We start from the raw sequence: 57,047 nt of genomic DNA on the forward strand, positions 1-57,047 counted from the left end.
GACGAGTTGCCCATCGAGCAGGTCGCCAAGCGCTGGATCGTCGCCTCCGACCCCGACGACGCGGTCGAGCAGGTCAAGCAGTACGTCGACGCCGGCCTGAACCACCTGGTCTTCCACGCCCCCGGCCACGACCAGAAACGCTTCCTGGACCTGTTCTCCACGGACCTCGAGCCCCGACTGCGCAACCTGGCGTGAGCCCTGTCAGTCGGCGATGAGCCTGTAGAGCATGGTGTTGTGCAGGACATAGTCGTCCGGGTTGTCGGGGGCCTCCGCCTCACCGAACTCGATACGACGACGATGAATTCGTGCCAGGATCACCGCCTGCCTCAGGCCCGCGTAGGCGTAATAGAACGGCAGATCGCGGACCGTCCGGCCCGTGAGTTGTTCGTACTCGCCGATGACCTGGTCGTGGTCGAACAGGTCCGGGATACCGGGGAAGCCGTACGTGACCGCCAGATCCTGGAACAGGTCGTGGAAGTACAGGAACCAGCCCAGGTCCACCTCGGCCGGCGCGAGGGCCGCCATCTCCCAGTCCAGCACGGCGGTCGGGGTGGTGCCCTCGTAGAGGATGTTGCCGATCCGGGCATCGCCCCAGCTGAGCACGTCCGGGCCGGGGTCCGCGGGCCAGTTGGCTTCGATCCAGGCGAAGGCCTTCTCGATCACCGGGATCCTCAGGCCGCCCTCGCGGACCGTCCACTCGTAGTACTCGCGCTGCTCGTCCACGTGCGCCCGTAGGCCGTCGTCCTCGCCGGGACGGGCCGGGGCGAGCGAGGGGAGGAGCTCCGCGGGCCTGTCGATCCCGTGGATCGCGGCGAGCACGGCCACGGACTCGCGCTGCAATTCCGCCCGCTGCTCGGGGCTCATCTCGAGCAGCCAGCCGCCGAACACGTACGGGGGGTTGTCGACGGGCGCGACGCCGGTGGCCCGGTCCATCACCAGGAACGGCGACCCCAGCACTGCCGGGTCCTCCTCGAGCCAGCGCACGAGCGGGACGGGCAGATCGGTGTGCTCGCCGACGACCCGCATCACGTCGAACTGCCGGGCCAGGTCGTACACCGGGAACACCGGGAAGGCATCGTCGAGCGGGCACATCCGCGCCACGAGCTGTGCGGACTCTCGCTCGCCGGTGTCCGCCGACGTCCAGGAGGCGTCGAAAAGTACCGAGATGTTGGACATCCCCGACGCCTCCGGCCGGGTTACCTCGCCCACCTCGACGCCGCCCCGTCCGTCGGGTGCGTCACCCGCGCCGCCGGCGACTTCGGGGCGTCCCGACAGCCACGACGTGAGGCGACGGCGCAGGTCGTCGAGATCGGCCTCGCCGGACGTCACCGTCTGGTCCAGCGGCTTGTCGGTCTGTGTCATTGTTCGTCAACCCCTCACCGGGTGCCTGATGGCGCGGGCTGTGCTCGCGGCCGATTTCAGTGTGACGTACGACATATCGGATGGGGCTCGAATCGGGACCCCGGCGGAGGCAATGGTGGGGGAGGGGGAACGTTGTCGTCGTCGTCACTCCTCCGGCGCCCCCGCCGGGGCTTGGTGATCCGTCACAGACCGGGGGATTTAAGTAGCATCGCGAACATAGTGCCGCGGAGTCCGCCTGCGGGTGTGGACTCCTCCCGCCGGCCCCCTCGACAGCAGAAGGCGAACCCACATGGCCATCCCCCTGAGCATCCTCGACCTGGTCTCCATTCCCGAGGGCTCCACCGCCCGCGACGGGATCGCCGCCTCGATGAAGTCCGCCAAGCTCGCCGACGAGCTGGGCTACCACCGACTCTGGTTTGCCGAGCACCACAACACGCCCAACCTCGCCTCCAAGGCCACCTCGCTGCTCATCTCGCAGGCCGCCGGCGTCACCGAGAACATCCGCGTCGGCTCCGGCGGCGTCATGCTGCCCAACCACGCGCCGCTGATGGTGGCCGAGCAGTACGGCACCCTCGCCAACATCCACGGCGACCGTATCGACCTCGGCCTCGGCCGCGCCCCCGGCACCGACGGCATGACCGCCCAGGCGCTGAGCCGCTCCTCCGCCGAGCCGCAGGCCTTCGCCCAACACATCTACGACCTGCAGGGCTGGTTCGGCGAGTCCGGCACCGCGCACAGCACCCCGATCTTCTCTTCGGTCTCCCAGGGCATGGAGGTGCCGATCTGGGTGCTCGGCTCGACCGTCAACGGGGCCTCCATCGCCGGCCAGCTGGGCCTGCCGTTCTCGCTGGCCTCGCACTTCGCGCCCGACCAGATCGATGACGCCGTGCGCGTGTACCGCGAGACGTTCAGCACGGAGGCGCCCACCGCGCGGATCGAGAAGCCGTACGTCATGGCCGGCATCAACGTGATGGTCGCCGACACCGACGAGGAAGCGCGGCGGCAGTTCACCACCATCCAGCAGATGTTCCTCGACATCCGTAGCGGGCGGCAGCGCAAGATCCAGCCGCCCGTCGACCCGTCCGAGTTCCCGGGCGGCGTGCCGTCGATGCTCGACATCAGCGCCGTGGGGTCGCCGGACACGGTGAAGGCGCAGTTGGAGGTGTTCGCCGAGCGCACCGGCGCCGACGAGCTCATCACCGTGACCTACGCCTTTGACCCGGACGTGCGCGACCGCTCGCTGAAGCTGCTGGCGGGCGTCTGGTTCTAGACCCCTGGGGCCCGGAGCATCGCGTCAGATGTGCAGCACCTCGCCCATGACCACCGTGCGGTCGGGCGGTAGGTGGAACACCTCGGTGCGGTTGGCCTGGTTCTTCTCCATGGCGAGGAAGAGCCGCTCGCGCCAGTGCCGGAAGCCCGGCGGGCGCGCCGGCCGGAGGGCGAGAACGGACAGGAAGAAGGTGGCCTCCTCGTGGGCGAAGGTCAGACCGTCCAGCCGCTGGGAGGCCCGCGCGAGGTGTAGCGGGATGTTCTGGGACTCCGTGAACCCGACTCGCACGGTAACTCTGACGACCTCGCCCAGAGGGGTGGCAAACGTGTCCATGCGGTACTTGTCCGCGGAGCGGGCCCGGGGGACGTTGCGATGCTCCAACCGGACCAGGATCACCTGCTCCGGGAAGATCTTCAGGTCCGACACGCAGCTGACCAGGGCCAGTGGTGTGGTGTCCGGGTCGGAGTGCGGAAATACCGCCACCTGCGGGGAACGCTGCACCGACTCCTCGTTGAGGCAGGCGAGGAAATCGTCCAACGGTCGCTCCAGCTGCCTCCGCGCGGAGGCGACCGTCGCGTGGCCGCGGCGCCAGCACGTCATCACCACCACTACGGCCGCAGCCAGAAGGACGGGAAGCCATCCGCCCTCGGGGAGCTTGGTGGCGTTGGCTGCCAGCAGGACGAGCTCGAGAGTGCCCACCGTCGCGACGTAGAGGGCGACCACCGGCCACCTCCAGTGCCAGACCGACACGGCCAACACCATGAACAGCAGGGACTCGAGCACCAGGGTCCCCGTCACGGCGAACCCGTACGCACTGGCCAGCGACTCGGACGAGCCGAAGAGCAGCACCACGGCCAGGACCGCGACGAAGAGCAGCCAGTTGAGGGCCGGCACGTAGATCTCGCCCGCCCGGCGCCTGGAGGTGTACCGCATCGCCAAGCGCGGCAGGAGGGACAGGCGGACGGCCTGGTGGGCGATCGAGAACGCGCCCGAGATGACGGCCTGCGAGGCGATGATCGTCGCCGCCGTGGCCAGCACGACGAGCGGGACCTGCAGAACATCAGGGGCGAGGTGGAACAGCGGGTTGCCCACCGCGTCCGGGTGCGAGATGACCAGTGCGCCCTGGCCCAGATAGACCAACGTCAGCGCCGGCAGCACGACCAGGAACCATGCGCGCCTGATCGCGGATGCGGAGAAGTGCCCCAGGTCGGCGTACAGCGCCTCGGCGCCGGTCACGGTGAGGACGACCGCGCCGAGGAGGACGAACGCCTCGAAGGGATGCCGCAGGAGGAGATCGAACGCCCAGTGCGGCGACAGGCTGGTCAGGATTTCCGGGTGGGCGACGATCTGCGGGACCCCGAGCAGTGCCAGGGCCACGAACCACACGACCATGATCGGACCGAACGCCCCGGACACCCGGGTGGTGCCGTAAGGCTGGACGAGGAACAGGGCGATCAGGATCGCCACGGTCAGCGGGACGACAGCCGACTCCAGGCCCGGCGCGCTGACGGTCAGTCCTTCTACCGCACTGAGCACCGAGATCGCCGGTGTGATGACCGCGTCACCGAAGAACAGCGCTGCGCCGAGGATGCCGATGATCGTCACCATCGCGCCGATCCGGTGCCCCGGGAGCCTGCGGCGGAGCAGTGCCACCAGTGCGAGTATCCCGCCCTCGCCGTCGTTGTCCGCGCGGATCACCAGCAGCACGTACTTGACCGTCACGATCGCGGTGATGGTCCACAGGACCATCGAGATGATGCCGTAGACGTTGTGCGGCGTCACCTCCACGGCGTTGTGGCGCATGCTGAACGCGGTGTGCAGGGCGTACAGCGGGCTGGTGCCGATGTCGCCGAACACCACCCCCAGCGCGCCTACGACCAGCATGGGTCGAGCCGGCGCGCCGCGCTGACCAGCACGTAGGAGCCGGGGAGCGCGCAGGCCCAGTCGTCCGAGACCGTTCACCGGATAAGTGTGCTCCTCGCTCCTGCCTCGCGCCAGGTGTGGTGCGCCTCGCGTCGGATGCGACAAGGTGTATGTCAGGGGCCGGGCCATTCGTCAGCCTGTCGGGTGGCGGCCAGGATCGCGGAGCTCTCACGGGTGCTGCCCCTTGGGTTACATCCTGCGGGACGCCTATCGGAGCACGTGGAACTGGAGCGACGGCTGTCGGCTTCGCTTGCGTGCCGGTGTTCGGCGCTAGCAGAATCGGTCCTGTGGCCGCATCGCAACAGACCCTCCGCGCCGCCGTCTTTCTCGGGCTGAGCGTCGACGGCCGCATCGCTCGGCCTGATGGCGACCTCGAGTGGCTGACCAGCCGCGGCGCCGCCGCCGGGGACGCGGGCTTCACGCCCTTCGTGGAGTCAGTTGAGGCTGTAGTGATGGGCCGGCGAACCTACGAGGCCATCGCTTCCGACGAGCACTGGCCCTACCTCGATCGGCCGATACATGTGATCAGCACGTCCCTCGCAGCAGACGGAGATCCCCGGATCACCGTGCATCGCTCCGGCGAGGCGGCTATCGACGCGCTGCAGCGGGACGGCTACCGGCGCGTCTACGTCGACGGTGGCGAGACCATCCGTTGGTTCCTTGCCTCCAAACTTGTCGACGAACTCACGCTCTCCCATGTGCCCGTGCTCATCGGCGACGGGCCCTCACTGTTCGGGCCGCTGGGCGAAGACGTGCATCTCAAGCATGTCCTCACCGCGGTTCTCGACGGCGGAATGGTCCAGACCGCCTACCGCGTCCGGGGAGGACCGACGTCGCCCGCAGCCACATATGGCAAGCGGGAGGTCACCACGCGTCCCGTCCCAGTCGAAGAACCCTCACTGGACGCTCTCGCCCTCGACCCCGATCACAGCGGGCCGCAGCGGCCAGTGTCCTGTTCCAGTGCCGAGCCTTCACCGGGACGGAGCGCGGGCCACGTCTCAATAATTTAAAGGTTTTCGAGACACATGAACTCGCCCGGGGAGGTGGCCAGTTTTTGAACCAGTTTCGTAGACCTGCAGTCACCCGCCATTGTCTCACCCAGTCGTTTTGACGGGCTGCTGGCGACACGGCAAAGCTGACCGTGTCTATAGTTGCGTGCAGCAAGCAACTATGAAGGAGTGGCAGTGACTCGACGCAGTGACGCCGGCGAGATTCTCGTGGAGCTTGTCCGCACCTTGCGTCTGTTCCGGTACGCAGGGCAGCACCGCGGACAGGAGGACATCTCTGGCACCAAGGTCGGCGTGATGCGGTTTCTGATCGACGGTGACGAACGATCGGGGGAGATCGCACATCGACTCTTCCTATCCCCGTCCGTCGTGTCGCGGGCAGTGGACTCGCTCGAGGTGGACGGGCTGGTCTGTCGGCGTCGCGATCCTGACGATGCTCGTGCCTGGCTGATCTCGATCACTGATCGCGGCCGAGTGGACTTGCAACGACGTCAGCAGGCGATTGCCGACCGATTCGCGGAGATCCTCGCCAGAGACACCGAGCTCTGCCCCGCCCGGACGCTCCAGTTACTGAAGAAACTGAACGACCACCTCGACGAGCTCGCTGCGACCATGACCGCGGGAGAGAAATGAGTCAACGACCTATGGCTGAACAGGCCAGCGCGCCTCCCGGATACCAGGCGTTACCTCATCGCGAGGTGCTCCAGGTGATGACCGGCCTCTTGGCCGCACTGTTCACCGCCTTGATCTCCAACACCATTGTGTCCACGGCGTTGCCCACGATCATGGCCGACCTCAACGGCACCCAACGCCAGTACACGTGGGTGATCACCACGAGTTTGCTGATGATGACCGTCAGTACACCGGTCTGGGGCAAGCTCTCGGATCTGTTCGATAAGAAGATGCTGGTTCAGCTGACCATCGTGTTGTTCGTGGTGGGTTCTGTTGCGGCGGGCCTGTCCACGTCGGTGGCGATGATGATGGGGGCCCGCGTCGTTCAAGGAATCGCGATGGGCGGGCTGATGGCCCTGGTTCAGTCCATCATGGGTTCGATCATCGCCCCCCGGGAACGCGGCCGTTACGCCGGATATATGGGCGGTGTCATGGGCATCGCGACAGTCTCCGGGCCACTGCTGGGCGGTGTGATCACTGATGGCCTGGGATGGAGGTGGACCTACTTCGTCTGCGTCCCGCTCGCCGTTGTGGCGATGGTTCTCATCCAGGTCAAACTCCGTATCCCGTTGATCGAATCCAGAAAGGTCACGATCGACTACGCAGGGGCCGTGCTGATCGCGCTCTGCGCGGCGCTCCCGATGTTGTGGGTGACCTTCGCGGGCAGCGAGTACGCATGGGTTTCCTGGCAGTCTGCAGCGTTCATCGGCGCGTTCGTCGTCGTGACCGCGGCGGCGGTCATCGTCGAGCTGCGGGCTGCCGAGCCGATCGTGCCCATCCGGGTGCTGCGGACCAACACCGCAGCATTGATGATCGTCGCCAGCTTGGCGGTGGGTGTGGCGATGTTCGCTCCGGCGGTGTTCCTGACTCAGTACTTCCAGCTGGGTGGGGGCTACTCACCGACCCAGGCCGGGTTGCTCATCTTGCCGATGATCGTCTTCCAGACGGCGTCCTCGGCGATCGGTGGGATGATCGTAAGCCGCACCGGCCGGTGGAAGCCGATCATGGTCATCGGCAGCATCCTGATGGTGACTGGTCTCGCGGGCCTGGGGATGGTCGACCACACAACCGGGTATCTGTGGGTCGCGGTGTCGATGGCGTTGATGGGGATCGGTGTAGGAACCCTGATCCAGAACATCGTGCTGGCAGTGCAGAATATCGTCGACGTCCGGGAAGTCGGAGCCGCTTCCGCGGCGATCGCGTTCTTCCGATCCCTCGGCGGAGCGATCGGTGTCTCCGCACTCGGCGCTGTCTTGACCAACGAGGTCGCTGCTCAGATTCGAGACCGTCTCGGCGAGCTTGGTATGACGAGCGGACAACTGGGAAGCAGCGAAGGCTCGGCAGAGACCAGCCTGGACATCAGTGGTCTGCCGGCGCCGATCCAGCAGATCTTCCATGACTCCTACGCTGATGCCTTCGGGCATCTGTTCATGGTCACGGCGCTTATCGGAGTAGTCACCGTGGTCGCGGTTCTGGCCGTTCGCGAGACGCGCCTGCGGACCACTGTGGAGTTGAACCCCACCCCTACGAGTCAGGAGAACGAATCGCCGTAGCCCCCATCGAACGCTGGCGCCGGACGGAAGCGAGCCGTAGCAGGAAAGCGTCGGCGACGCCTCGCTGGTCCGGTGGTGCGGCGGGTGCACCTCTGGCAGAGTCGTCCAACGATTAAGTCACACGTCCAGATGGTGATGAGGCAACGATGAGCCAGACAGTCGACGGGGACCGGCAGGTCCGTTGGTCGCAAGTGGAGGAGAAGTTCTTCGTCGGCAACTTCAGGGGCAATTTCGTCGGCTACATCGACCAGACTGTCGATGGCACGTTCAGGAAGTTCGACAAGATGTCGGTGCTGCGAGGCGAGGCCAGCACGTTGGAGAGCTCCATGGCGTTTCTGAACGAACTGTACTTCGCCTCGTCTGGTGGAGGGGATCGTCAATGACCGCCGTTGTGTCCACCGATCGGCCGTCTGGGACGGGCGACCTCAAGTATCTGGTGTACTCCAGTGTGGCTACGCGACCGATGTCGCACACCGATCTCGAGTCCATCCTGTTCACCGCCAGGCGGCACAATCTGCAAGCGGGCATCACCGGCGCTCTGCTGTACAGGAGCAATTGCTTCATCCAGTTTCTGGAGGGACCCCCGTCTGAGATCGACTCGCTGATGGAGAGCATCTGTGTCGATGACAGGCATGCCCGTGTGCGTGTTCTGGTGGTGGAGCGGGCGGTCGAGCGTAGTTTCGCGGACTGGAGAATGGGGTTCGGCGCCCCCGCGGACACTCGGCCGACCGGGGTCGAAGGGGTCCGGGACAGCTTCGATGACCTGACGAGCAGTTCGGACGACGCCGTGGTGCGTCAGGCGGCCGAGGACTTTTCGATCTGGTTCAAAGTCAAAGAGGGTTCGCGTCTGTCCTGAGGCGGCCCCGTGGCCGCGACGATGCGGGCCGAGGGGCCGCAGGACGATTCGAACGGTCGCCTCCATCTCGTTGTCGGATGCCCGGCGGCCCATCATCACCGGCGCCACGTCACCGGAAGCCCGTATCGATCCCGAGCCGTTCGTCCGCTCGGTCCTGGAGCCGATCGGGGTGAGGCGCACCAAACGGGTCGCCACCATGTCGTCGCTGGGGTGAGACCGGGCGCTCCGGCCGAGCAGGCTCAGTGCGATTGGCGCGGTGCCCGTGGCGCGTTCCGTGGTCAGCGCGGCGATGGGTCGGCCCGTTCCGCGGTGAATTCGGCAAGGAGGTCGTGGACACGGCGGTCGATGTCGTCGCGAATCAGGCGCATCCTCTCCAGTCCGTCGATGCCCCTACCCGAAGGCTCATCAGTGATCCACGTGATGACGGTGCGGGCGGTGTCGTCGTCGGAGACGCCGACATCACCCCGCGCGACGAGGTCTCGTGCGGCGTCGGCGCCGAGCACCACCACCCGGTCCACGCGGCGCAGAAGGTCGGGGTCGATCGCGCGGGGCACCTTACCGGACATGTCCGCGCCGAGCTCGGCCACCGCCTCGGCCGACAGCGCGTTGATCGTGGGCCCGGGATCGGTCCCCGCCGAGTGGACCTCGACCGCGTCGCCGGCGCGGTGGCGCATGAGTGCGGCCGCCATCTGTGACTTGCCGCCGTTGCGTACACACACGAACAGGACGCCGGGGACCCGAGGCTGCGGGGCGTTCGCGGTCATGACGGGTCTGCGCCCGGAGCCGGGGTGGGCACGGTGGTCCGGGCGCGGCGGGGCAGGCTCGAATCGCCGGGGAACAATCGCGGTCCGAGCCACAGCGCGACGTACACCAGCCCGACCAACACCGGGACCTCGATGAGCGGACCCACCACACCTGCCAGGGCTTGGCCCGAGGCGATACCGAACGTGCCGATGGACACCGCGATCGCGAGTTCGAAGTTGTTGCCCGACGCCGTGAACGCCACGCTCGTCGACTTGGCGTAGTTCAGCCCCACCGCGCGCGAGACCAGCAGACTGAAGAAGAACATGAGCACGAAGTAGAGCAGCAGCGGAACGGCCATCCGGGACACATCCAGCGGGCGGGTGGTTATGGCCTCGCCCTGCATCGCGAACAGCAGGACGATGGTGAACAGCAGGCCGTACAGGGCCCACGGGCCGATCCGCGGCAGGAAGGTCCCCTCGTACCACTCGCGTCCCTTCGCGCGCTCGCCGACCACGCGCGTTCCGAAGCCGGCCAGCAGCGGGATCCCGAGGAACACCAGGACCGAGCCGACGATCGCCCAGACCGAGAACTCGGCCGAGACCGTCTCCAGTCCGAGCCACGACGGCAGGACCTGCAGGTAGAACCAACCCAGCGCACCGAAGGCCACCACCTGGAACACCGAGTTGATGGCCACCAGTACGGCCGCCGCCTCGCGATCGCCACACGCCAGGTCGTTCCAGATGAACACCATCGCGATGCACCGCGCCAGCCCCACGATGATCAGTCCCGTGCGGAATTCCGGCAGGTCCGGCAGGAATACCCACGCGAGCGTGAACATGAACGCCGGGCCGATGATCCAGTTGAGCAGCAGCGACAGGCCGAGCAGCTTCCGGTCGCCGGTCACCCTGTGGGTCTCGTCGTAGCGCACCTTGGCCAGGACGGGGTACATCATGACCAGCAGGCCGACCGCGATTGGGACCGAGATGCCACCGACCTGCACCGAATCGAGGGCACGGTCCAGGCCGGGGACGAAGCGGCCCAGGAGCAGTCCGGCCGCCATCGCCGCGAGAATCCAGACGGCCAGGTAGCGGTCGAGGAACGACATCTCCTTGGCGACAGGGGTGACACTGCGCGCAGAAGTGGTGGCGCTCATCGGATGTGCGGCTCCCGTCAGATCGATAGATGTCTATGGATAAGGCTAGGGTGACGTATTGATGATCGTCAATCTAACCTCGTGGGGAGGCGGTGAGGGTATGGCGACGACAACGACGACGACGAGTTCAGTGGCAGGCGCGGCGCTGGTCGGCGACCCCGCGGCGGGCGGATGCTGCTCGCTCTCGCGCACGCCCGTCGACGCCCCCACCGCGGAGTCGATGGCCGCCGGGTTCAAGGCGTTGGCCGACCCCACGCGGCTCAGGCTCCTGTCGCATATCGCTGCGCGGGGCTGCGAATCCGTGTGCGCCTGCGACCTCCTCGATGTGGTGGACATCAGCCAACCCACGGTCAGCCATCACCTCAAACGTCTCGTCGAGGTAGGTCTGCTGACCCGCGAGCAGCGTGGCAGGTGGGCGTATTATACCGTGGCCCGTGACGCCCTGGACCAGCTGCGCGGATTCCTCGACCTGTCCTGATTTGCAATGGTTCCCGGGGCGGGCGGCTGACAGAGGGGTGCCCGTGCGAGATAGGTAAGGCTATCCTCGGTCCATGGGGAGAAAGAAGAACACTCCGACCGATCGCCAGTTCACCATGGCGCACGTACGGCGCACCGAACGCATCACTCCCGGCTTCGTCCGCCTGACCCTCGGCGGGCTGGACCTCCTGGAGCCGCGAGGGCACGACCACTGGTGCCGACTCTTCTTCGCGCGCGAGGGGCAGGATTCGCTGCAGCTGCCGACCCGTACCAGTGAGATCGGTTGGTACCTCCAGTATCTCGCCACACCCAAGGCACGGCGCCCGTGGGTCCGGGCGTACACGGTCCGCGCCGCCCGCCCTGACACGAGCGAGGTGGACATTGACTTCGTGATCCACGGAGACGAGGCAGGGGGTCTGGGACCGGCAGCTCGGTTCGCGCTCGATGCCTGCCCTGGTGATCGCCTGGGGTTCCTGGACCAGGGCATCGGTTTCACGCCTGATCACCCGCACGACTGGACACTGCTCGTCGGTGATGAGACGGCGTTGCCCGCCGTGGCCGGAATCTGTGCCTCACTCCCGGAGGCGGCCCGGGGGATCGCGATCATCGAAGTCCCCACGGCCGGCGACCGGCAGAAGTTCCGGGTGCCACCCGGGATGGAGGTGCGTTGGGTCCCTCGCGACGAGTCGTCATCGGGCGCCGACCGGCCGGGGCAGCTCGCGCTGGACGCGGTAAAGACGACCGTTCCACTGGACGGCGTCGTCCACGCGCACCTCATCGGCGAGTCCGGTCTCGCCACGGGGGCTCGCCGTCACCTCGTGCAGGAGTGGGGCGTGCCCAAGCGGAATGTGGACTTTGTCGGCTACTGGCGTCACGGGAGACCTGCGACGACCTGACCGGGCTCTGCTCCGACCTGCGGAGCGGGAGTCGTCGGCTCGACGGCCCGTCCCGCCCTGACGCTGGTAGAACGGGGTATGGCCATCGACGCACTGGAACCCCACCCACTGGTCCGCCTGCTCGGCAAGCCCTCGGCCGACTTCACCGCCGGTGACCTCGCGCGGGCGGTCGAGCAGTTGGAGCTGCACCAGGTCAACCTGCGCTACGTCGGCGGCGACGGGCGCCTCAAGGCGGTGGCTTTCCCCATCAATTCGCGCGAGCACCTCCTCGAGGTGCTGACGCGAGGCGAGCGCGTGGACGGCTCCAGTGTCTTCGCCGGCACCGATACCGAGTCCAGCGACGTCTACATCGTCCCGCGTCACCGCACCGCCTTCCTCAATCCCTTCGGCGAGCGGCGCTCGCTCGACGTGTTGTGTTCCTTCTACGACGACGCCGGCAAGCCGCTGCCCCACGCACGCGAGCAGATCGTGCGCCGCGCCGCCGAGGTGCTCGCGCAGGAGACCGGCATGACGCTGGAGGCCTTCGGCGAGCTGGAGTACTACCTCGTCGACGAGCCCGAGAAGATCTTCCCCGTGGAGGAGGAGCGCGGCTACCAGGAGTCGGGTCCGTTCTCGAAGCACCGGCGGGTTCGAGAGGAGGTGCTGGGCCACCTCAGTGCGATGGGCGTGCCGCTCAAGTACGCCCACGGAGAGGTCGGCAACATCCTCGAGGAGGACCGGCAACTGGTCCAGCACGAGATCGAGCTCCAGCCCGTGCCGCTGGAGCAGGCGGCCGACAATCTCGTCCTGGCCAAGTGGGTGGTGCGCGAGGTCGCCTACGCCCATGGTGTCGAGGCGACATTCGCCCCGTTGGTGAGCGGCGAGGGCGCGGGAAACGGTCTGCATTTCCACAGTCGGCTGGTGCGCGATGGTGCCAACGCCATCGTGGGGAAAGACGGTCTCAACGACACCGGGCGTCGACTGATCGCCGGCTACCTGTCCGCAGCGAGGGCGCTGTCCGCGTTCGGCAACACGGTCCCCACGTCCTACCTGCGATTCGCCGAGGGAGACGAGTCGCCAGAGGACATCTGCTGGGGCATGAAGGACCGCACCGGGCTCGTCCGGGTGCCGTTGGCCTGGGGCGGCGGCGTGTTGGCCGACATGGTCGCGCACGCCAATCCCGGCGGCACCGAACCCATCCCCGAACCCGCCACGGATCACCAGACCGTCGAGTTCCGGCTCGGGGACGGCTCGGCGGATGCGCACCTGCTGCTGGCCGGCATGGCCGTCGCGGCGACGCGGGGGCTCAGCGATCCGGAGAGCCTGGAGCTGGCCGAGCGGCTCAGCACCCACGATCACGATGACTTCGAGAGTCTGCCCACCTCGCGCCGGGAGGCCGCCGACGCACTCGAGGCCGAGCGCGAGATGTTCGAAGCCGACGGCGTCTTCCCCGGTGCACTCATCGATGCCCTGCTCGCGGATCTCCGCGACTCCGATGAAACCTACGACAACGACGGCAACGACACCGCCGCGGCCGGAGACGATGCGGCCGATCGCGAGGAACTCATCCGCCGTCACTGGCACGTCGGCTGAACGGTGGTGGCCGAGCAGAGCGGGGACGGTGTGACCGCCTGCCCGGCGAGCCCCGGAGTGCCGCGTCAGGTGCGGTAGACGTGGGCGCGATGGTCAATGTCGATGATCACCACGGTGTGCTGCTCCTCGTCGACGCGGAGCAGGACACGATAGTCCCCCCGCCGTGCGCTGCGTAATCCCTCGAGCTCGTGTCGCAGGGGCTTGCGCAGTCTCAGCGGATTCGCCGCAAGGGGGCCCGAGATGAACTCGATGATCGCGTGGACGACGCGCCCGGGCAATCTCGACAGCGCTCGCCGGGCCGGGGAGGCGACCTCGACGTTGTACGGTGACGCGTTCTCTGCGCTCACCGTGGTGGCAGACCGTATGCGGAGCGAAGGTCGGCGAGGGATGTGGTGTCACCCGCGGCGTACTCGCGCTCAGCGTCGGCCACGGCCTCTCGGGTGTCCGTACGGGAGAGCCAGTAGATCGTCTCGCGCAGGGACTCCAGATCGTCAGCCGACATCAAAACCGCAGCCGGCCGGCCATGCCGGGTGATGGTGATGATGTCGTGGGTGGTCTCCGCGCGTTCGACCAGTGCCGACAGTGTGTTCTTGGCCTCGCCCAGCGGGATCGTATCCATGATCGACACTATAGGCTGATCAATAGCCTTTCGATAGCTCAAAGTGAGGCCCAAATAGGGGCCCGGGCGTTTCGCTCGTCAGCCTCTTCGGACCACCGCGAGGGCGCCATGGTCGGCGATCGCCCGGCAGGACCGCCGCATGAGCAGCGCGAACATCTCGTCACCCCGCGCGGTCCGGGTGCCGTACATCCACCCGAAGATCCCGACCACCGGAGTCTGCAGTAGCCCGTAGACGTAGTCGTCCCAGCACTCGTCGACCGTGTAGTCCGTCACGCCGTACCCCACGAGGGCGCGGTGGTAGTCGGCGACGATCCCGCGCTCCGCGGCCCGCCGATCGTCCACAGTGAGGCTCGAGCCGAGGAACCCGCCGAGGTCCCGGCCGGGCAGCCCCGTGGTGAGCGTCTGCCAGTCACACGCCAGCGAGGGCAGCCGCCCCGCGGGGTCGATCAGCATGTTGTCGGCCCGGTAATCGGCATGCAGGAGTCCGAAGCGCTCGGCCCGGCCGTTGGCCCACTGGGCGATGAGTGGCGCGATCTCGGACAGGGCCTGCCGCTCGTCGGGGGAGAGGCGATCCCCGAGTTCGGCGAGGAATGACTCCAATGCGGGCCCTCCCAGTTCCTGCAGGGCCACGTTGTCGTCGTCGGACGGCACTGACAGGTCCGCGGTCTCGCGCAGGGACGGATCGCACCACCGCGGGCCGTGGAGGCCGGCGAGATTCACGGCGCTGTCACGCGCGTCGGCGACGGACAGTCCGGCCAGCTGGTCGCCCTGCACGCGAGGCGCGACGTCGTCGAGCACGAGCGTGAACTCGCCGTCCCGCTCGCCGAGGGCCGCGAACCGGCAACGCGGCACCCGCACGTCCACCGTCGGCGCGAGGTCGCGGTAGAACAACACCTCGCTGCGATACACGCCGTGCAACAGGGGACGCATGCCCTCGTCCGGGTTCGGCAGCTTGACGAACAGCGTCGGTGGGAGCTCGTCGCCCTCGACATGGGCTCGGACGCAGCACCCGATCTGGCCGGTCCCGATCGTCTCCGTGCGCACCGAGTGCACAGTTGTGGCGAGCGCCGTGGAGAGCCACTCCGCGGTGACCTCCTCCGGAGTGCAGGCGACGGCGGGGCGGGCCGCGTCCGCCTGTGGGGTCTCGACGACGGTCATGACGGGGTGTCCTTCCGGGAGAGGAATCTTCCTGGATTGAGATCGAGGTGGGCGAAGCGCGCAGGGTCGCGCCGTGGCCGCCACGCCTCGAGCACGGGCGCGAGCTCGTCCGGGGTGGTGCCGTGCAGCACCACCGAGTCCGCGCCGAGCGCCAGCTGGGCCTCGATCCGGTCCGCGCAGTGGCTCGCGCTGCCGACGGCGGCGCAGTCGAGCCACTCGTCCGGCAGCACGTCACGGGCGTGCCGGAGGATGTCGAGATCGTCGGTCGCGTCGAGCGCACCTGCGTGGGCGGACAGGCGCTCGTCTGAGCGAAACGTCTCGAGCCCGGCCGCGTCCCAGCCGTTCACGCGGACCAGGACGTCGCCGTATCCGGTCAGGTAGGTGGCCAACCGGCCGGCGAGCTTGCGCAGGCGCGCGGCCTCATCGAGCGAGTCCTCGATGGTCGCCATCACCGACCAGATCCGCACCGATGCGGGATCGCGACCGGTCTTCTCGGCGGACTCGCGGACCAACCGTACCGACCGCTCTACCGCGGCGTCCGACATGAAGGTGTGCAGCACCACCCCGTCGGCCAGCCGCCCGGCCAGGCGCAGCGAGTTGTCGCCCATCGCCATGAGCAGGATCGGGATGTCCTCGTCGAAGGAGGTGTCCTGCACCAGGTAGGGGTAGGTGCCGGCGGGGCCGTCGTGCCCGGCCACCGCGCCGCCGCGCCACAGGGTGCGGTAGATGCCGATGGCGTCGGCGAGCTGCGCCGAGGTGACGTGGGGCAGTCCCATGATGTCGAACAGCAGCGGGATGCCCCTGCCCAGTCCGAACGCGTAGCGTCCGCCCGACATCCGGTGCAGCGTGGTGGCCATGGTGGCCGTGACCAGAGGGTGACGGGTGTTGTGATTGGTCGCGGCCGTGCCGATGCCGATGCGGCTCGAGGCGGCGACCGCGGCCCCGGCCATCACTCCGGCGTCCTTGAGGGCGAAGCGCTCCGACAGCAGAATCGACCCGAGTCCGAGCTCCTCTGCGCGGGCCGTCTCCGTCAGCAGGTCGGCCGGTGATGCGGAGTGGCCGGCCAGCCCGTAACAGGCGAGCTCGGGCATGAGCGGGGCGGCGGTGACTTCTGCGGTGTTTTCTGCGGGCATGGGGGCTTTCCGGCGGTGGGGCCTCACGGGTCGTCGGCAACGGACGCCCGGTGATGCGGGTCACATGGTCGTGTCGATCGTACGGCCGGGAGAGGGCGGCGGGGCCGGTTCGCGGGCCCGGGTAGCGGTCGAGGAACGACAATCCCGTGGCAATCTGTGGCTCCGCGGCTTCCGCGATCTCTCCTGGCCAACCGCCGACGTCGGGAATACTCGAGCCCGGTGGAGCGGTGGCGGCGACGAAAGGCATCGAGCATGGACATCTGGAAGGCGACGCACCAGGCGCGTCAGGCTCTCGCGGATGACCTGGCCGGGCTCGATGATTCGCAGTGGCGTCAGCCGACTCTGTGCGCCGAATGGGACGTCGAGCATGTCGTCGCCCACCTCAGCGCGGCGGCATCGGTCGGAAAATGGGCGTGGATGCGCAGTATCGTCGGGTCTGGGTTCCGGCCTACCGTGCACAACGACCGCCGACTGCGTGAGCATCTGGGGTCAACGCCCCGGGAGACGCTCGAGATCTTCGGTGCGGTGATCAACTCGACAGTTGCCCCGACGGGTGATCTTCCGGCGTACCTGGGCGAGGTGATCGTGCACTCCGAGGACATCCGATACCCACTGGGGCTGCCGAGCCGATGCGACGTCGACGCGGCCACCGAGGTCGCGCGGTTCTATGTGTCCCGGAACTTCACGGTGAACAGCAAGTCCGCCGCCGCCGGGCTGAAACTGCGCGCCACCGACGGGCCGTTCAGCGCCGGCGACGGGCCCGAGGTGAGCGGCCCGACCCTCGCGCTGGTGATGGCGATGGCCGGCCGCCGGAGCGATCTCGACCAGCTCACCGGCGACGGCATGCCCCTGCTCGTCGACCGGCTGGACCGCGGCGCCGCCAGGTAGCACCATAGCTGGCGGCAACGAGAACTCGCTCGACGAGATGCGCGAGGAACGCCGAGAAATCAAGCACCGTGTCGAGCGAACTCTGCCGCGTCGTGGGCGGTCGCACTCAGGTGCTGATCGCCGCCGGTAGAGAACGCTCGAGCGTGGCGACCGTGTTCGCCTCGAACCAGTCCGGAGCGCGACGGACGAACTCGTCGGGAGTGAGCCCGCCGGCGCCGTACGGGACACGGCCCAGCACCGGTACGCCGGTCAGACGCGGCAGGTCCTCGAGGTTGCAGCGGTCGGCCAGATTCGGATCGAACGGCCACGAGCCCACCACCACTCCCGCGCATCGCAGTCCCGAGGCGTCGATCGCGCGGACGGTGAGCTCGGTGTCCGACAGCGTGCCCAGACCGGCCCGCGCCACCACGACGAGCGGGGCGTCGAGGGCGGCGGCCAGGTCGAGGATCGTCAGGTCGGTCCCGAGGCGCACGAGCAGCCCACCCGCGCCCTCGACCAGGTCCAGGCGCCGCGGCGGCGACCCGGTGGCGTGGTCGCCCGTGCCGGGTGAGCCGAGCCAGTCGCGAATCGGACCGAGCAACTCCTCGCGCGTGGACTGCGGCAACCCGGCCACTCGGGCGGCGGTCTCGGGCGCGAGCGGATCGGGCAGCCTCCGCACCTCGAGTACCCGCTCCACGCCGGACAGCCGCGCCGCCTCGTGGGCGTCGCCGGGCTCGCCGGGCGCCAGCCCGGTCTGGACCGGCTTGCAGATGCCCACGTCCAGCCCGGCCGAACGTCCCAGCGCCGCCAGTGCCGCAGTCGCGATGGTCTTACCGACGTCGGTCCCGGTGCCGGTCACAATCACCGGACGGTCGACGGCCGTCATGCCGGGACCCTGCTGTCGGCCAGTACCTCGGTGAGGACATCGCACGCGGTGGCCAGGTCGGCATTGGAGAGGTCGGCGCGGGCGGTGAGCCGCAGCCGCGCCGTACCCTCCGGGACCGACGGCGGCCGGAAGCAGCCCACGCGGAGCCCCAGCTCAGCGCAGCGCTGCGAGGCCGCGTAGGCGCGTTCGGCGTCGCCGAGGATCACCGAGACCACCGCCGACGAGGGCCGGTCCGCGCCGGTCACCTCCGCCAGGCGTTCGGCAACCTCGAGCACGCGGTGCGCCCGCTGCGGCTCGCGCCGCAGCACCGCCAGTGCCGCTCGCGCCGCGCCCACGCTCGCCGGCGCCAGCCCGGTGTCGAAGATGAAGGTGCGCGCGGTGTCGATGAGGTGGTCGCGCACCCGCTCCGAGGTCAGCACCACCCCGCCCTGCGACCCGAGCGCCTTGGACAGCGTCGCCGTGACCACCACGTTCTCGTGCCGTGTCAGCCCGAGCTCGTCCACGAGCCCGCGCCCGCCGGCCCCGCGGACGCCCAGCCCGTGGGCCTCGTCGACGAGCAGTACAGCCCCGTATCCCTCGCACGCCGCGTGCAACGCGGTCAGTGGTGCGAGGTCGCCGTCGGCGCTGTACACCGAGTCGGTGACGACCAGCGCCCGCTCCTCGGATCGCCCCGCGAGCGCCCGCTCCACGGCCGCGACGTCACCCCGTTCGACGACGACGACGCGCGCCCGCGACAACCTGCACGCGTCCACGAGCGAGGCGTGCGAACCACCGTCGGAGACGATCAGCGACCCGCGCCCGGACATTGCCACGACCGCGCCGAGATTGGCCGTGTACCCGGAGGAGAACACCAGCGCCGAGGGGCGGCCGGTGAAGCCGGCGAGCTCGTCCTCCAGTTCCTTGTGGTCGGTGGTCGTGCCGGTGACCAGTCGAGATCCGGTCGCGCCGGCGCCCCACCGGCGGGTCGCGGCGATCGCGCCCTCGAGCACCTCGGGGTGGGTGCCCAGGCCGAGATAGTCGTTGGAGGCCAGATCGAGCACGCCGTCGCCGGCCGTTCGCGGGCGCAGGGCCCGGTGCAGGTGGCGGGCCCGCCGGTTCGCTGCGGCGGCATCGAGCCAGTCGAGCGTGGGGGAGTGGGTCATCGTGTTGCTCCTACCCGCGCCCCGGCGAGGGCTGCGGCACAGATCGTGTCGATCTCGTCGTCGCTACAGATGTAGGGCGGCATCGCGTAGATGAGATCCCGGAAGGGGCGCAGCCACACGCCTCGCTCGGTGATGGCTGTTGTCGTCGTTGTCATCTCCACCGGCCGGTCAAGCTGGATCACGCCGATCGCTCCGAGGACCCGCACATCCACCACACCCGGGAGGTCGAGCGCCGGGGCCAGGCCGTCGCGCAGGCGCGCGGCGATCCGCGGCACCTGCGTGCGCCACTCGCCGGCCTCGATGAGGTCGAGCGAGGCACACGCGACCGCGCACGCCAACGGATTGCCCATGAACGTCGGGCCGTGCGCGAGTCCGCCCGCCTCGCCCGCGCTGATCACCTCGGCCACGTGATCGGTGGTGAGCGTGGCCGCCAGGGTGAGGTATCCGCCGGTCAGGGCCTTGCCCAGGCACAGGATGTCGGGCGCGACGCCCGCGTGGTCGGCGGCGAACAGCTCGCCCGTGCGGCCGAAGGCGGTGGCGATCTCGTCGAAGATGAGCAGGGTGCCGGTCTCGTCGGCCAGGCGCCGCAGCTCGCGCAGGTAGTCAGGGTGGTGGAAGCGCATCCCGCCCGCGCCCTGGACCACCGGCTCGACGATGATCGCGGCCAGTTCGTCGGCGTGATCGCGGATCGTGCGCTCGAGTTCGGCGACGTAGCCGGGGCGATAGTCAGCGGGCGGGGCGGGGGCGAACACCTGCTCGCGGACGACCCCGCGCCACAGGCTGTGCATGCCGCCCTCGGGGTCGCAGACGCTCATCGGGCTGAGCGTGTCGCCGTGGTAACCGCCGCGCCAGGTGGCCAGCCGGGTGCGGCCCGGACGGCCCAGCGAACGCTGGTACTGGATGGCCATCTTGGCCGCGACCTCCACCGACACCGAGCCCGAGTCCGCGAGGAAGACCTTGTTCAGCTCACCTGGCGCCATCTGGGCGAGGCGCCGGGACAGTTCCACCGCCGGTGCGTGCGTGAGCCCGCCGAACATGACGTGGCTCATCGTGTCGACCTGCCGGTGCGCGGCCGCATCGAGGTGCGGGTGCCGGTAGCCGTGGACGGCCGCCCACCACGAGCTCATGCCGTCGATGAGTTCGCGGCCGTCGGCCAGGCGCAACCGGACCCCGTCGGCCGAGGCCACGGGCAGCGGCTGCGTGGACGCCGGGAAGCCGCCGTAGGGATGCCAGACGTGCTCGGCGTCGGCGGCGAGCAGCGCGTCGGTCGGCTGCGGGTCCGCGGTCGACCGCGGGGGTGTGGCACACCCCGCGGAGATGGTCCCCGAGGTGGCGATCTGCGTGGGCATGTCAGGCGTTCGCGGGTTCGCTGGTGCCCGCGCCCCGCGTGCGGATCGCGACCGGATTCTGCTTGGGGCCGGCGGCGGACTCGGTCGCGACGGCCGCCGGCTCCGTGGCTGCGTCCTGGCCGGTGGGCGTCGGCGCGGTGGTGGCGTTGTCGTCGTCGCTGTCGCGGCGCCCGGCGCGCCCGCCCTCTGCATCGGTATCCATGCGCAGGACCTCGAGTCCCGCGTCGGCGATCATCTCCAGGTCGGCCGCTCCCGGCTGGCCCTCGGAGGTGAGGTAGTCGCCCAGGAACAGCGAGTTGGCCACGTACAGCGCGATGCCCTGCAGGTTGCCGAGGTGACGCTCGCGGCCGGCGGCCACGCGGATCTCGGTGTCCGGCGCGACGAAGCGGACCATCGCGAGGATGCGCAGGCAGTCGCGCGGGTTGAGCGTGTCGACGCCCTCGAGCGGAGTGCCGTCGAAGGGCAGCAGGAAGTTGACCGGGATCGAGTCGACACCCTTCGCGCGCAGGTCGAAGGCCAGCTCGACCAGCTGCTCGTGGGTCTCGCCCATGCCGGCGATGAAGCCCGAGCACGCGGACAGGCCGGCGCCGTGGGCCTGGCTGACGGTGTGCTCGCGGTCGGCGTAGGTGTGCGTGGTGCAGATCTCCTCGTAGTGGCTCTCGGCCGTGTTGAGGTTGTGGTTGTAGGCGTCCGCGCCGCTCGCGCACAGCGACTCGGCCTGGCCGTCCTTCAGTGCGCCCAGGCATGCGCAGACCTCGACGCCAGGCGTGTCCGACTTGATGGCCTCGATGATGTCGGTGACCTTGCCGACCTCGCGGTTGCTCGGGCCCGTTCCGCTCGCGACCAGGCAGACGCGCGAGGCGCCTGCCGCGATGCCTGCCTTGGCCGCGGTGACGGCCTCGTCGGTGTTCAGCCACGTGTAGCGCAGGATGCCGGCCGTGGAGTTGAGGCGCTGCGAGCAGTAGAAGCAGTCCTCCGGGCACAGGCCGCTCTTGAGGTTGACCAGGTAGTTGACCTTGACCTTGTTGCCGAAGTGGTGGAAGCGCAGGCGGGAGGAGGCGGCGACGACCTCCATGAGCTGGGCGTCCGGGGCGCGCAGAACGGCGAGAGCGTCGGCGGCGGAGACCTGGTTGCCCGCCAAGACGTGGTCGGCGAGTTCGTGCCAGCGTGGGGCGACGGGCTGCGGGGTGGCGGACTCGATATTGGCGGCCATGATTTCCTCCTGAACGACGTTCATTGAACGGTGTTCAAGGTAGCGGGGCGGGCCCGTCTTGTACAGCGTTCAGGCGCGGGGGTGCCCGGTCGGTAGGATCGGCGATCGTGGCCCTTTCCCAGACGTCGGTCGTCGATACCGCCCTTGAGCTCCTGCGCGAATCCGGGCTCGCGGGCATGTCGATGCGCACGCTCGCGACGCGGATCGGCGTCCAGCCCAGCGCCCTGTATTGGCACGTCCCGTCCAAGCAGGCGCTGCTCACCGGCGTCGCCGAGCGCGTGTTGGCCACCGTGCGGCCGGTCGAGGCGGGCGATTCTGCCGCTGCCGAGCTGCGGGCGATCGGCGAGGCGCTGCGTACGGCGGTGACCAGCGTGCCCGACGGCGCGGAGATCGTGGCGCTCGGGCTCGCGGCGGGGGCTGTGAACCCGGTGGCCGACGCCGTCGAGGCGGCCTGCGCGCGGTACGGCGAGGCCGACCGGGCGCCCGGGCTCACCACCGCGCTGACCGGCTACGTGATCGGGCTCGGGCTCGAGGAGCAGACGCACCACAACCTGCGGAGCGCGGACCCCCAGATGGCGGACGTCGACTTTGGCCCGCGTTTCGGGGCCGGGCTCGAGGCTCTACTCGCGGGGGTCTGAGGCGCGGACGAGCGGCCAGGGGCGTCCCGAGTTGGGCGACGGACTGCCGCGGGGGTCGGCGCACGGAATCTGGTACCGCGTGAGGCCACTCAGGTTCTGGGCGTTGTTCCTGGGGCCTAAGCGAAGTCGAGCACCACGTGGATGGAACCGTCGTCCGCGGTCGCCGTGCCCGCTCCGACCTGCGTGAACTCGCCGTCGAGCATCCGCTCGCGCATGCCGGTGTCGGCCAGGAGCGCAGTGAGAACATTCGGAGGCGTGGCCTGGGCCGGAAGGGTGAGAGTGGTGCGGTCTGTGGTCGACACGGCGTCCGGCACGGGTAGGTCGCCGGTCGCCGTACCGCCCGCGGCCAGTTCCCCTGCGCGGTCAAGGGCGTCGGACTCGAGGGCGGGGGAGGTCGTCAGCCGGTCCGCGCCCACGGCGGTCCGCGCCTCGTTGATGCCGGCCACGACCGTGCCGGCGAACGCCTTCTGGTTGATCTCGTCGGGTATCGCGGCGAGGTGGCCGGACTGCTCTTCGGGGGCTGGGTCTCCCGGCGCGGCCGGGGCGGCCGCGAGCCCGAACAGCGCGGCGATCCCTGCCAGGTCCACCGAGAGCGGAGCGGTCGGCCCGAACGAACTCTGCGCTGCGGCGGTGCCGGCGCCCATCGTGAGAAGGAGGGCGGAGGTTCCCGCGACGACGGCGGAACGGATCGGGTGACGCACGTGATGTCCTTTCCTGGGCGGCTGCCGGACCCGGATGGGTCACTGGTGCTCGACTCTAGAGCCGCCGAATCACTTACGCATCATTCGTCACAGGAGTCACATTCGTTACAGTGTGCGGACCGGCACAATGGGGGCCATGAGCACGAGCCATCCGCACCTTCTCAGCCCCCTCGCCGTCGGACCCCTCACTCTGCGCAACCGCCTGGTCATGGGGTCGATGCACACCGGGCTCGAGGACCGTAGCAGGCATCTGCCCGAGCTCACGGCCTACTTCGTCGAGCGTGCCCGCGGCGGCGCTGCGATGCTCGTGACCGGCGGATACGCGCCGAACGTCGAGGGGTGGCTGCTGCCGGCCGGGTCGATCATGGCCTCGCGCCGCATGGCAGACAAGCACCGCACGCTCACCGACGCCGTCCACGCTGAGGGCTCACACATCCTGCTGCAGGTCCTGCATGCCGGGAGGTACGGATACCAGCCGTTCGTGCGCTCGTCGTCGTCGTCAAAGTCCCCCATCAGCCCCTTCCGGGCCCGCGGCCTGTCGGCGCGCGGGGTGGAACGCACGATCGATGACTGGGTGCGCGCGGCGCGCCTGGCCAGGCGGGCGGGTTACGACGGAATCGAGATCATGGGCTCCGAGGGCTACCTCATCAACCAGTTCCTCGCCGCCCGCACCAATCATCGCGACGACGCCTGGGGCGGTACCGCGAGCGCGCGCATGCGCTTCCCCGAGGAGATCGTGCGCCGCGTCCGCGACGAGGTGGGTGCCGATTTCCTGCTGCAGTACCGCATCAGCCTGCTCGACCTCGTCGACGGCGGCCAGACCTGGGAGGAGACGGCCGAGCTCGCGCAGCGCCTCGAGGCCGCGGGCGTGGACGTGTTCAACACGGGGATCGGCTGGCACGAGGCGCGCATCCCGACCATCGTCACCTCGGTCCCGCGCGGCGCGTTCGTCGACCGCACGGCCCGGCTCAAGGAGACCGTCGGCGTGCCGGTGATCGCCTCCAACCGCATCAACACCCCGGACCTGGCCGAGCAGATCCTCGCCGCCGGGCAGGCCGACCTCGTCTCTATGGCGCGGCCACTGCTCGCCGATCCGGCGTTCATGTCCAAGGTGGCCGAGGGGCGGGCCGACGAGATCAACATCTGCATCGCCTGCAACCAGGCCTGCCTCGACCACACCTTCGCGAACAAGCGCGCCTCCTGCCTGGTCAACCCGCGCGCTGGCCGCGAGACGGAACTGTTGCTCACCGTCGCTCCCGCCCGTCGCCGGGTGGCCGTGGTGGGCGCCGGGCCCGCCGGGCTCGCGTGCGCTGAGGCCGCCGCATCGCGCGGGCTCGCGGTGGAGGTCTTCGAGGCCGAGAACGAACTCGGCGGGCAGTTCCGCTACGCGATGCGCGTGCCCGGCAAGGAGGAGTTCGCCGCGTCGCTGGACTACTTCCGTCGCCGCCTCGAGGTGCTGGAGGTGCCCGTCCACCTGGGCCGCCGCGCCGAGGCCTCCGACCTGGCCGACTTCGACCACGTCGTGGTGGCCACCGGCGTCCGCCCGCGCGTACTCGATCTGCCCGGCGTCGACCACCCCATGGTCATGACCTATCCGCAACTGCTCACCGGTCAGCGCATCCCGGGCCGGCGCGTGGCAGTGATCGGGGCTGGTGGGATCGGCGTGGACGTGTCCGAGTTCCTGCTGGCCGGCGGTCCCGGCATCGCGATCGACGGGCGCGAGCCGCACGGACACTCCACCGATGTCGAGGCATGGAACCGCCGCTGGGGCGTGGTCGACCCCGCGACCGAACGCGCCGGCCTGGGGACCGCGGTGCTCGACGAGCCCGCCCACGAGGTGCACCTTCTGCAGCGCAAGACCTCGAAGATCGGCCGCGGCCTGGGCAAGACCACCGGGTGGGTGCATCGCGCCGAGCTCGACGCCGGCGGCGTGCACAAGTACATCGGCGTGACGTACGTGAAGATCGACGACGACGGGCTGCACATCCTCGATTCGGAGGGCAGACCGAAGCTGATCGGTGTCGACTCGGTCGTGGTGTGCGCCGGGCAGGAGTCGGTCCGCGATCTCGCCGATGAGCTATCCGGTGAGCCGGGTCGTTCCCGTGCCGAGGGCGGCGCCCGGGCTGTGCCGCGGGTGCACGTGATCGGCGGGGCCGATGTGGCCGCCGAGTTGGACGCCAAGCGGGCCATCAAGCAGGGCGTCGAACTCGCCGCGACCCTCTAGGAATGCCTCTAAGTTCGCCAAGCGTGCGCATCCCCGCCCGGTTGCAAGACAGCGACTCCCGGCTGCCAGACAAATGAGGCGATTTCCGGGCGCTGAATCGCACCAGATGTCTTGCAGATCGGCGGCGATGTCTTGCAACCGGGGGCGGAGGGCCCGGGCGGAGGGCGCCTTGCAACCCGGGGCGGAGGGCCCGGGCGGAGGGCGCCTTGCAACCCGCGGGGGAGGGCCCCGGGGCGGAGGGCCTGGGGACGATGAGCCGGCGGGGCTCAGGCGGCGGGAGGGTCAGCTGGGGGCCCCGGCGCCTTCCCGGTCGGCCCGCACCTCGCGGCGACGGTCGACGATGCTGAACGCCAGCGCCCCCGCGGCCAGAGCGGCGATGATCCCGAGCGCCGCGCGGAACGCCAGCAGCCAGTCGCCGTTCGCCGCGACGATCCCGAACAGCACGCCCGGCACGATCGCCGTGCCCACCGCCGTGCCCATGCGCTGGCCCAGCGAGATGATGCTGCCGGCCACGCCTCCGTACGCGGGGTCCACGGCGCGCAGCGTGAGCGTCTGATTGGGCGAGATCGTCATGCCCTGCGCGATGCCGACGAACGCCGCCGGCACCATGAACACCAGATAGTGCAGCGCGCCGGACTCGACGAACCCCGCCAGCACGATGAACGCCACGAGCGCGCAGATGGTGAGCGTGAACCCGGCCACCACCATCCGCCGCCCCAGCCGCAGCACGAACCGCCCCGCGACCTGTGCTGACACAGCCGCACAGATCGAGGCGGGCAGACTGATGAACGCCGAATCGATAGGCGCATAACCCAAATGGAACTGCAGGTAGAGCGGCATGACGATCCACAGGCTCGTGCCGCCCACGAAGTAGATCGACACGATCACCATGCCGTTGCGGAAGCCCGCGTCGCGGAAGATGTCCGGATTGACCAGCGGGGGCCGGCCGATCCGCTCATAGCGACGCTCCCACCAGGCGAACACCCCGAGCAGCGCCAGTCCGGCGGGCACGAGGGCCCAGAGCGCGGGCGGGGTCTCGCGGCCCAGGAACGGCAGCATGATCGTCAACACGGCCACGCCGAGCAGGAGGATGCCGACCGGGTCCAGGTCCAGGCGCTGACGGGCCGGCCTGGTGGCAGGAGCGCGAGCCGTGGTCGAGGCAATCGCGCGATCGGCCGCGAGTGCAGCCGCGTCGTCGTCGTCGTGGTCGTGGTCGTGGTCCTCGTGGCCGTGGTCGCCGCGGCCGTCGTGGTCGTCGTCCAGTCGCGCCGACGCCCCGGCGCGGGCCCGGGACAGTCCGACGTCGCGCGCGGCGTCCTCGCCCGTGGGGGTCGGGATCCGCCGGTCGTCCGGCAGCCACCGGTACCCCAACACCAACGCGAGCACGCCGAGCGGCACGTTGACCAGGAACATCGCGCGCCAACCCAGGTTGTCGCCGAGCGCCTGGATGAGCAGCCCGCCCACCAGCGGTCCCGATGCGGTGGCCACGGACACGGTGGTGGCCATGGTCGCGAACGCCCGAGCCCGGGCCTCCTTGCGGAAGTACTTCTGGATGAGGCCGAACGTCTGCGGGTTGAGCATGCCCGAGCCGACGCCCTGGACCAGGCGGGCGGCGTTGAGCATTTCGATGCCCTGGGCGAACCCCGCGATCACCGCGCCGACGATGAACACGGCGATGCCCGCGAGGAAGATCCGCTTGCGGCCGGTCGCGTCACCGAGCCGCCCCGACGGCACGAGCAGCAGCCCGAACGACAGCGCGTACCCGGACACCACCCACTGCAGGCCACTCGAGTCCGCCTGCAGCGAGTCACCGATCACCGGCAGCGCCACGTTGATCACCGACAGCGCGATCAGCGCCATGAACAGCGGCACCATGAGCGTGACGAGGATCCGCGCGGAGCTCACCGCGGGCTGGCCCGCGGGCGACGTCGGGCGCCGGTCGGCGGGGGTCGGAGGCGGATCGGTCACGCCCGCGATGGTAGCCGCGCGGGTCACGGAGAGGCCCCGGGAACGACGACGACGAGGTGCGCACGTGCCCGGCCGGCGAACCGGTCGCGGCCCACCGGACACGTCAGTAGCGTCGGGTCATGGCTGATATCACCCGCACTGCAGAAGCCGATTCGATCACCAAGGCCGATCTCGCCGAGCTGGGGAACGTCACCGGCCCGGCCGTGTCGATCTACATGCCCACCGCCCGCGGGGGTGCCGAAGTCCGCGAGAACCCAATCCGCGCCAAGGCCCTGATCAAGGACGCCGAGGCCGGTCTCAAGGCCAACGGCGCGAGCGAGGAGGCGGCCGCCGAGATCCTCGGTCCGCTGGTCGCCCTGCTCGAGGACGACGAGTTCTGGCGCTACCTCGCCGACGGACTGGCGATGTACGCCGCCGAGGGATTCTGGCGGGCGTACCGGCTGACCATCGACTTCCCCGAGGTGGCGTACGTGAGCGACCGGCTGGCCGTGCTCCCGGTGGTGTCCGCGGGGATGCACCAGGACGACTTCCTGCTGCTCGCGCTGAGCCAGAACAAGGTCCGCCTGTTCGAGGCGACCTTCGCCACCATGCGCGAGATCGACCTCGGGTCCATCCCCGCCTCGATCGAGGACATCAGCGGCGAGACCACCCCGCCCCCACATCAGCAGCAGCACTTCGGCGCCGGCGGTGGGGGCGTCATGCACAGTCACGGCACCGGCGCCGAGGTCGGGGGCGTGCAGCTCGACAAGTTCCTGCGGCAGGTCGCGCAGGGGCTCGGGGAGGTGCTGGAACCGAACGACCGCCGGCCCGTCGTGGTGGCGGCGGTGGCCGAGTACCTGCCGACGCTGCGCGAACACCTGACCTACCCGCACCTGCTCGGCGAGGCGGTGGCCGGCAACCCGGACACCTCTCGGCCGGATGAGCTGCACGAACGGGCCTGGGCGATCGTCCACCCGGCGTTGCGGGCGCGGTCCGAGGCCGACGCGGAGCGGTTCGGTGACGCGATCGGGGCCGGGCGCGCCCTCGCCGGCGGCGGCTCGGACATCCTGCACGCGGCCCGCGACGGCCGGGTCGACACCCTGCTGCTCACGCGCCGCCGCTGCACCGCGGACCACGCACCCGACGACCTGGATTCGGCGGTCGGCCAGGTGCTGGCGACGTCCGGCACGGTGCTCGTGGTGGACACGCTGCCCAAGGACGTGGCGGAGGGCGCGATCCTGCGGTTCTGACGCGCGTGCACAGGCTCCGCCTAGCTCCGATGTGTAGCCTCGGCGGACCGATGCACCCATCAACGTCAGGAGATCGTGTGCTCAAGCAGAAATGGCGGCTGGCAGTGGCCGCGGCGGGGTCCGTGCTCATCGTGGCGGGCTGCAGTGCGCCCGGCGACGGCGACACCGCACAGCCCGAACCGCAGGCCGCGACCGAGCAGGCCGCCCAGGACCAGGGCGAGGGCGCCAATGGCAGTGCCGCGCAGGGCCAGGGCCCGGACACCAGCAACATCCCGGACCCGGTGGCTGTGGTCAACGGCGAAGAGATCACCAAGGCCGAGTTCGTCTCGGTGCTTCAGGGCCAGTACCAGCAGATGTCGATGCAGGCACAGATGTCCGGCCAGCCGGTCGACGAGGAGCAGATCAAGCAGCTGTCCATCGAGGGGCTCGTCGGCAGCGCGCTGCTCGAGCAGGAGGCCGCCCACCGCGGCATCGAGGTCTCGGACGAGGAGAAGGACGCCTCGCTCCAAGAGTTTGCAGACACCAACCAGGTGAGCACGGACGAGTTCGTGGCCAAGATGGGCGAGCAGGGGATGGACCGTGCCGGCGTGATGGACCAGATCGCAAAGCAGCTGCGGGTGGAGAAGCTCATCACGGAGGAGTACGGCGAGTTCTCCCCGAGTGACGACGAGGTCCAGGCCGCCTACGACCAGGTGGTGCAGCAGCAGTCAATGATGGGCGGCGCCGAGGGTGGCGCCGGCGCCCAGCAGCTCCCACCGCTGGAACAGGTCCGCCCGCAGGTCGAAGAGCAGCTCAGGGCCGAGAAGCAGGCCGAGCAGATGCAGACCATGTCCGACGGACTGCGCGAGGGCGCGGACGTGACCGTGAACCTGTAGAAGGCGCTGCCGGGGCTATTCCGGGGTGCCGCCGCTGGGGCGCCACACCGGTTGGCGCAGATGCCTGCCCTACACGGTGACGTCCGTGTAGGGCAGCTGCGCTGACACCCACGGGAACACGACTTCCATGAGCAGTAGGGCAAGTGCTGCGAGGAATACGATCAGCAGCACGATCTTGACCGGCTTCGGACCGGGCAGCGATCGCCACAGGTAGACGTACATCTAGCGCTCCTCCAATGCGGCGGGCCGGGCGTCGCCCGACTTCGGGATGGTCTCGACGAGGGCGGCGTGGACGATCAGACGCTCCGCGTTGGAGAACTGCGGATGGCACGTGGTGAGGGTGAGCAGTCGTTCGGCCGTGGCCCTGACAGGGTCGTCGTCGTTCTCTTCTCCCCACGCGGTGCCCGGGACGGGGCTGATCACCTCGATCGCCTCCGGCGTGGTGATGTGGCGCCCCTGCACGTGGGAGTAGTCGCCGGCGGTGACCCGCGCGGCCTGCTCAGGCGTGAGGCAGCGCTCGGCCGCGGCCCGGCGCTGCGGCCCGGCGGCGTCGACGGGGAGCAATCGGTACGTCATCCACTGCGACGCGGTCTCCACCACCACGGCATCGCAGGAGTGCAATTGATCGAGATGCTGGAACACCGCTCCGGAGCCGTTGCGGTGGCCGGCGAGGGCGAAGTTTCCGCGCTCGCCCGGCATCTGGGTGTCCACGTAATGGCCGGGCCCGGTGCGCAGATCCTCATTACGGGTGCCCTCGAGCACGGTAAAGGCGGCGTCCTCGCCGAGGGCCGGAAAATGGACACGGGCGAACGCCTGACCGAGTGGGGGAGCGGTCGGCGGGACGGGCTCGGTGCTCGCCGCCGGTGTGGCCTCGTTCCAGCTGTCCTCGAGTTGCGCGGTCGCCTCGTCCTGCAGGCGACCGGAGGCGAGGTTGGTCCAGAACGCCTCGTAGATCACGAAGAGCAGCAGGAGTGCCCCGACGGTGAGGAGGAGTTCGCCGGCGATCTGTCCGGCGCCGGGCCTGTGGCGGGTCTGCGCCGGCGGCGGCTCGGCCGGATCCGGTAGGCGGGCCGGCGCCACGGGATCGGTCACAGGCTCGCTCCCTTCGACTGGCGCGCTCGGTCGTGAGCGTCGCGGATGAATGGTCTCATGACGCGCCCCGGCCCACGGTGCAGCGTGGGCTGCGCCGTGGGCCGGGGCGTTGATAGGCGATCTGGGTCCTAGAAGGACAGGTCGGACGAGCTCACGGTGGAACTGCCCAGGTCGCCCCCGAGCAGGTCGTACAGGAAGATCGACAGTCGGCCGAGCAGGTCGATCCCGGCGGAGCCGGTGGTCTGGACGTCCTCGATGACGCTGCCGAGCGGGATGCTGAACATGGGTTCTCCTTGTAGTTTCTTACGAGATTGTGGGAGGGGCGCCGATATCCCGACGCGGTGTGCACTTATCCGGTGTCGGCAAGTGCACACCGCGTCGGGATTGTCACTTGGCGGACTACTCGGCCGCCTGGTCCCTGCGGTTACGCAGCATGAGCAGTGCGCCGCCAGCGATCAGCACGAGTGCTGCACCGCCGAGCCAGGCGACGTTCGCGCCCGTCACGGCCAGCGCCGACTCGCTCGACTTCCCTGCCTTGTCCGGCCGCGCGGGAGCCGGCTTGCCCGGTGCTCCGTTGTGGCCGGACTCGCCTGCCACGATCGGCCGCTGTGGGTCGACCGGGCGGTCCGGCCTCTGCGGTGAGGTCTGCCCCGGCTTCGACGGATCACCCGTCGACGTTCCCGAGGAACCACCCGGGTCCGGTGACGACCCGTTCGACGATCCGCCGTCGAAGGGCGGCAGCGGGATCGGGATCGGGATGATGATCAGACCATTGCTGCTGGTCTCGTTCTCCAGCTCGAGGGTCACCGGATCGTCGCCGGTGAGGGTGACCACGACGCCGGTGGGCTCGCCGTCGATCTCGCCGGTCTCGGCGTTGCCGCCGGTGACGCTCCAGGTGACGTCGCCCCAGTTGACGTTGCCCACGTCGGTGTGGGCGCCGGTCTCGATGAACGCGATCTCGGTGTCTCGCGGGAACTGCACGCGCCCGTCGATGATCGTCGCGTCACACTCGGCAGTCGGCGTCATTCCACCATTCGGCGTCACGTCGAGGATGCAGGAACGATCCTCATCGTCAACGTCCGTCCAGGTAGCGGTCACCTGGAAGGTCGTCGACTCGTGGTCGGTCACCTGGCCGCCCTTCGGACCGGTGACGATCTTGTCGATCTCCACCTCCGTAGTCGGGATCGGGCGGTTGCGGATCTCGACCTCGGCGCGCTCGCCGGGGACGATCTCGACCGTGTTCCGGTCGCCGGGCTCGCCTGCGTCAGCGGTGACGTAGTAGAACGGCCGTGCCCAGTCGAGGCCGTCCAGCGGCTCGGGATCGACCTCGGAGAAGGTGACCACGGTGCCGCGGGGCAGCACGTCGCCGGAGTTCCAGCTCCAGTCGTTCGCGGCATTGAGGGTGATGCGATCACCCACGGCCGGGAAGTCGGTACCGGCGGGCAGCGCGGGATCGATCCCGTCGATCTGGACCTCGAACTCAGCGCCATCGGGAAGGTCGGCTTCTGTCGCGGGGACAGGAGTGTCGCCGTCGAAGATAAACTTCTCGAAACCGACTGAGCCGAACTGCCACGTGGCCTCGTTGGTGAGGGTGATCAGGCGGCCGTCGGTTGGGTCGTCGGAGACGATGCCGGTGGCGGTGCCGCCGGGGTTGTTGATCAACCACGACTCCCCTGAGGGGTCAGTGCCCCACGAGATGTCGCCCCACTCGACGCCGGCGATCTCAGGCAGGCCCACCTCGGTGAAGGTCACTTCGGTGCCGACCGGGAGGTCGACCCCGAGCGGGGTGGACTCACCCGGGGTAACGGTGAGCCGCTCGGTGCGGTAGTCGGTGCCGTCCTTCCAGCGTGCTTCGACCGTGAACTCCGCGTCGCTCGCGGCTTCGGCGGCCTCGCCGCTGATCTGCTTGGTTAGTCGCAGGGTGCCGTCGTTGGTGTCGACGTAGTTGGTCACGGTGACCGCGCCGGTGTCCTTGCCGATGGTGACCACGGCCTGGCCGTCGTCACCGATCGTCACCGATCCCGAGTAGGAGGGCGATCCCCAGGCGATACCGCTTCCGTCTTCTGGAACGGTCTCGGTCAGGATGACCTCAGTGCCGCCGGGCAGCTTCTCCCCGAACTCGATGGAGGTGCCGTTGGTCGGCAGCTGCAGCGTCTTGGACTGCTCGATTCCGTCGGCGTTGGCCCAGGTGGCCACCACATCCACGAACTCCGGGACAGCCGGATTGAACGCTTCGGGACCGCGCATGTCCTTGGACAACATGAAGGTGCCCTCGGTGATGGAGGCCTCGTTGGTCACGGAGACGGCGTTCGCCGCGGGGTCCTTGCCGATGACGAGGGTCTCCGGCACGATGACCGGCTTGGCCCAGGTGATGCGGTCGGTATTTGCCGGCTGCACCTCGGAGAACGTCACCGTGGTGCCGATCGGCAGGTCGCCAAGGTTGTAGTGCTGACCGTCGCGCAGGGTGAACTGGCGCAGCTCGGTGCCCTCGCCCGCCACGCCGGTGTCAATGTCGGCCTGGATCACAAACCGCTCGTTACCGGTCAACTCTGATTTGGCGTCGCCGGTGACGGTCTTGGTCACGGTAGCGGTGCCGTGATGGGCCCGGTTTTCCAGCTCGACTCCGACGTTTGTCTTCGGCTGGACTGCGACGATCGCCTGTGTGCCATCAGCGTGGAGCGTGATGCCCGGGCCGGGCTTGAACACGCCCGGCTCAAAGTAAACGCCGTTGCCAGAGGGGAGCTTGATCTCGGACAGGCGAATCTGCCAGCCGGTGCCACGCGGGTTCAAGCCACTGACCGCGGTACCGTCGGCCTTCACCTCGACCTCATAGGTGGACTCGGCGGTACCCGTCGCCGGATCCACGCCGGGCGCGAACTCCTCGACGAGCACGGTGAACACCGTGTTTTTGTCATCGAACTCCTCAGAGAACGCGTGAATCGACTTCTCCAACGAGAACGAACCGCGGGAGACGCCCTGGCCGGTTCCACCGCCGCCAGAGGACTGCCGAGTGCTGCTGGTCAGATCCTTACCGTTGTACGCAAGGGTGTTCTCGTAGACCGTGCCACGCTGGTCAAGCCCACCACTGCTGGTGCAGAGCGTGTAGTCGATGAAGTAGTTGATCTCGCGGCTGTAGTCCCCCTCGTCCCGGGGCAGGGTGAAGGACACGCCGCCGTCGATCAGCTCGACATCGGCGGCCTCGGTGAGATCACGCTCGGGGTTGATGTCGCCGTCGCTCTTGAAGTCCCGGGCGATCACGCTGAGGTTGAGGTTCTCCTTGAGGTCGTCGCCGACCTCGCAGACAGCCATGGTGTCGGAGAACGTGTCGTTGATGACGGCCGGCTTGGTGACGTTCTCGAGGTGGTGGCCGGGGATCCTCACCTGCCAGTCGATGGTCGATCCGACAGGCTGTTGCTCCCCGGCCACCGTCGTCGGCTCGAGGTTGACCTGACCGCTCTTCGAGCTAGTGAACCCGGGGGGCCGCAGCTCCCAGGCGACGTCTTCGCCGTTCACCGTGGCCTCGTTGCGGAGCAGGTCTCCGCTATCCGGGACGTCCTGCTCAGTGGTGACGCAGCTGGCGAATTTGACGTAGTAATACTGCTCGGGGTCGAACGCAGAGATGTCCTTCGGGGAAAAATCAATCGTGAACTGCGTGTCGCCCGGATCAGCGGTGTTGGAGAGGGTGAACTGATCGGTCACATCGACATGGGTCGGACCCGAGCCGGAGGGGCCGGGCAGGTAATCGGAGCGGGCGATGGCCACCTTCAGCCCGTCCTCGCACACGGCGTGCTCGCCGATGAAATCCTCGTCGATGGTCACCGCGTGACCGTCGCTCGCGGCGATGAACGAGCCCGGGACCGTGATGGTCCAGTTGACGCTGCGATTGCGGTCGCCGGTGTTGATCCAGCCTTCCTTCCACGGAAGGGTCTCCGGTCGCCAGCCCTGCTCGACGCCTGGGGCCGACACGGTGGTGTCGCCAATGGTCACGGAGTTGTTGTAGATGACCGGTTCGCCGTCGGGCTCAGAGAGGTCCGGCTCACCACTGACCGTGCACGTGGTGTACTCGATGCGGTAGAGCTGGTCCGCCTGGAAAGCTCCGTCGTTGGCGATCTCGATAGCGATCGGCGTTCCGGCGCCGCCGGACTGGGTGACGGTGACTCCGCCGGGAACCGGCTGAAGGCTGCCTGGCCGTCCCGACTGCAGGACCGGGTTGAGGCGTGGCGCCTCGCACAGCTGCATGGTGTCGGAAAGGTCGTCACTCAAAGTGGCAGTGCCGTTGCCCTCGGCGTCCAGAGCGATCAGGTCGCTGCCGGGAATGTCGATGGTCCAGCGGACCGCAGCCTTGTCGGGCTGCAGCTTGCCGCTCTTGACGGCCGAGCCCAGGTCATTGCCGTCGGAGATCCCACCACCGCCGGGGAGACGCCCGCCAGCGGTCAATGTGTTGTTGATAGTGAACGTGACTTCGTCGGCAGTCGTGTACTTGACTGCCTTGGAGTAAACGTAGAAAGACCCATGGACTTCCTCTGGACGCTCGGTAACCGCGTCAGAGAGGGCGCAGGTCATCACGTTTTCCGGGACGCTGACCTCGCAGGTGCCCCAGATCTCGCCTTCCGCGCCTACGAGGCTGAAGTCGATAGTGTCCGTAAGTTTGAGCTCGTCCGGGAAGCGGATAGTGAATTCGTCACCGGGCTTCGGGTTGGCGCTTCGCGCGTCCCAGGTGCCGTGCACCTCGACGGAGTCGCCGACCTCGATCTGCTCATCCGAGCTGCCGTCCTCGACGAGGATCTCCGTGATCTCGACCTTGATGCCCGGGTTGAGTGCGTAGGTTTCAATGCCCTCGTCGGCGGCCTGCGGCGCCTGCCGGGCGTTGTTTGCATCTGCGACCGCTGCCGGCGCGAAGGTTGACGGCCGCGCGGGCGCTTGGGTCGAGCTGACCCCGGTGCGTGCGCTCGTGCTGGCAGTCGAGGTTGTCGTCGTCGCCTTATTCGAGGCGGTAGGCGTCGCCGTCGACGTCGCGGTAGGCGCGGCGGTGGTCGGCTCCTCTGCTGATGCCGCCCAGGGGAACGTCAGCGACGTCGCGATGAGGACCAGCACGGCCAACATCACGGGTATCGAGAACCATCGAACCACCCCCTCTCCGCCACGATGCAGCAGAAAACGATCACGCATTGGGGGTCCTTTCCTGGCACCGACCGCTCTAGGGCACGTCAGAACAGCCCGCCGCTGACCCGCCCACGGGGGTGGGCGGCGATGCCAGGGGAGGGTCAGGATCCGTGACGAACAAGGAGCCGGGGTGCCGAACTGTCGACATCTTCGATGACGCTGTACCTCGTTGGGTTCAGCGATCACACAGTCGGAGTTTAAGTAAGGAAAACGGCAAACTGCGTGGTCAGAGGCTTTTCACCCGGGTGAACCCACAGCGGATCGGGGTCTGAACCCGGCCTGCGGACAGCCGGATCACAGAATGCCGAGGAGTCGGCCCCGGGCCACGGCATCTGATCGCGTCGTCACAGCCAGCTTGCGATAGACCGATCTGAGTTGGGACTTGACGGTGTTGATGCTGACGAACTCCTCGGCGGCGATCTCCCGGTTGGTTGCGCCGGAGGCCAGTGCACGCAAGACCTGGATTTCGCGGTCGGTCAATGCATCTGGCACGGCCGCGGTGGTCGCATCGGTGTGACCGCTCAGATCAGGGGTGCTGGCGCCGTCGATGAAACTCAACCGACCGAACTCCGAGGTGAGCCTGTCGGGATCGACGGGAAGGGCGGGGCCGAGGACCGCGAGTCTGCGGAGAACGGCGCCGGGCAGCGCGGTGAATGGGCGCCGGAGCCCGGTGACCCGGCGGGTGGAGGTGGCTCTCGACAGATACTGCCGTGCCTGGTCGTGGTCTCCGATGGACAGCATGGCCGCGCCGGCGATCAGCTCGAGGTCGATCGCATCCCGTGGGGTGACACGGTGGTTCTTCATCGCCATCTCCGCCAGGGCAAGCGCGGCAGTCGGGTCGTCTTCCAACAGCAAGAGGCGTGCGCGTACCGGGGCGGTCAGCGGATGAGACGAGTCGGCGACCAGCTCCCGCGCCTTGTCCGGGCGACCACACGCGAGCTGAAGCTCCGCTCGGACGGAGTCGAGGAGCGGACCCACGACCGCGCCGTTGTCGGTGAGGGAGGCGAATCTCAGCATTTCCTTCTCGAGGAATCGCAGACTGTTGGCGGGGGTTCCCTTGACCAGGGACAGCTGCCCCCAGGCGTAGAGGATGAATCCCCAGAACTCCTCCCGATCCGCGGGGCGGTCGAGGTCGAAGAAGATGGTCATCGCTGCGTCGGTGTCCAAGTCCTCGAGTGCCACTAACGCTGCAGCCACGTCGCCCGCCGAGCGCACGAGCGCTTCGGTGTCGGCGGGCAGCGAAGGGCGTCTACGCTCCTCAGCCAGCCACGCGCGGGCCTCGTGGAGGTCGCCCAACAGCACGTTGACGAGCGCGAGCTTGCCCGCCGCGTCGCGGAGGATGAAGGGTTCGACCGCCGTGCGGAACGCCCGCAGTAGCGCGGCGACCGCGTCATCGAACCGACCGTTCAGCAGATAGCTGATGCCAATATGCACAAAGGCGAAGCCCTCGGTGTCGCGCTCCTCCTCCGACAGTTCATCGAGATTCAACGGCGGTGCGAGGGCGAACGGATCACACAGGGCCGCAGACTCGTCGAACCGGCCGTGTACCCGGAGATCGATCGCGTGGAACAGTGCGTCGACCTGTTTCGCATGGTGCTCGTCGGACCCGGGCGGGGCGACCGCGGCGGCGACGGGGGCCGGGCCCGGTACGTCCCGGGGAGCGGCAAACCGATGGTGCATCGAGCGGAGGCGTCTGAGAAGTGCGTCGCTGGCGACGAACTCCTCGGGAAGCTTGGCGAGCACCTGATGGGCCATGGTGATGGGGTAGTCCCGCGTATAGAGGACCTCAAAATGTTCCCGGATGATGTCGGCCGCCCGCGGCCAGTCCCGGATCTCCTCCGCCGCGAGCAGCGCGTCGTGCGGCCTGTCCAGGCTCAGCCAGAGCGCGATGAGGCCGCGCTGGGCCTCGTCGAGGAGTCCTGGGAGCTCTCGCGCGGCGAGGCGTAGGAGGGCGGAGCGGACCGGATGGGAATATCGTCGCTCGCGGGCCGAGGGCGGTCCGGAGATCCGCGCCATTCCGCTGCGATCCACCTCGGCGAGAAATGCGGACGCCCCGGAGGCGGGGTGCGCGAAAGCCGCTGCGTTATCAGCGGTGAGCGGATCGGCTGCGGCGGACAGGAGCAGGGCGCCACGGCGAGCGGACAGCCGCGCATCCCGACTGAGTACACGGTTGACCTCCCGGTCGATCGCCGCGGCGACGAACTCCTCGAGGTGCACGGGCTCACTCAGCTCGGCAGCAGGAACCGTACGGCACGCCGCCCAGATCAGCGCCGGCAGTCCCTCGGTCACCCGGTGGATGATCTCGGGGGTTCTGATGCCCGTGTCCGCTCCGGACAAGCGGAGTAGTTCGGCCACGTCATCGGGCTCGAAACGCAGCGAATCGGAGCGGATGAGCCGCTGGTCGAAGTGCCGGTCGATCCACTCGGGCCAGGCGCCCTCGACCCGGGTCACGGCGATGATACGAAGGCCGGCGTCCGGGGCGACGGCCAGAAGGTCGTCGACGCACGTCACCGCGTCCTCGACCAGGTGCAGATCGTCCAGCACCAGAAGAACCGGCCTGGTCTGCGCGGACACCGTGTCGAGAAGGGAGGCGAACGCGTTGCGGGATGCATCGACGTCGGAGCTTCCGGCCTCCGCGTCGCCGCCCGTGGCCGAGCGGCCGCGGAGCATGGCGTCGAGCCGCCCCCAGTATTCCTCCTGGGAAATATCGGGGGAGGGATCGATCAGATGAGCCACCGCAGTCGGCCCGGAGGGCCGTTGCGTGGCGAGGTGAGACCTCAGGAGGGTGCTCGCGCAGTCGAAGCGACCGGCGTGGATCACGACGAGCCTCTCCTCGCCGCCGAGAAGAGACAGTGCATGCCGGTGGATGACCTGCGCAGGGCGTGACAGCGAGGTGAACGACGGCGAATCTCGGCCGCTCCCGCCGACCGCCGCGCCGGTGGGTGTCGCGTCTGGCAGGACGAACGTACGGATCGGGTCGGATGCGGCATCACGTGCGGGGGCCCTCGGCTCTGACTCCACCCGCGTATCACTTCCTAATCTCGAGCACATCATGCTGGTCATCACAAAATGAGTATCATCTCAGATTAACGGAAATTACTTGTCGTCGTCATCGGCGCCGACCGTAGTGATCATCCACCGGTGTCGCCGCCGCGTTACACCGCACGAAGTGGAGCAAGTCGCAGCCAGCCGCGGCCCGGGCATGATGAGATCTGCCCATGCGGACTGTGCGGCGGGCTCTGGCGGCGACTGTGGCGATGGCGACGAGCGTGGCTGTACTCCACGCGCCGGCGGCCGGAGCGCAGGCGGCGTCACCACCCGGACTCGGACCCGTCGGCACGGCCACCGTCCACGGTGACGCCGCGTCCACCGACACGCTGCCCGGCCGGGGACCCGGCGTGAACCCGGCGATCACCTCGTCGCTCACCGGCGCGACCTGCTCGACCGTGTTCATCGGATCCGACGGCATGCCGGTCGCCCTGTGCACCTCGTACGTGGGCATGAATCCGCCCACCCCGTTGGCGCCGACGGTCAAGCTCTTCCACCCGGACACGGCCGACGTACTGACGGAGGTGCAGCTCGCCAAGGGCGCTCTGCTGGGCGGGGTGTACGGCTACCTCGATGACCGCGACCGGGTGGTGGTGGCCGACGGCAACCGCCGGCTGCTCGCCGTAGGGCATGAACGCACCGCCGAGGGGCCTTGGCGGATGACGGTCGAGGTTCTGGCCGATCTGTCGCCGGCCGTGCCGGAGGGTGACGCGATCACCGGCCTCATGCCCGCGTTCGACGGGCGCGTGTGGTTCGCCACGTCGAACGGGGTGGTGGGCACCGTGCGACCGGCCGGCGCCGGCCCCGAGGGTGGGGATGGAAACCATGACGACGACGACAACGACCCGGGACTGCGATTCCTCGCACTCCCCGCGGGCGAGCGGATCACCAACGGACTGACGATCCGCCCCGGTGGCGCGTCGGTGATCACCACCCGGGCGCTCTACGAGATCGATTCCGAGGCGGACGGGACGCCGGTCGTGCGCTGGCGGCACGGCTACGAGGTGGAGTCGGGTCGAAAGCCGGGCCTGCTCGCGTACGGATCGGGCACCACGCCCACCTACTTCGGGCCGGGGGACGGACTGATCGCGATCACCGACGATTCCGAGCACCCGGCCCTGCTCGTGTTGCGTCAGGCAGACGGATCCGAGGTGTGCCGGATGCCGGCGTTCGCCACGACGCTCGACCCGTCCACGGCGGCTGCGGACAGCGTGCTGATCGAGGGGCCCGCGGCCACCGAGAACTCGATCATCGCGTTCGGTGATGCGTTGGTGCTGGTCAACACCTATGGATTCGAGTACCCGCCGTTCGCGGTGGACGGGCCGGCGGTGCCGCCGTCTGCCCCGTACACCGGCGGCATGACCCGCATCGATGTGGATGTGAACGGGTCAGGCGCGGACGGGGCCTGCTCGCGCGCCTGGACCTCACTGTCCCGGACGGCCTCGTTGCCCAAGCTCACCACCGGTGACGGGCAGATTCACGCTATGGCCTACGGCCCGGCCGCGGCGGGTGCCCCACTCGGTTCTCTGCCAGACGTGCTTCCGGGCCAGGAACTGCTCGATCTGGGGCTGGCGCAGAAGGTCGGACCGGTGTTCGCCACCTCGACGGATGTCGAGACCGGCCGGGAGGTCATGCGTACCTTCGTGGGCCATGCCCCGCTGGACGAGCCTATGGAGCTCACCGGCACACTGGCCGCCCGTGGCGACGCACCTGGCGTGATGTGGCAGCCCACCCTGACCCGCATGCTCCGCATCGGCCCCGCCTGACCGCCCAGCTTGAGCACCCGGCCCGATCACCCGGCCGGGCTCGAGATCGGTCGCCAACCTGCAGGCATCGGCCGAGTGGGGGCCTGCTCAATCGCGACGGGATTTCACGAATCGCGATCGGATTCCACGAAACACGGCCGATCTGGGTGGCGACGCCCGCTTCGAGATCGTCCTCGCCGAACACCCAGCGAGTTGCGCGCCCTCGTGGACCGATTTCCTTCAGCGAACGCGACCCTGCGGGCGTCCCAGGAGGACCAATCAGGGCGCTTAGCCCCTCGGATAGCACGACACCTATCCGATCGCGCGCCACCTGGCGGATCTCATAGGCGGCGTTTGATCCGAGAGGTGTCCTGAGGGGCAGACCGCGCGGCAGCTCCGGAGCCGAGGAATGCGGCTCACGAAATTCGCCGGTCGGCGCCGCCGTCAGTCGGCCGGACGAATCACCGCGACAGCGCAGGGCGCGGTCTGCAGCAGGCGCCGGCTGACCGAGCCGAGCAGGAGCCCGGCAAAACCGCCGTGACCGCGCGATCCCGTGACCAGCAGCGACGAGCCGTCGGCCTCGTCGGCAATGGTGGTGGCGGGATCCCCCACCACCAGGATCAGCTCGAGCGAGACCCCGGGATGCCGCGCCTCGTGCGGGGCGAGGGCGCTCAGGACCTGCTCCTCGTCCTCGGCGAGCACGCTCTCGGCCAGCGTGTCGAGGTCGAACAGCGACGCCCCCGGCAGCTTGGGGACCTCCACCGAGTGCACGGCCCGCACGCTCGTGCCGCGCCGCTGTGCCTCGGCGAACGCGAACGCCGCGGCCGGGTCATTGGCCTTCGAGCCGTCGGCGGCCAGCACGACCGGGCCGCTGCCGGGACTCTCCGGCGTCCGCGGCGTGATCACGATGACCGGACAGGTCGCATGCTCCACTACACCTGCGGAGGTGGAGCCCATCGCGAAGTCCTCGCGCGCGGTGAGCCCGCGGCTGCCCACGATGATCGCCGACGCACCCCGGCCGGCTTCGATGAGCGCGCCCACGGGACTGTCCGCGATCACGCGGAACGACGCCTGCACGCCTGCGGTGAGCTCGGCGAGCTGGTCGCGCATCGCCCCCTCGACGTTCGCGCGGGCCGTCTCGTCGAACGCCACCACGCGTCCGACAGCCCGGTCGGCGGAGATCACGTTCAGCGCCACATCGTGGTCGCGGGCCCACTCAGCCGCCCACGCGACGGCCCTCCGGGCGTCTCGTGAGCCGTCGTAGCCGCACACCACCGGCCCCGCGGTGGCCTGCGGTGTTGTGTAGTCAGCGGTCTCCGACATGGCGTCCTCCTGCAGTGGCTTCGGTCGCGGGCCAGCCTAGTCGGCGCCCACGGCGCGGGGAGGGGCGACGACGACAACGACCGCCCACTTCGACACCGCCACCGGGCACAGTACGTCCGCGAGAAGATCGTAGAAGCGATTCTCTCCAATTCTGGACTAATTCCAGATTGCCGACTAGGCTGGTGGCCATGACGACAGCGATGGAAGGTCCGGAGCAGCTGCTCCGCAACGCCGGGTTGAGGGTCACCTCTCCGCGGCTGGCTGTCCTCGTCGTCGTCGGCACCAACCCCCACATCGCGGCGGAGGACGTCGCCACCCACGTCCGCGAGCGGCTCGGCGCCGTGTCCACCCAGACCGTCTACGACGCATTGCGGGTCTGTACCGACGCCGGGCTGATGCGCCGAATCGAGCCCGCCGGATCTCCGGCGCGCTACGAGCGGCGCACGGGCGACAATCACCACCACCTCGTCTGCCGCCGGTGCGGCCGCATCGAGGACGTCGACTGCGCGGTCGGGCACGCCCCGTGCCTGACGGCGGACGACGATCACGGCTTCCAGATAGATGAAGCCGAGGTCAATTACTGGGGCATATGTCCCGAATGTCGGGCGAGCGAGGCCCTTCTCGTCGCAGACTGAGACACAGACCACATCCCAGGCGTCACAGGCTGGGACCCCCGACCACCTCACCACTCCACCCAACCCATGAGGAGCCACAGACGTGACCACGCACCCCGCCGACCGCGGCGTACGCAACATCGAGCCCAAGGCACCCACCACCACCGACGGCGGCGTGCCGGTCCCGCACGACGAGTTCAGCGCCCAGGTCGGCCGCCAGGGCCCGCAGCCGCTGCACGACTTCTACCTCATCGAGAAGCTCGCCCACTTCAACCGCGAGAACGTGCCCGAGCGACTGCCGCACGCCAAGGGCTCCGGCGCCTTCGGCGAGTTCGAGACCACCGAGGACATCTCCGACATCACCTGCGCCGGGCTGTTCCAGAAGGGCGTCAAGACCCCGATGCTCGCCCGCTTCTCCACCGTCGCCGGCGAGAAGGGCAGCCCGGACACCTGGCGCGACCCGCGCGGCTTCGCCCTGAAGTTCTACACCGAAGAGGGCAACTACGACATGGTCGGCAACAACACGCCGATCTTCTTCATCCGCGACGCGATCAAGTTCCCGGACTTCATCCACTCGCAGCGCCGCAAGAACGGCTCCGGCCTGCGCAACCACGCCATGCAGTGGGACTTCTGGACCCTGAGCCCGGAGTCGACCCACCAGGTCACCTGGCTCATGGGCGACCGGGGCATCCCGCGGACCTGGCGTCATATGGACGGGTTCAGCTCGCACACGTACCAGATGATCAACGCCGAGGGCGTGCGTCACTGGGTCAAGTTCCACTTCAAGACCAACCAGGGCATCGAGTTCTTCACCCAGGACGAGGCCGAGCGCAAGGACGGCGAGAACGCCGACTTCCACCGCGAGGACCTCTGGGTGAACATCCGCGAGGGCAACTACCCCTCCTGGGACCTGCACCTGCAGGTGATGCCCGTGGACGAGGCGGAGAACTACCGGTTCAACCCGTTCGACCTCACCAAGACCTGGTCGCAGAAGGACTATCCGCTGCGCAAGGTCGGCACCATGACGCTCAACCGGAACCCGGAGAGCCACTTCGCGCAGATCGAGCAGGCCGCGTTCGCGCCCACCAACATCGTGCGCGGCATCGGCTTCTCGCCCGACAAGATGCTGCTCGGCCGCGTGTTCGCGTACCCGGACATCCACCGCTACCGCATCGGCGCCAACTACCAGCAGCTGCCGGTCAACTCGCCGCTGTCCCCGGTCAACTCCTACTCCAAGGAGGGCCACATGCAGTACGAGTTCAACCACCCGGCCGTGGCCGAGTACCACCCCAACTCGATCGACGGGCCCACCGCCGACCCGGCCAAGGCCTACGACTTCGGCGCCTGGGACGCCGAGGGCTCCGAGATCTTCCGTGGGGACGTCAAGCCGCACGCGGAGGACACCGACCAGGCGCAGGCCACTACCCTGTACCGCGAGGTCATGGATGACGCCGCCCGCGAGCGCCTGCAGAACAATGTCGCGGGCCACGTGAGCGCGATCGACCCGTCGGAGACGGAACTGCTCGCGCGCGTGTACGCCTACTGGACCGCGGTCGACCCCGACCTCGGCGCCGCCATCAAGACCAAGGTCGAGGCCTCGGAGCGCGGTACCCACCGCCTGCGCGACTGACACGCGTCACACCGACGGGAAGGGCCGAGCAGGAATCGGCCCTTCCCGTCGGGCGTTGATACACAAGTAGAGAACCGTGCGGTCCGGATACGCCGGGCCAGAGAGGAGCCACCATGGCCACCGATTCCAAGAATGGTCCGATCACCTCGTTCGTCCCGGCCGAGCACCAGGAGGCCGTGTCGGGCGCCCTGCAGGAATCACTCGTCGACCTGATCGACCTGTCGCTGGTCGCCAAGCAGGCGCACTGGTCGGTCGTCGGCCCGCGGTTCCAGAGCGTGCACCTCGCGCTCGACGAGCTCGTCGCGGACGCGCGCGGCTTCACCGACGAGGTCGCCGAGCGGGCCACGGCCGTGGGCGTCAGCCCGGACGGCCGCGCCAAGACGGTCGCCGCAGACTCGGCGCTCGACGAGGCCTCGTCGGAGTTCGCCTCCGATGACAAGGTCATCCGCGTGATCACCGAGGCGCTCGCGGCCACGATCGTACGTCTGCGCGCCAACATCGCGAAGGTCGGCGGCGACCCGGTGACCGAGGATCTGCTCGTCGGCGTCAGCGCTCGACTCGAGCAGCTGCACTGGATGTGGGAGGCCAAGTCGGTCTGACCCGCTCGGCCCGTCCGGCCTCTCCCAGCCAGCTGGAATCCGCTGGCCCGGGGAGACTGCCCTTGACTTGCGCGCCCGGTTTGGACCAAACCGGGCGCGCAGGTCCGTCGAAAACCGGCAGACAGGACGCGTAAGTCAGGCCGGGCGGGCGCCAGCCGCCCAGGGCCGGCACCGGGCCCGGCCTGGTACCGGGCTCAGACCGTCAGGCCGCCTACAGCCCCAGCACCGCGCGGGCGATGAGGAAGTAGACGATCAACCCGGTGGCGTCGACGAAGGTCGAGATGAACGGGTTGGAGAACACCGCCGGATCGGCTCGCACGGTATTGGCGAGCAGCGGCATGACCCCGCCGACCGACGCCGCGATCGTGCACAGCGACAACAGCGTCAGCCCGATCACCAGCCCGAAATCGACCCCATAGACCAGACCCGCGACCGCGAACGCGACCGAGCCGAGAATCAGCCCGAGTGTGAATCCCGTGCGGGCCTCCTGCCAGAGGACACGGGCCGTGTCCCGTGGTCGCACATCTCCGAGGGCGAGGGCTCGCGTCACGGTGGTGGCCGCCTGGTTGCCGGTGTTGCCGCCGGTGCCGATGATGAGCGGCACGAACAGCGAGAGCGCCACGACCTGCTCGAGGGTCGACTCGAAGACCTCCAACACCTGGACCGTGAGCGTGGCGCCCACCGCCAGCACGAGCAACCAAAGCACACGAGAGCGCACGAGCGAGCGCATCGGGGTGGACAGGTACGGCCGGCGCAGCGGCTCGACACCGCCCTGGCGGGCCGTGTCCTCGGAGTCGGCGTCCTGGAGAATCCTCAGGGCATCGTCGAAGGTGAGGATTCCGACGAGGCGATGCTCGTCGTCGACGATCGGCAACACGATGAACCGCTCGCCCGAGCACCGGCGGGCGGCCTTCTCGTCGGACTCACGCGCGCGCGCCGACACGGCCTCGTTCATCAGTTCGCGGATCGGGGTGTCCGGGTCCGCTCTCATCACCGAGCGCAGGCCGACGATCCCCACGAGATGCCGCTCGTCGTCGGTGACGGGCAGCGCGTAGATCGTCTCGGTCCGGTCGATCCGCTGAAGGACCCGTTCGAGGGTCTGCCCGGCCGTGGTGTCGGGGTGTGTCGACACGTACTCCGGGCTCATGCGGCGCCCGACGGAGCCGACCGGGTAGTCGAGGACGGCCGCGGTCAGCGCCTGCTCCTCCGGGTCGAGCTCGCGCATCAGACGGGTGGCGACCTTGGCGGGCAGCTCGTCGATCAGACCGGCGCGATCGTCCGGGTCGAGCTCGGCGAAGATCTCGCTGACCCGGCTGTCGTGCAGGTCGTGGATGAGCTCGGACTGCAATGGCGGGTCGAGCGCCTCGAACACGTAGGTCGCGGTGTCCTTGGGCAGGAGCCGGAACATCACCGCCCGGTCCTTGGTGCCGCTTCGCTCGAGGACATCGACCACCAGCCACGGCGGCATCTCGTCCAGGACCTCGGCGGCGTTGCGCAGATCCCCGGCGTCGATCAGGGTGTCGACGCGACGTGCGGCCAGTACCGGGTCGTAGGCGATCCGGTCCGCCGCGTCGTCCGGGGACTCCGAGGGATCGTTGACTCCACGGGACGGGGCGCTCACGTCACTCCACTCCTGACAGGTCATCGTATGCGGTCCGGGGATCGAGCCGCGGGTCCGCCCGGTACGCGGCCCGGGCGAGCGTGATGGAGGCGACGGAGGTCACCACCACGGTCGCGCCCAAAGCGACCAGCGCCATTATCAGCCCCGACCAGCGGAAACCGCCGGTGAGGTCATCGACATACGCGGCCACGATGAACAGCATCATGCCCAATCCGGTGGCGACGGACAGGATGTTGATGCGGGTCAGCGCGTCGCGGGCCCGGTTCATGGACACCGCGGCCACGAGGAAGCACAGCGAGCCCAGCAGTGCGGGCACGCCGATCAGCAGGTCGCTGATCACCGAATCGGCCATCTGACTCACCTCCGACCTCTCGAGAGCAACCGTGCCAGGGCGACGGTGGACAGAACGCCGAGCAGCGAACCGAGCATCACCACGTCCAGGGAGACGGCCGACCCCGTACGGATCACGAACATCACGAACAGCGCAACGGCGCAGAAGTACGTGAGGTCGGCCATCACGGCACGGTTGGCATCGCCCGGGCCGCGCATCGCGCGGTACGCCGCGACCAGCATGCTCGTCGCGACGATCACCGTGGCCAACCCCAGCAGAACGGTGAGCAACGGACTCATGACTTCTCACCTCGCAGGACGGACAGGATGCGGTCCTCGGTCTCGGCGAGCATCTCGACCATCTCCTCGCGCGGCCCGCCGAGTACCACGTGCACCCACAGGTCGGTCTCGCCGATCACCGTCACCAGGGTGCCGGGGGTGACGGTGATGGCCCAGGCCAGTGCGGTCACCTCGATGTCGGTGCGGCAGCGCATCGGATACCGGACCAGGACCGGGTTGCCCACGGGTCCGGGGGTCATCGCGGTGACGGCCAACGCCCACGACGACGCCACCACGTTCCACAGCAGCCACCCCAGTACTAGCGGGGCCCGCAGGATGCGCCCGATCACGAGACACCCCCCACTGTCGTGGCGGTCAGCGCGTCGGCACCGCCGAGCACCGCCTGCACGTACGCCGCGGTGTCGACCAATCCGTCCACGGCCCGGTCGACCTCCGAGCCCACCTCACCGTAACCGAGGAACATCGCCACCGAGACCGCGACGAGCGCGCCACCCGGCACGAGCAGCCGGCCCGGTATGCGGGGACGGGTGGGCGCGTTGTCGTCGTCATCCCGGTCCGGCGAGACAGTGCCGGACGCGTCACCGTCGGGCGCGTCACCTTCGGACGCGGCGTCGCTCCACATGATCCCCCGCCACAGGCGGAGCATCGCCACGAGGCCGATGAGGGACCCGAGCAGAACGACGACGACGGTGACGACCCCCCACACCGTGCCGGGGGCGAGGGCGGCGGACAGGACCTCGAGCTTGCCGATCAGACCCGAGGTGGGCGGCAGTCCGACGAGGGCCGCGATCGCGAGCACCATGAGCACGGCGAGCGGTCGCTCGCGGTGCCACAGATCGGTGAGCGTGCCGAGGCGGTCGCTGCGGTAGAGGTGCTCGGCCGCCCCGACGAGCAGGATGAGCGCGCCGATCGTGACCATGTGGTGGATCATGTAGACGATCGCCCCGCCCGGCGCGGACGCCACCACCAGCGCGGCGAGGATGACACCGACCCCGGAGACCATCTGCCAGGCCAGGATCTCGCGGGCGTCGACGGGCGCTGCCGAGGCGATGGCGCCCCACAGGATCGTGATGAGCGCGACCACCAGGATGACGCGGCCCCACGCGGGGTCCAGGTCGAAGGCGGTGGCCCAGATGCGGATGACCGCGTACAGCGCGACCTTGGTGTGCAGCGCCGAGAACAGGGCCATCACGCCGGCCGAGGTGCCGGGGTAGGCGCGGGGCAGCCAGCCGTGGACGGGGACCGCGCCCGCCTTGATGCACAGCGCCATCACCACGATGCCCAGCGCCGCGGCGACGCGGCCGTCCTCGCTCGCCGCGCCCGCCAGTGCCGCGAGGTTGACCGCCCCGGCCGAGGCGTAGACGAAGCCCACTCCGGCGAGCAGCACGGTCGAGGTGAGGAGGTTGACCACCACGAACAGCCGACCCACGCCCAGCCGCCGCCAGCCGCCGGTCATCGCGATGAGCGCGTACGAGGGCAGCAGCATGACCTCGACGAACACGAACAGGTTGAACAGGTCCCCGGTGAGCAGGGCCCCGTTGGCGCCGGCCAGAAGGAGCAGCACCAGGGGGGCGAAGTAGCGACTCCGGGCGAACTCGCCGGTGAGGTCGCAGAACAGGACCGCCGCGGCCGCCACGACTCCCGTCGCGACGAGCATGATCGCGGCGAAGGAGTCGGAGACCATCGGGATGGCCACTCCGGGGACGAACGCGCCCACCTGGGCGGCCACCACGGGCTCGGCGTGGTGGTGCACGAGCAGGCCGATGCCCGAGACGGCGGTGACGGCGGGGACGGCCAGCGCGAGCAGACGGCCGACGACCCGCCACGGCATCATCGCGGCGATCGCCGCGGCCATGACCGGGACGGCGGCCAGCAGCGGCAGGAGCAGTGCGATCATGCGGCACCCTCCCGTCCGGTGGTGGTGAAGGCCTCGTCGCCGGTGTCCGGGACGTCGTGGGTGTCGTCATCGCGCCCCACCACGGCGAGCGACAGCATGAACACGGTGACCGCCATGGTGATGACGATGGCGGTGAGCACGAACGCCTGGGGGAGCGGGTCGGCGGAGATGTCGCTGCTGTTGACGTCCGCAAGCGGTTCGCTTCGCCACGCGGACACCCCGGACGAGAGCAACATCAGGTTGACGGCGTGACTGAACAGGCCGAGGCCGAACACGACGCGGACCATGCCGCGCTGCATCATCAGGTAGACCCCACCGCCGGTGAGGACACCGATCATGATCGCCAGGGTCATCGGCTCGCCTCCACGGTCTGGTCGGTGCCGGGGACCGCGTCGACGGCGGTGCCCTCCGCGCCGAGGGTGTTGAACGCGGTCATGACCAGGCCCAGCACACCGAAGAAGACCCCGAGGTCGAAGAACAGTGCGCTGCTGATGTGCTGGCCGAGGATGTACCAGTGCGCGGGCTCGAGGAACTCGCCCAATGCGTAGCCGCCGACCCCGGTGAGGCCTGCGAGGATGAGCCCGCCGCCGATGAACATGACCGGGGTGGACGGCTTGCTCACCGGGGAGTCCGACTCGCGGGACAGGTAGTAGAGGGCGAACGCGCAGGAGGCGACGAGCGCGGCGATGAACCCTCCGCCGGGCTCGTTGTGCCCTCGCCAGAGCAGCAGCACCGATACGACGGCGAGGGTGGGTGCCACGCCGCGGGACAGCAGGCGCAGCGGCATGGTGTTGCGGTCGGCGTCCTCGAGCGCCGTCTCGGCCTCGCCGGTGGCCTGCTCGGTGCCGGGGAGGAAGTCGTCGTCCTGATTGTCGACGGTGTTGTTGCTGGCACGGCTGCGGACCGAGCCGAGGACGGCGAGGATCGCGATCCCGGCCACCCCGAGGACGGAGACCTCGCCGAAGGTGTCGAGCGCACGGAACTCCACGAGGATCGTGTTGACCACGTTGGCGCCGCCGGTGATGTCCGGCCCGTTCTCGAGCAGGTACATGCCGATCGGCGAGCGCTCGCGGCGCCCGCTGAAGACGAGCGCGGCGGCGGTGGCGACCAGGCCCGAGGCCACGCCAAGCACGATCGCCGCGGTGCGGCGGGGGCGGGTCGGGGCGATGAAGTCCTTCGGCAGCCGGCGCAGGACCAGCATGAACATGATGATGGTCAGCGCCTCGACCAGCAACTGGGTCATGCCCACGTCGGGGGCGCCGAGACCAAAGATCTGGATGGTCACCGCGATGCCGACGGCCGAGAGCAACACCACCGCCGCCAGCCGCGAGCGCGCCGTGCACAGCCCGATGACGGAGAGCACCACGACGATCAGCAGCACCACGTCGATCGTCCGGTCGAGGTCGCCGACCCGGGCGGGCAGGGTGGCCCCGGTCGCGAACGCCCACGCGCCGAGCCCCACGCCGTAGACGCAGACCGTCGCGATGAGTGCGCCGGCGTGCCGTGCGGGGGAGTCGGAGGCGGTGGGCCGCAACAAGGCGCGGCCCGCGCTGACGGTGCCGCGCATCATCGACTCGAGAACCTCCGCGCCGGTGAACGGCAGCAGGTCGCGGTCCAGCGCCCGATCGAGGACGCGGCGTTGCCAGACGAGCAGGGCGCCGACGACCAGGATGAGCGCGGTGAGCCCGAGCTCGAGCGTGAACCCGTGCCACAGGGCCAGGTGTGGTTCGTACTCGAGGTCCGCCGGGTCGAAGTCGGCGGGCAGGGCGGGGCGGGCGATCTTGTCGTGATAGAGCGGCAACCACCCGAACGGGCCCGCGGCCGCGCGGGCGATGGCGCCCATGGGGGCATCGAGGATTGCCACGACCAGCGCGAGTGGCAGACCGATGACCGCGGGCAGAGCGGCAGGAAGCAACAGTCGTACCGGCGCCTCGTGCACGTCGGCAACCGGCGTCACGCCGTCGGCCTCGAGCCCCCGGTCCTGACGGTAGAGACCCAGGAACCCGCCCATGACGATGCGGGCGCAGTAGAGGAACGTGAGGATCGCGCCGACCACCGCCGCGGCCAGCAGCACTGTCACGGCGACGGAGTTCCCGCCAGCGGCCTCGCCGAACGCGGTGAGCATCGACTCCTTGGACACGAAACCCAGCGTGGGCGGGATGCCGGCCATGGCCGCCGCCCCCAGGACGGTGGCCCCGAAGGTCCACGGCATGCGCCGCCACAGGGGGCCGAGGTCCCGGATGTCGCGCGACCCGGCCTCGTGGTCCACCACGCCGACCAGCATGAACAGTCCCGACTTGAACAGGGCGTGCGCGAGCGTGTGCAGTGCGGCGGCCGCGAGTGCGGCCTGCGTACCGATGCCGATGGTGGCGATGATCCAGCCCAGCTGGCTCACCGTCGAGTACGCCATGAGTTGCTTGAGATCGGTCTTCTGCAGAGCGAACACCGCCGCCATGACGGCCGTGCCCATGCCGACGGTCACGAGCAGCGCGTTCCACACCGCCACGTCGTGGAAGATCGGCGAGAAGCGGATGAGCAGGAAGATGCCGGCCTTCACCACGGCCGCGGCGTGCAGGTACGCGCTGACCGGCGTGATGGCGGCCATCGCGTCCGGCAGCCAGAAGTGGAACGGGAACTGGGCGGACTTGGTGAAAGCGGCCAGCGCCACCAGCACCGCGATCGCTGCTGTGAACTTCGGATCGGTGGACCACACGTTGTGGACCAGGGCCCCCGAGATCGAGGTGGCGCCGGTTCGCAGCCAGATAGCGACGACCGCCGCCAGCAGGGCCAGACCGCCGAGGAACGTCACGACCAGCGTCCGGAACGCCGAGGAGTACGCCTTGCGGCCCGAGTTCGCGATTAGCGCGAACGACGCCAGCGACGTGAGTTCCCAACAGACGAAGAGTAGGACCAGCGAGTCCGTGAGGACCAACCCCAGCATTGAGACCGTGAACAGCGTCATGAGCTGGTAGAAGCCGTAGTGCTGCGGTCCGCCGCGCCCACCACCGGAACCGCCGCCGGCGTGGCTGAGCACAGCACGCCCGGGCAGGTACGAGGTGGAATAGACGAGCACGATCGCGCCGATCACCAGCGCGAGCATCGCGAAGAACAACCCGGTGGGATCGGCGAACAGATCCAGGGTCCAGTTCCGCGCCGGCACCCACGGTATGCGCACGACCCGGTCTGGCATGCCCGAGAGGGCCCGCGAGATCGGCGGCAGCAGCGCCACCGCCCCGGCGAGATACAGCGCGGCCAGTGGCCACCCGGCACCTCGCCCGAGCCAACGGGTCAGTGGCCACGCCAGCAGTGCGGCGAGTCCGGCCGCGGCGATTGCGAGGACGGGGCTCATGGCTCCTTCCTGCGGCGGCAGCGCGCGGGGGTCAGACGCTGCGAGGGGCAGCCGAGGTCGGTCACACCGGTCACACCCGGCGGCGTTCCGGCTGTGATCCGTTTTGCAGGAGTTTAACAACCGACTGTGACACCGATCCGATGACGTGCCGGGTGACCTGCGGGAACGTCGCTGTCCAGCGGATACGCTGCCGACATGAGCCCCTCGAAGTCACCTTCGGCGAAGCCATTCGCGATCCCGGCCGCGAACGCGAACGCGGGTGCGGGCACCGGACCTGCACCCGATCCGGACACCGCACCCGATCCGGACACCGCACCCGATCCGGACACCGACGTCCTACCCACGGTGGACGCGGACGCGGAGGAAGCCGGGCAGGAGCATGAGCCTGACGACGCGACCGCCGGCCCGGGCGTGATCCGACGCCTCGTCGGCCTGATCCTCATCGTCATCCCGCTCGCTCTGGCCGCGCTCTGGGCCGTGGTGGGCCCGGCCCCACAGCAGCCCGACGCCGCCGCCGGCACGGGCGGCCCCGTCCAGTCGGCACTGTCGGAAGCCTCGGCCAACTCCTCGTTCACGGTCGCCGGTACCGGCCAGCTGCGCGACGGCACCGCCGAACTGTCTGGCGGCGCGGACCAGCTGCGCGACGGCTCGGCCGAGCTCGCGGCCGGGATGGAGCAACTCCAGAACGGGATGGGGCAGGCGGGCACGGGCGCCGACGAAGTCGCCGGCGGGGTGGGCCGGCTCGTCGGCGCCGTCCGCGGTGTCGCCGTGATCCAGGGCCAGGTCCTGACCGCGATCGACGACGCCGTCTCCCGACTCCAGGGTGACGCCCCCGAGAACGTTCGGGCCCGCGAGGCCCTGCTCGGGCTCAAGAGTCAGCTCCAGTCCCAGGGCATGAACCAGGGCATGCTGAACGACCTCGACCGTCTCTCCGGTGGCGCCGACGAACTCGCCCGCCAGCTCTCCGCCCCCGGAGCCCCACTGCGCGACGGCATCTACGAGGCCACCCGCGGCTCCCGCGAACTGGCCACCGGAGCGGCCACCCTCGCCGACGGCGCCGGCACCCTCCGCGACGGCGCCGCCAGTGTGTCCGACTCGGCCGGCCGCACCCAGGACGCGATCGGCAAGACCGGCCGCGCCCTGGCCGCCGAGCAGGGCGACGCCGGGCTCGAGGCCGCCGCGGCCGCGCAGGACTCGCAGCGGCGCACGTCGGCCGGGATCCTCGGGGTGGCCGCGGCCGCCGTCCTGGGGGCGCTGCTCGTCCAGCTCGTCCGCCGGCCGGGCTCCTCGCTCGCCGAGCAGATCCTGGCCCTGATCGTGCTCACCGCGGGCCTGTCCGCGTGGGGGCTGGCCACGGCGGATGTCCCGTCCGTCGTCTCGGCGATCGCGGTCGTGGCGGTGGTGGGCCTCGTCGTCGTCGCATCCTCCCTGCTCTGGCGCGCGCTCGGCGCGGTGCTGGGGGAGTGGCCGGGCCGGATCGTCGCGGTGGTCCTCGCGGGGCTCTCCGCCGGCGTGGCGTGGTGGGTGTGGGTCGCGGGCGGCGCGCCGTCGGCGGTGGTCACGGCCACCTCGGCGACGACGACGGGGCAGGCCACCGCAGCCCTGGACGCCCTCCTGTTGGCCGGATCGAGCTCGGTCGTGTGGACTGCGGCTGTCGTCCTGGTCGCCGTGGCCGTGTGCTCCGGATTGGCCGTCCGCGTGGCCGCCGCCCGTAAATAAGCCGGAACCCGCTACCGCCGCTCGGATCTGCCCTTCACCCGGGTCCGCCACCCGCCGCGCGGGTCCGCCACCCCGTCGCACGATCCGCTACCCGGCCGCACGATCCGCCCGACCCCGGCCGAGCCGTTCGGTTGCAAGACACTCCCCTCCGGTTGCACGACAAACTGTGCGAAATTCGTGCCGGATCTCGCACCAGATGTCTTGCAGCTACGGGGTGATGTCGTGCAACCGCGGCGGGAGGGGGCAGGCGTCGGGCAGGTGTCGGTCAGGCGTCGGTCAAGCGTCGGTGGGATCCGCGATGCTGTCGACGCCGCCGCCGTTGAGCATCGGCACCTCGAACACGAACTCGGGAACCGCGAAGGCGTCGACAAGCGTCCGCGCCCGGCCGGCGAGCTTCGTACACAGCCGGTTGTAGGCCGCGGTGGCCGCCTTGGTGCGCTCGGTGGTCAGGCGGTTGTGCTCGAGGAACCAGCCCTTGTCGCGGTCCACGATGTCGAGCACGTACAAGTCGCACAGCATGCCCAGGACCTCCTTGGCCTCCGGGTCCTCGCAGGCGTCGACGGCCTCGGCGAACCGGGAGAACACCCAGCTGTCCATGTGCGCGCGGCCGGCCTGCAGCAGGTGGTCCTGGGCCGAGTTGAACACCTTGAACGCCGCCGAGCCGTCCTGCCCCTGGGCCTTACGCAGACGCCGGGCCACGGTCTCCAGCAGGTGCTCCTCGCGGTCCACGAGCAGCTCGAGCTGATTGCCGCGGTCCAGGATGTCGGTGTGCTCGCGATCCGTCACCGCGTCGACGAGCTTCTGCCACAGCGTCGACGTGCGGGCCTTCTCCTGCACCACGTCGGCGACCGTGTTGAACGCGAACGCCACGGTCTCGCGCTGGTCCATGTCGCCGAACTCCGCCGCGTAGGCGCTCATCAGCTCCTTGCCGACGAGCTGGGTGAGCACCACGTTGTCGCCCTCGAACGTCGAGAACACGTCGCAGTCCTTGCGCATCTCCGTGAGCAGGTTCTCGGCCATGTAGCCGGCGCCGCCGCAGGCCAGGCGCGCCTCGGTGATGCTGTCGTTGGCGAACGAGGTGACCGTGGCCTTGATCCCGGCCGCGTGGGTCTCCATCTCGCGACGACGAACCTCGTCGAAGGCGTCCGGGTTCTCCTCGAACTCGGCCAGCTCGGCCACGATCGCGTTCTGCGCGCAGGCGTAGGCGTACGCGCGGGCGACGAGCGGCATAAGGCGACGCTGGTGCTCGCGGTACTCCAGCAGCGGGATGCCCTTGCCCGTCTCCGGGTGGTCGAACTGGCGGCGGATCAGCGAGTAGCGCACCGCCAGCGCCAGCGCCGTGCGGGCCGAGGCGCCCGACGCCGCGCCCACCGACACCCGGCCGCGGATCAGCGTGCCGAGCATCGTGAAGAACCGGGCCCCCACCGAGTCGATCGGCGAGGAATAGCGGCCCTGCTCGTCGACGGAACCGAACCGGTTGAGCAGCGCCTCCCGCGGGACCCGGACCTCGTCGAACCTGATCCGCCCGTTGTCCACTCCCAGCAGGCCGCCCTTGTGGCCGTGGTCGGTGATCGTCACGCCGGGCATGACGTCACCGGCCTCGTCCCGGATCGGCACGAGCAGGCAGTGGACGCCGTGGCGCAGTTCCTCGCCGTTCTCGACGGTGACGAGCTGAGCGAACACGGCGGCCAGCCGGCCGTCGCGCGCGGCGTTGCCGATGTAGGCCTTCTCCGCACTAGGCGTGGGGGTGTTGACCACGAACTCGCCGGTCTCGGCATCGAATGTCGCCGTGGTCTCCAGGTTCTGCACATCGGAGCCCTGGCCGATCTCCGTCATCGCGAAGCAGCCCAGCAGGTCCAGCGACATCACGCTCGGCAGGAACTTCTTGCGGGTCTCCGCGTCGCCGAGGTTGGCGATCGCCCCGCCGAACAGCCCCCACTGCACACCGGCCTTGACCATCACCGACAGGTCCAGGTGGCCGAGCAGTTCGAACGAGGTGAGGGCGGCGCCCGTGTCACCGGTGCCGCCGTCCTCCTCGCGGAATCCGAGCCGTGGCATCCCCGATTCGGCGAGACGCTGCAACTGCGTCAACGTGTGGGCCCGCTGTTCCTCCATGGTCAGCCCGAGCGGGTTGACCATGTCCCGGGTCATGGCCGCGCGGGTCTCCGCACGCGTATCCGACCACGCGCCGTCCAGAACCTTCTGCAGCGCAGCCGACAGCTCGGCGTTGCCCCGGCCGCTCGTGGTGATGCGGCCGAAGTTCGGGTGGACCGAGGAGGCGGCGTCGGCAGCGCCGGACGCGGCGGCGTCAGCGGCAGAGGCGCCGACTTCGGTGGCGGCGGCGGAATCGGCGTGGGGGGCGTCGTTCTGGGAGGTCATGCCACGACCTTACGGACCGGCGAGACCGGGGTGCACCGAAAATCCGAGGAGAGGTGACGGAGATCGCCGCCACAGAGCAGGAGTTCCGGATCGCAGTCATCCTGCAGGTCAGCGAATGCGCGCAAATGGCGGAAGTCCCGGGCCACATCCGTGACCCGGGACTTCTCATTGTCGGGGTAGCGGGATTCGAACCCACGACCTCTTCGTCCCGAACGAAGCACGCTACCAAGCTGCGCCATACCCCGGTGACAACGATGGATACTCTAGCGCCCCACCCCGAGAATCGCGAAACCGGGTCAGGCGGGCTGCGGAATCCGTTCCTGTAGAGGCGTCACCGGGACCTCGGCGTCGTCGTCGCCACCTCCCGGAACGGCGATCAGTTCCAACAGCGTGGCCTCGGGCCGACAGAACGTCCGAACAGGCACAAACGGCGAGGTCCCGAGCCCCGCCGACACGTGCAGGATGAGGTTGCGACCCCACGCCGACAGACCCTGGACCCGCGAGCGGTCGATGCCGCAGTTGGTGACGATCGCGCCCGTCGGCAGGCACAGCTGCCCGCCGTGGGTGTGGCCGGCGAACACGAGGTCGTAGCCGTCCGCGTCGAACCGGTCGAGAACGCGCGGCTCCGGGGTGTGCGCCAGGCCGATGCGCAGATCGAACGCGGGACCGGCGGGCCCCGCGATCTCGTCGTAGTGGTCCCGGCCGATATGCGGGTCGTCGACGCCGGCGACCAGCACGCGGCGCCCGTCGA

Annotated in this window: 48 protein-coding genes, 1 tRNA gene and 1 pseudogene (1 of these 50 running past the window's edge); 20 read left to right on the forward strand and 30 right to left on the reverse strand. The window is 69.2% G+C overall.

All coding sequences use genetic code 11. The features are described 5' to 3' along the window. A pseudogene (locus ACWIFB_RS00005) lies at positions 1–195 on the forward strand (glucose-6-phosphate dehydrogenase (coenzyme-F420)); the annotation flags it as partial. A 6-nt stretch (positions 196–201) separates the two neighbouring features. Here ACWIFB_RS00005 and ACWIFB_RS00010 read toward each other — a convergent pair. Next, complete coding sequence (locus tag ACWIFB_RS00010) at positions 202–1,362, reverse strand: phosphotransferase family protein (protein WP_454056898.1); 1,161 nt, start codon at positions 1,360–1,362, stop codon at positions 202–204. Between the two features lie 289 nt (positions 1,363–1,651). Here ACWIFB_RS00010 and ACWIFB_RS00015 point away from each other — a divergent pair, with 289 nt between their 5' ends. Further along, positions 1,652–2,632 (forward strand): LLM class flavin-dependent oxidoreductase, encoded by a 981-nt coding sequence (locus ACWIFB_RS00015; RefSeq protein WP_454056899.1) that lies wholly within the window; start codon positions 1,652–1,654, stop codon positions 2,630–2,632. A 24-nt stretch (positions 2,633–2,656) separates the two neighbouring features. Here the strand turns inward: ACWIFB_RS00015 and ACWIFB_RS00020 are convergent, their stop codons facing one another. Continuing rightward, a complete protein-coding gene (locus tag ACWIFB_RS00020; RefSeq protein ID WP_454056900.1) occupies positions 2,657–4,594 on the reverse strand; it encodes a potassium transporter Kup in 1,938 nt (645 codons plus the stop codon). Positions 4,595–4,842: 248 nt separating this feature from the next. Here ACWIFB_RS00020 and ACWIFB_RS00025 point away from each other — a divergent pair, with 248 nt between their 5' ends. The 5 genes from ACWIFB_RS00025 (at position 4,843) to ACWIFB_RS00045 (ending at position 8,643) form a co-directional block, all read left to right on the forward strand. Continuing rightward, complete coding sequence (locus ACWIFB_RS00025; protein WP_454056901.1) at positions 4,843–5,565, forward strand: dihydrofolate reductase family protein; 723 nt, start codon at positions 4,843–4,845, stop codon at positions 5,563–5,565. 174 nt (positions 5,566–5,739) lie between these two features. Beyond that, positions 5,740–6,195 (forward strand): MarR family winged helix-turn-helix transcriptional regulator, encoded by a 456-nt coding sequence (locus tag ACWIFB_RS00030; protein ID WP_230929797.1) that lies wholly within the window; start codon positions 5,740–5,742, stop codon positions 6,193–6,195. 11 nt (positions 6,196–6,206) lie between these two features. Beyond that, a complete protein-coding gene (locus tag ACWIFB_RS00035) occupies positions 6,207–7,787 on the forward strand; it encodes an MDR family MFS transporter (protein ID WP_454056902.1) in 1,581 nt (526 codons plus the stop codon). A 146-nt stretch (positions 7,788–7,933) separates the two neighbouring features. Next, positions 7,934–8,170: a hypothetical protein gene (locus ACWIFB_RS00040; protein WP_295648699.1), complete on the forward strand. Its 237-nt coding sequence runs from the start codon at positions 7,934–7,936 to the stop codon at positions 8,168–8,170. Beyond that, the gene (locus tag ACWIFB_RS00045) at positions 8,167–8,643 is read left to right on the forward strand and encodes a BLUF domain-containing protein (protein ID WP_230929799.1); all 477 of its coding nucleotides are present in this window, start codon (positions 8,167–8,169) and stop codon (positions 8,641–8,643) included. The genes ACWIFB_RS00040 and ACWIFB_RS00045 overlap by 4 nt, the downstream gene beginning before the upstream one ends. Before the next feature lie 278 nt (positions 8,644–8,921). On the opposite strand, the gene ACWIFB_RS00050 is transcribed toward ACWIFB_RS00045, so the two are convergent. Continuing rightward, positions 8,922–9,407, reverse strand: a complete 486-nt coding sequence (locus ACWIFB_RS00050) for an arsenate-mycothiol transferase ArsC (RefSeq protein WP_230929800.1) — start codon at positions 9,405–9,407, stop codon at positions 8,922–8,924. Next, on the reverse strand, positions 9,404–10,540 hold the full coding sequence (arsB, locus tag ACWIFB_RS00055; RefSeq protein WP_295648692.1) for an ACR3 family arsenite efflux transporter: 1,137 nt from the start codon (positions 10,538–10,540) through the stop codon (positions 9,404–9,406). Before arsB ends, ACWIFB_RS00050 begins: the two co-directional genes overlap by 4 nt. A gap of 61 nt (positions 10,541–10,601) precedes the next feature. Between arsB and ACWIFB_RS00060 the strand changes: the two genes are divergently transcribed. The 3 genes from ACWIFB_RS00060 (at position 10,602) to ACWIFB_RS00070 (ending at position 13,485) form a co-directional block, all read left to right on the forward strand. Next, a complete protein-coding gene (locus tag ACWIFB_RS00060) occupies positions 10,602–11,018 on the forward strand; it encodes an ArsR/SmtB family transcription factor (protein WP_454056903.1) in 417 nt (138 codons plus the stop codon). Positions 11,019–11,091: 73 nt separating this feature from the next. Next, positions 11,092–11,913, forward strand: a complete 822-nt coding sequence (locus ACWIFB_RS00065; protein ID WP_454056904.1) for a siderophore-interacting protein — start codon at positions 11,092–11,094, stop codon at positions 11,911–11,913. A gap of 78 nt (positions 11,914–11,991) precedes the next feature. Further along, positions 11,992–13,485: a glutamine synthetase beta-grasp domain-containing protein gene (locus ACWIFB_RS00070; protein WP_454056905.1), complete on the forward strand. Its 1,494-nt coding sequence runs from the start codon at positions 11,992–11,994 to the stop codon at positions 13,483–13,485. 65 nt (positions 13,486–13,550) lie between these two features. On the opposite strand, the gene ACWIFB_RS00075 is transcribed toward ACWIFB_RS00070, so the two are convergent. From ACWIFB_RS00075 to ACWIFB_RS00090, 4 genes are all read right to left on the reverse strand, one after another. After that, complete coding sequence (locus tag ACWIFB_RS00075; protein ID WP_454056906.1) at positions 13,551–13,832, reverse strand: type II toxin-antitoxin system RelE family toxin; 282 nt, start codon at positions 13,830–13,832, stop codon at positions 13,551–13,553. Continuing rightward, positions 13,829–14,104 carry a type II toxin-antitoxin system Phd/YefM family antitoxin gene (locus tag ACWIFB_RS00080; protein ID WP_230929806.1) on the reverse strand — a complete coding sequence of 92 codons (276 nt, stop codon included), beginning with the start codon at positions 14,102–14,104 and terminating at the stop codon, positions 13,829–13,831. The genes ACWIFB_RS00075 and ACWIFB_RS00080 overlap by 4 nt, the downstream gene beginning before the upstream one ends. 78 nt (positions 14,105–14,182) lie before the next feature. Further along, positions 14,183–15,262: a phosphotransferase family protein gene (locus ACWIFB_RS00085; protein WP_295648678.1), complete on the reverse strand. Its 1,080-nt coding sequence runs from the start codon at positions 15,260–15,262 to the stop codon at positions 14,183–14,185. Next, positions 15,259–16,395, reverse strand: a complete 1,137-nt coding sequence (locus tag ACWIFB_RS00090; RefSeq protein ID WP_454056907.1) for a TIGR03857 family LLM class F420-dependent oxidoreductase — start codon at positions 16,393–16,395, stop codon at positions 15,259–15,261. Before ACWIFB_RS00090 ends, ACWIFB_RS00085 begins: the two co-directional genes overlap by 4 nt. Before the next feature lie 252 nt (positions 16,396–16,647). On the opposite strand from ACWIFB_RS00090, the gene ACWIFB_RS00095 reads away from it, so the two are divergent. Then, positions 16,648–17,283 carry a maleylpyruvate isomerase family mycothiol-dependent enzyme gene (locus ACWIFB_RS00095; protein ID WP_454056908.1) on the forward strand — a complete coding sequence of 212 codons (636 nt, stop codon included), beginning with the start codon at positions 16,648–16,650 and terminating at the stop codon, positions 17,281–17,283. A gap of 106 nt (positions 17,284–17,389) precedes the next feature. On the opposite strand, the gene bioD is transcribed toward ACWIFB_RS00095, so the two are convergent. The 4 genes from bioD to bioB are packed head-to-tail and all read right to left on the reverse strand — an operon-like array spanning position 17,390 to position 21,852. Next, on the reverse strand, positions 17,390–18,148 hold the full coding sequence (gene bioD / locus ACWIFB_RS00100) for an ATP-dependent dethiobiotin synthetase BioD (protein ID WP_454056909.1): 759 nt from the start codon (positions 18,146–18,148) through the stop codon (positions 17,390–17,392). Beyond that, positions 18,145–19,290, reverse strand: a complete 1,146-nt coding sequence (locus ACWIFB_RS00105) for an 8-amino-7-oxononanoate synthase (RefSeq protein WP_454056910.1) — start codon at positions 19,288–19,290, stop codon at positions 18,145–18,147. The genes bioD and ACWIFB_RS00105 overlap by 4 nt, the downstream gene beginning before the upstream one ends. Continuing rightward, positions 19,287–20,639 (reverse strand): adenosylmethionine--8-amino-7-oxononanoate transaminase, encoded by a 1,353-nt coding sequence (locus ACWIFB_RS00110; protein ID WP_454056911.1) that lies wholly within the window; start codon positions 20,637–20,639, stop codon positions 19,287–19,289. The genes ACWIFB_RS00105 and ACWIFB_RS00110 overlap by 4 nt, the downstream gene beginning before the upstream one ends. 1 nt (position 20,640) lies before the next feature. After that, a complete protein-coding gene (gene bioB / locus ACWIFB_RS00115) occupies positions 20,641–21,852 on the reverse strand; it encodes a biotin synthase BioB (RefSeq protein WP_452100033.1) in 1,212 nt (403 codons plus the stop codon). A gap of 107 nt (positions 21,853–21,959) precedes the next feature. Here bioB and ACWIFB_RS00120 point away from each other — a divergent pair, with 107 nt between their 5' ends. Continuing rightward, positions 21,960–22,490, forward strand: a complete 531-nt coding sequence (locus ACWIFB_RS00120) for a TetR family transcriptional regulator (protein WP_452100032.1) — start codon at positions 21,960–21,962, stop codon at positions 22,488–22,490. 116 nt (positions 22,491–22,606) lie between these two features. Here the strand turns inward: ACWIFB_RS00120 and ACWIFB_RS00125 are convergent, their stop codons facing one another. Further along, a complete protein-coding gene (locus ACWIFB_RS00125) occupies positions 22,607–23,191 on the reverse strand; it encodes a CAP domain-containing protein (protein ID WP_454056912.1) in 585 nt (194 codons plus the stop codon). Between the two features lie 136 nt (positions 23,192–23,327). On the opposite strand from ACWIFB_RS00125, the gene ACWIFB_RS00130 reads away from it, so the two are divergent. Then, on the forward strand, positions 23,328–25,415 hold the full coding sequence (locus ACWIFB_RS00130) for an oxidoreductase (RefSeq protein ID WP_454056913.1): 2,088 nt from the start codon (positions 23,328–23,330) through the stop codon (positions 25,413–25,415). A gap of 282 nt (positions 25,416–25,697) precedes the next feature. Here the strand turns inward: ACWIFB_RS00130 and ACWIFB_RS00135 are convergent, their stop codons facing one another. Further along, positions 25,698–27,383 (reverse strand): MFS transporter, encoded by a 1,686-nt coding sequence (locus tag ACWIFB_RS00135; RefSeq protein WP_454056914.1) that lies wholly within the window; start codon positions 27,381–27,383, stop codon positions 25,698–25,700. A 119-nt stretch (positions 27,384–27,502) separates the two neighbouring features. On the opposite strand from ACWIFB_RS00135, the gene ACWIFB_RS00140 reads away from it, so the two are divergent. Beyond that, a complete protein-coding gene (locus ACWIFB_RS00140) occupies positions 27,503–28,612 on the forward strand; it encodes a baeRF3 domain-containing protein (protein ID WP_454056915.1) in 1,110 nt (369 codons plus the stop codon). 77 nt (positions 28,613–28,689) lie between these two features. Continuing rightward, positions 28,690–29,487, forward strand: coding sequence for a SurA N-terminal domain-containing protein (locus ACWIFB_RS00145; protein ID WP_454056916.1), 798 nt, complete (start codon positions 28,690–28,692; stop codon positions 29,485–29,487). 69 nt (positions 29,488–29,556) lie between these two features. Here ACWIFB_RS00145 and ACWIFB_RS00150 read toward each other — a convergent pair whose 3' ends face one another. The 5 genes from ACWIFB_RS00150 to ACWIFB_RS00170 form a co-directional block, all read right to left on the reverse strand. Then, positions 29,557–29,709: a hypothetical protein gene (locus ACWIFB_RS00150; RefSeq protein ID WP_454056917.1), complete on the reverse strand. Its 153-nt coding sequence runs from the start codon at positions 29,707–29,709 to the stop codon at positions 29,557–29,559. Continuing rightward, a complete protein-coding gene (locus tag ACWIFB_RS00155; RefSeq protein ID WP_454057035.1) occupies positions 29,710–30,567 on the reverse strand; it encodes a class E sortase in 858 nt (285 codons plus the stop codon). A gap of 140 nt (positions 30,568–30,707) precedes the next feature. Further along, positions 30,708–30,863, reverse strand: a complete 156-nt coding sequence (locus tag ACWIFB_RS00160; RefSeq protein ID WP_454056918.1) for a hypothetical protein — start codon at positions 30,861–30,863, stop codon at positions 30,708–30,710. A gap of 115 nt (positions 30,864–30,978) precedes the next feature. Further along, on the reverse strand, positions 30,979–35,748 hold the full coding sequence (locus tag ACWIFB_RS00165) for a DUF5979 domain-containing protein (RefSeq protein ID WP_454056919.1): 4,770 nt from the start codon (positions 35,746–35,748) through the stop codon (positions 30,979–30,981). A gap of 288 nt (positions 35,749–36,036) precedes the next feature. Beyond that, positions 36,037–38,763, reverse strand: coding sequence for a LuxR C-terminal-related transcriptional regulator (locus ACWIFB_RS00170; RefSeq protein ID WP_454056920.1), 2,727 nt, complete (start codon positions 38,761–38,763; stop codon positions 36,037–36,039). A 236-nt stretch (positions 38,764–38,999) separates the two neighbouring features. Here ACWIFB_RS00170 and ACWIFB_RS00175 point away from each other — a divergent pair, with 236 nt between their 5' ends. Further along, positions 39,000–40,556 (forward strand): hypothetical protein, encoded by a 1,557-nt coding sequence (locus ACWIFB_RS00175; RefSeq protein ID WP_454056921.1) that lies wholly within the window; start codon positions 39,000–39,002, stop codon positions 40,554–40,556. Between the two features lie 423 nt (positions 40,557–40,979). Here the strand turns inward: ACWIFB_RS00175 and ACWIFB_RS00180 are convergent, their stop codons facing one another. Continuing rightward, complete coding sequence (locus ACWIFB_RS00180; protein ID WP_454056922.1) at positions 40,980–41,858, reverse strand: universal stress protein; 879 nt, start codon at positions 41,856–41,858, stop codon at positions 40,980–40,982. Between the two features lie 188 nt (positions 41,859–42,046). Between ACWIFB_RS00180 and ACWIFB_RS00185 the strand changes: the two genes are divergently transcribed. The 3 genes from ACWIFB_RS00185 (at position 42,047) to ACWIFB_RS00195 (ending at position 44,701) form a co-directional block, all read left to right on the forward strand. Then, positions 42,047–42,493 (forward strand): Fur family transcriptional regulator, encoded by a 447-nt coding sequence (locus tag ACWIFB_RS00185; protein WP_454056923.1) that lies wholly within the window; start codon positions 42,047–42,049, stop codon positions 42,491–42,493. A gap of 82 nt (positions 42,494–42,575) precedes the next feature. After that, positions 42,576–44,102, forward strand: a complete 1,527-nt coding sequence (locus ACWIFB_RS00190) for a catalase (protein ID WP_454056924.1) — start codon at positions 42,576–42,578, stop codon at positions 44,100–44,102. A 113-nt stretch (positions 44,103–44,215) separates the two neighbouring features. Further along, a complete protein-coding gene (locus tag ACWIFB_RS00195) occupies positions 44,216–44,701 on the forward strand; it encodes a Dps family protein (RefSeq protein ID WP_454056925.1) in 486 nt (161 codons plus the stop codon). A 211-nt stretch (positions 44,702–44,912) separates the two neighbouring features. On the opposite strand, the gene mgtE is transcribed toward ACWIFB_RS00195, so the two are convergent. The 7 genes from mgtE to mbhE form a co-directional block, all read right to left on the reverse strand. Next, positions 44,913–46,259 (reverse strand): magnesium transporter, encoded by a 1,347-nt coding sequence (gene mgtE / locus ACWIFB_RS00200; protein WP_454057036.1) that lies wholly within the window; start codon positions 46,257–46,259, stop codon positions 44,913–44,915. A gap of 64 nt (positions 46,260–46,323) precedes the next feature. Next, the gene (locus tag ACWIFB_RS00205; RefSeq protein WP_454056926.1) at positions 46,324–46,674 is read right to left on the reverse strand and encodes a cation:proton antiporter; all 351 of its coding nucleotides are present in this window, start codon (positions 46,672–46,674) and stop codon (positions 46,324–46,326) included. A 5-nt stretch (positions 46,675–46,679) separates the two neighbouring features. Then, positions 46,680–46,952 (reverse strand): monovalent cation/H+ antiporter complex subunit F, encoded by a 273-nt coding sequence (locus ACWIFB_RS00210; protein WP_454056927.1) that lies wholly within the window; start codon positions 46,950–46,952, stop codon positions 46,680–46,682. After that, positions 46,949–47,281: a Na+/H+ antiporter subunit E gene (locus ACWIFB_RS00215; RefSeq protein WP_454056928.1), complete on the reverse strand. Its 333-nt coding sequence runs from the start codon at positions 47,279–47,281 to the stop codon at positions 46,949–46,951. The genes ACWIFB_RS00210 and ACWIFB_RS00215 overlap by 4 nt, the downstream gene beginning before the upstream one ends. Further along, positions 47,278–48,849 carry a proton-conducting transporter transmembrane domain-containing protein gene (locus ACWIFB_RS00220; RefSeq protein ID WP_454056929.1) on the reverse strand — a complete coding sequence of 524 codons (1,572 nt, stop codon included), beginning with the start codon at positions 48,847–48,849 and terminating at the stop codon, positions 47,278–47,280. The genes ACWIFB_RS00215 and ACWIFB_RS00220 overlap by 4 nt, the downstream gene beginning before the upstream one ends. Continuing rightward, on the reverse strand, positions 48,846–49,202 hold the full coding sequence (locus tag ACWIFB_RS00225; protein WP_230929838.1) for a sodium:proton antiporter: 357 nt from the start codon (positions 49,200–49,202) through the stop codon (positions 48,846–48,848). Before ACWIFB_RS00225 ends, ACWIFB_RS00220 begins: the two co-directional genes overlap by 4 nt. Next, positions 49,199–52,198 carry a hydrogen gas-evolving membrane-bound hydrogenase subunit E gene (gene mbhE / locus ACWIFB_RS00230; protein WP_454056930.1) on the reverse strand — a complete coding sequence of 1,000 codons (3,000 nt, stop codon included), beginning with the start codon at positions 52,196–52,198 and terminating at the stop codon, positions 49,199–49,201. Before mbhE ends, ACWIFB_RS00225 begins: the two co-directional genes overlap by 4 nt. 195 nt (positions 52,199–52,393) lie before the next feature. Here mbhE and ACWIFB_RS00235 point away from each other — a divergent pair, with 195 nt between their 5' ends. Next, positions 52,394–53,917: a hypothetical protein gene (locus ACWIFB_RS00235; protein ID WP_454056931.1), complete on the forward strand. Its 1,524-nt coding sequence runs from the start codon at positions 52,394–52,396 to the stop codon at positions 53,915–53,917. A gap of 276 nt (positions 53,918–54,193) precedes the next feature. On the opposite strand, the gene ACWIFB_RS00240 is transcribed toward ACWIFB_RS00235, so the two are convergent. From ACWIFB_RS00240 to ACWIFB_RS00250, 3 genes are all read right to left on the reverse strand, one after another. Continuing rightward, complete coding sequence (locus tag ACWIFB_RS00240; protein WP_454056932.1) at positions 54,194–56,296, reverse strand: acyl-CoA dehydrogenase family protein; 2,103 nt, start codon at positions 56,294–56,296, stop codon at positions 54,194–54,196. Between the two features lie 171 nt (positions 56,297–56,467). Next, positions 56,468–56,541: transfer RNA gene (locus tag ACWIFB_RS00245), tRNA-Pro, on the reverse strand. 51 nt (positions 56,542–56,592) lie between these two features. After that, positions 56,593–57,047 carry the 3' end of a metallophosphoesterase gene (locus ACWIFB_RS00250; protein ID WP_454056933.1) on the reverse strand. Its footprint extends 529 nt past the window's final position, so 455 of the gene's 984 nt are visible here — the last part of the coding sequence; its start codon lies off the right edge, out of view — the gene reads right to left on this strand; the stop codon is at positions 56,593–56,595.

The sequence above is a fragment of the Dietzia sp. NPDC055340 genome (assembly GCF_053645335.1).

Excerpts from the sequence above, each read along its gene's own strand:
- ACWIFB_RS00010 (WP_454056898.1), bottom strand. The coding sequence starts at position 1,362 with ATGACACAGACCGACAAGCCGCTGGACCAGACGGTGACGTCCGGCGAG.
- ACWIFB_RS00015 (WP_454056899.1), top strand. The coding sequence starts at position 1,652 with ATGGCCATCCCCCTGAGCATCCTCGACCTGGTCTCCATTCCCGAGGGC.
- ACWIFB_RS00035 (WP_454056902.1), top strand. The coding sequence starts at position 6,207 with ATGGCTGAACAGGCCAGCGCGCCTCCCGGATACCAGGCGTTACCTCAT.
- ACWIFB_RS00040 (WP_295648699.1), top strand. The coding sequence starts at position 7,934 with ATGAGCCAGACAGTCGACGGGGACCGGCAGGTCCGTTGGTCGCAAGTG.
- ACWIFB_RS00045 (WP_230929799.1), top strand. The coding sequence starts at position 8,167 with ATGACCGCCGTTGTGTCCACCGATCGGCCGTCTGGGACGGGCGACCTC.
- ACWIFB_RS00050 (WP_230929800.1), bottom strand. The coding sequence starts at position 9,407 with ATGACCGCGAACGCCCCGCAGCCTCGGGTCCCCGGCGTCCTGTTCGTG.
- arsB (WP_295648692.1), bottom strand. The coding sequence starts at position 10,540 with ATGAGCGCCACCACTTCTGCGCGCAGTGTCACCCCTGTCGCCAAGGAG.
- ACWIFB_RS00060 (WP_454056903.1), top strand. The coding sequence starts at position 10,602 with ATGATCGTCAATCTAACCTCGTGGGGAGGCGGTGAGGGTATGGCGACG.
- ACWIFB_RS00065 (WP_454056904.1), top strand. The coding sequence starts at position 11,092 with ATGGGGAGAAAGAAGAACACTCCGACCGATCGCCAGTTCACCATGGCG.
- ACWIFB_RS00070 (WP_454056905.1), top strand. The coding sequence starts at position 11,992 with ATGGCCATCGACGCACTGGAACCCCACCCACTGGTCCGCCTGCTCGGC.
- ACWIFB_RS00080 (WP_230929806.1), bottom strand. The coding sequence starts at position 14,104 with ATGGATACGATCCCGCTGGGCGAGGCCAAGAACACACTGTCGGCACTG.
- ACWIFB_RS00085 (WP_295648678.1), bottom strand. The coding sequence starts at position 15,262 with ATGACCGTCGTCGAGACCCCACAGGCGGACGCGGCCCGCCCCGCCGTC.
- ACWIFB_RS00090 (WP_454056907.1), bottom strand. The coding sequence starts at position 16,395 with ATGCCCGCAGAAAACACCGCAGAAGTCACCGCCGCCCCGCTCATGCCC.
- ACWIFB_RS00095 (WP_454056908.1), top strand. The coding sequence starts at position 16,648 with ATGGACATCTGGAAGGCGACGCACCAGGCGCGTCAGGCTCTCGCGGAT.
- bioD (WP_454056909.1), bottom strand. The coding sequence starts at position 18,148 with ATGACGGCCGTCGACCGTCCGGTGATTGTGACCGGCACCGGGACCGAC.
- ACWIFB_RS00105 (WP_454056910.1), bottom strand. The coding sequence starts at position 19,290 with ATGACCCACTCCCCCACGCTCGACTGGCTCGATGCCGCCGCAGCGAAC.
- ACWIFB_RS00110 (WP_454056911.1), bottom strand. The coding sequence starts at position 20,639 with ATGCCCACGCAGATCGCCACCTCGGGGACCATCTCCGCGGGGTGTGCC.
- bioB (WP_452100033.1), bottom strand. The coding sequence starts at position 21,852 with ATGGCCGCCAATATCGAGTCCGCCACCCCGCAGCCCGTCGCCCCACGC.
- ACWIFB_RS00130 (WP_454056913.1), top strand. The coding sequence starts at position 23,328 with ATGAGCACGAGCCATCCGCACCTTCTCAGCCCCCTCGCCGTCGGACCC.
- ACWIFB_RS00140 (WP_454056915.1), top strand. The coding sequence starts at position 27,503 with ATGGCTGATATCACCCGCACTGCAGAAGCCGATTCGATCACCAAGGCC.
- ACWIFB_RS00150 (WP_454056917.1), bottom strand. The coding sequence starts at position 29,709 with ATGTACGTCTACCTGTGGCGATCGCTGCCCGGTCCGAAGCCGGTCAAG.
- ACWIFB_RS00160 (WP_454056918.1), bottom strand. The coding sequence starts at position 30,863 with ATGTTCAGCATCCCGCTCGGCAGCGTCATCGAGGACGTCCAGACCACC.
- ACWIFB_RS00165 (WP_454056919.1), bottom strand. The coding sequence starts at position 35,748 with ATGCGTGATCGTTTTCTGCTGCATCGTGGCGGAGAGGGGGTGGTTCGA.
- ACWIFB_RS00175 (WP_454056921.1), top strand. The coding sequence starts at position 39,000 with ATGGCGACGAGCGTGGCTGTACTCCACGCGCCGGCGGCCGGAGCGCAG.
- ACWIFB_RS00180 (WP_454056922.1), bottom strand. The coding sequence starts at position 41,858 with ATGTCGGAGACCGCTGACTACACAACACCGCAGGCCACCGCGGGGCCG.
- ACWIFB_RS00185 (WP_454056923.1), top strand. The coding sequence starts at position 42,047 with ATGACGACAGCGATGGAAGGTCCGGAGCAGCTGCTCCGCAACGCCGGG.
- ACWIFB_RS00195 (WP_454056925.1), top strand. The coding sequence starts at position 44,216 with ATGGCCACCGATTCCAAGAATGGTCCGATCACCTCGTTCGTCCCGGCC.
- ACWIFB_RS00205 (WP_454056926.1), bottom strand. The coding sequence starts at position 46,674 with ATGGCCGATTCGGTGATCAGCGACCTGCTGATCGGCGTGCCCGCACTG.
- ACWIFB_RS00210 (WP_454056927.1), bottom strand. The coding sequence starts at position 46,952 with ATGAGTCCGTTGCTCACCGTTCTGCTGGGGTTGGCCACGGTGATCGTC.
- ACWIFB_RS00220 (WP_454056929.1), bottom strand. The coding sequence starts at position 48,849 with ATGATCGCACTGCTCCTGCCGCTGCTGGCCGCCGTCCCGGTCATGGCC.
- ACWIFB_RS00225 (WP_230929838.1), bottom strand. The coding sequence starts at position 49,202 with ATGACCCTGGCGATCATGATCGGTGTCCTCACCGGCGGTGGGGTCTAC.
- mbhE (WP_454056930.1), bottom strand. The coding sequence starts at position 52,198 with ATGAGCCCCGTCCTCGCAATCGCCGCGGCCGGACTCGCCGCACTGCTG.
- ACWIFB_RS00235 (WP_454056931.1), top strand. The coding sequence starts at position 52,394 with ATGAGCCCCTCGAAGTCACCTTCGGCGAAGCCATTCGCGATCCCGGCC.
- ACWIFB_RS00240 (WP_454056932.1), bottom strand. The coding sequence starts at position 56,296 with ATGACCTCCCAGAACGACGCCCCCCACGCCGATTCCGCCGCCGCCACC.